Source organism: Aeromonas sp. A04, assembly GCF_047780465.1.
Classification (GTDB): Bacteria; Pseudomonadota; Gammaproteobacteria; order Enterobacterales; family Aeromonadaceae; genus Aeromonas; species Aeromonas bestiarum.
The window spans coordinates 1193627-1250043 of record NZ_JBLNHP010000001.1 but is presented as its reverse complement, the minus strand read 5'-3'; the positions used below and the strand labels follow the sequence as shown (position 1 = coordinate 1250043).

Here is a 56417-nt window from a genome sequence, read left to right as displayed (position 1 = left end):
GGTCTCTGGTCAGCCGGGTCTGTTCACCGAAGAGGTGGTCAAGACCATGCACAAGCATTGTGCCCGTCCCATCATATTCCCGCTCTCCAACCCCACCTCGCGGGTCGAGGCGACCCCCGCCGATCTCATCCGCTGGACCGACGGCCAGGCGCTGGTGGCCACCGGCAGCCCGTTTGCACCGGTGGAGTACAAGGGCAAGCGCTACGTCATCGCCCAGTGCAACAACTCCTTCATCTTCCCGGGGATAGGCCTTGGCGTCATCGCCGCCGGCGCCACCCGGGTGACCGATGCCATGCTGATGTCGGCCAGCCGGGCGCTGGCGGAGTGTTCGCCGCTGGTGAAGGGGGCCGAGGGCTCGCTGCTGCCGGATCTGGCGGATATCCATCAGGTCTCCCGCTACATCGCCAAGATGGTGGCCAAGACCGCCATGCTGCAGGGCAAGGCGGTGCAGACCCCGGACGAGGTGATAGAGCAGGCCATAGAAGCGAACTTCTGGCGACCAGAATACCGCCGCTATCGCCGCACCTCCTTCTGATCCTTCGCGCAGAGGAAAAGCAAAAGGGATGCCTCGGCATCCCTTTTTTGTGCACCTTGCACAGGTTTCCCCTTCCGGTGCTTCTCACACGTCTGGCTGCTATCTTCGTTGTTTGGCGCGGCTTATTGCACTACCGGCTCTGCGACGGGGGCCTCGGGGGCGCCCTGGGTGCCGGTGACCCGGACCTCTACCCGGCGATCCGGCCCGAGGCAGTCGATGAGCGCGGCCCTGGCCTTGATGGCATCACACTGGCTGCCGGTGACCGGGTTGCTCTCGCCATTGCCCTGGATGCTGACCTTGTCGGCGGGCAGACCCTTGCCAATCAGGAAGTTGGCGACCGTGCTTGCGCGGGCCTCCGACAGTGCCTGGTTGTTGGCATCCGAACCGATACGGTCCGTGTAGCCCATCACCACTGCGCTGCCATCCTTGGGCTGCACGTCGACTATCTGCTGATAGAGCGACTCCAGTGCCTGCATCCCCTCGGGTTTCAGATCCGCCTTGCCAAACGCAAACAGCACGTCCGAGCTCAGGTTGAAGGTCTGATCCACCGGCTCGGGTGCGGGCGGGGGCGGTGGGACGACAGCAGGGGCAGCGACAGGTTCAACCGGTTTGCTGCGGTTGGGGTGGATCACCAGCTCCAGGGTGGCTGTGCTGATATCGCTGACCCAGCGCTGGGTGCCGCTGTTCAGCTTGTCGTTGTCGGGATCGTCGCCGACCCGGACCATGTAGCGGTAGCGCGCCTGGATGTCGACCCAGTCGTGCAGCTTGGCGGTCAGGCCAAGGCCGGCCAGCGGTGCCAGGTTGTTGTCGCCGCCGTTGACGGACTTGACGTGGTAGATATAACCGCCCCCCTCGGCAAATACCGAGAAGATGTCGCCAAGCGGCAGCCGGCCTATCACCGACAGTGTGGCCCCCTGGCTGCTGAAGTCATTGCCCTGCACGTCCCAGTCACCGGTCGACAGGTAGCCGAGCTCGGCGCCCAGGTTCTCGGTGAAGTTGTAGCCGCCGAACAGGGAGAGTGCGGTGGCGTCCTTGCTCGCATCCTTGCCAAAATCACCCAGATCGTGGGCGATGGCCCAGCCGCCACCGATCCCGGCATACCAATCGTTGTCCGGCGCCGCCTGTGCGCCCGTGGCCGCCAATGCCAATGCAATCCAAACAGGTTTCAGTCTTATGTTCATCGCGTATCCTCGTCGATGTTTGGTGTCGTAGGGCTCCAGCCCTGTTGTGTACAACCACCACTATTTATAGGCGATACAGGGTTTTTAACCACTTAGGTGGTACTTGGAATTGCAACGAGCGGGACGAGGTCACAAAACGGGGAGGATGCGCGGTGATCCCGAGGCAATAAAAAAGGAGGCCATCAGGCCTCCTTCCTATGCCACCTGAGTGACTTACTGTTTCACTTCCTGTACGCCGGTGACGCGCACTTCAACGCGACGATCCGGGGCTAGGCAGGCGATCAGCTGTGCCTTGGCCTTGATGCCATTGCACTGGGTGCCGGTGACCGGGCTGGCTTCGCCACGACCTTCGATGGCGACCTTGCCGGCAGGCAGACCCTTGCCGACCAGGAAGTCGGCCACGGTGCGGGCGCGGGCTTCGGACAGCTTCAGGTTGTAGGCGTCAGAACCGATGCGGTCTGTGTAGCCGACGACCACGGCGCTGCCATCTTTCGGCTGCACGTCGACGATCTGCTGATACAGGGTATTGAGCGCGGCAACCCCTTCCGGCTTCAGGGTGGATTTGCCGAAGGCAAACAGCACGTCCGAGCTCAGAGCGAAGTTCTTGTCGACGACCACGGGCTCAGGAACCGGCTCGGGCGCCGGTGCAGGGACCGGGGCAACATAAGAGGTGCGGTTCGGGTGCATCACCAGTTCCAGGGTGGCCACGCTCATGTTGGTTTCCCAGGTCTTCTGCTCATCACCCAGGTTCCACATGTAGCGGTAGCGGGCTTGCACATCGATGAGGTCGGAGAGCTTGGCGGTCAGGCCCAGACCGGCCAGCGGCGCAGTGCCGTTGTCGCTGTTGCCGTTGCCGTTGACGTGGTTGAAGTAGGCGCCGCCTTCTGCAAACACGGAGAAGATGTCGTTCAGCGGCAGACGGGCAAGACCGGACAGGGTGGCACCCTGGGTCTTGAAGTCAACGCCATCGACGCCACCCTTGCCGGCGTAGAGGTAGCCCAGTTCGGCACCGAAGTTTTCGGTGAAGTTGTAGCCGCCAAACAGGGAGAGCGCGGTGGCGTCCTTGTCAGCGTCCTTGCCAAAGTCGTTCAGGTCGTGGCCATAAGCCCAACCTGCGCCGATACCTGTGTACCAGTCGTTGGCTGCCTGAGCGGTGGAAGTTCCCATGGCCGCGATGGCCAGAGCAATCAGGGCGGGTGCCATTTTCATTTTCATCGTTTTATCCTCGTTGAGTTTGCCGTGCTAGGGCGTACTGCGCACTCTTCAGTTATACCGGTCACAAGTGACAATTCAGCTGCGACCTCCATGGTGAACCACGGCTGGCTTGAATGAAAAAAGAGATGGTTCCTGGATACTCATGAAGTCTTGGCTTCATGGACAACTAACCGGACAAGAAGCACTTTTAATAGTTCATCCAATACCTTACAAGCGGGGTTACTGTATTCTTTTGACTCGCTTTGATCAAGTTTCTGTACAGATATCCAGCGGTAGTGCGGGTTGGAGCGAAAAAGCAGGCCGTGCGGCGGGGGAGAGGGTTTGACAGAAAGTGTCGCGTCTTGCTGCGTTTACCGTCAATCAATGGCAAACGGGAAAACAAAAGGGGATGCCGTGGCATCCCCTTTTCGCATCATCTGAACAGAGTCAGATTATTGCTGAACTTCTTGTACGCCAGAGACGCGAACTTCTACGCGACGATCCGGGGCCAGGCAGGAGATCAGCTGAGCTTTAGCCTTGACGGCGTTGCACTTGGTGCCAGTAACCGGGTTGGCTTCGCCACGACCTTCTACTGCAACCTTGCTGGCAGCCATACCCTTGCTTACCAGGAAGTTGGCAACGGTACGGGCACGGGCTTCGGACAGCTTCTGGTTGTAAGCGTCGGAACCGATGCGGTCGGTGTAACCAACGACAACAGCGTTGCCATCTTTCGGCTGGAATTCAACGATTTGCTGATACAGACCGTTCAGGGCTGCAACGCCTTCCGGCTTCAGGCTGTCTTTGCCAAAGGCAAACAGCACGTCGGAGTTCAGCGCGAAGTTCTTCTCGACAACCTGCGGGGCAGGAGCCGGAGCTTCTTCAACAACAGGAGCCGGAGCCGGCGCTACGTAGGAAGAGCGGAACGGGTGGTATACGGCTTCCAGGGTCGCAACGCTCTGGTTGGACTTGTAGCGTACGTCGTCGGCGTGCAGGTCAGCCACGTCCCACATGTAGCGGTAGCGAGCTTGCAGATCCAGCGCGTCGTTGACCTTGTAGGTCACGCCCAGGCCGGCCAGCGGGGATACTTTGGTATCGCTGGTGCCCATGCCGTCGGTGTGAGCCCAGTAGGCGCCGCCTTCAGCGAAGGCAGAGAAGTCGCCGCCCAGCGGCAGACGAGCGATACCGGACAGGGTGGCACCCTGGTTTTCGTAACGGTTGCCATCGGTGTTGCCACGGCCAGCGTACTGGTAGCCGAATTCGGTACCGAAGTTCTCGGTGAAGTTGTAACCAACGAAGGCGTTGGCAGCAGCCGCGTCTTCTTCGCCAGTGTTCACGCCTTCGATCTTGTTCAGACCGTTGAAGTGGGCAGCACCGACACCGGCACCGAAGTAGATGTCGTCAGCGGCGTGAGCTGCAGTTGCACCCATGGCAGCCATAGCGATGGCGATCAGGGAAGGAGCCATTTTCATCATAAAAAAATCCTCGTTGAGATGGCACGTTGTTCACGTGCTTCGCACTTTTTAATTTATGTAAGCTGCAGGCTCTGCCGAACAACAGCGTTGAGTCTGGCAGGGATCCCGGTTCCATCCGGGAGGCACACATTCCTGGTGCACAAAGCGAGCGGGTGGCAGCGTAAGCAATGCCTTCAACCCTTCACGAACAGCCGATGTCATTCCGATGACGTGGCGCACTCTATGCCGATTTCAAAACATGATCAAGCTCACACATAAGCCATATGGCAAATTGTGTCGTGTGGATAACTGGCTGTTTATCCAAATTAATTAGTGATCCAAATAGGCTCTGTGCAGCTTCTTTTCGAGTTTCATATAGGCCTGAACCCAGTCAGATTGCGCCATGGAGGGAGATTCCCTCGCCTGGAACACCGCCAGATAATCGGCCTCAGTTGCTTCGCACAGTAAGGGTGTGAAGCTGAGCAAAAAATGACGGGCAAGGTAGGGATCGAGGGGCCAGATGTTGAGGATGGCCCTAGCCACGGGCTGAACCGCAGCTGAACAGCGAAAATGGCGGTGACCCGCTTCCAGCCAGAGTGCCATCTCGGCGAGTCCGCTTTCGGGTACCAGACCGCCGTCGCCCTGCTCGTTGGCAAGGGCAAGGCGCTGGCCATTGCCGAGCAGCAGATGTCCGTCTTGTTGCAAGACGCCATCGTGACTGCGCAGGGTCAGCCCTGCCACTGGCTGTTCGAGAAACAGGCTGCTTTTGTCATCGAGCGCAGTCAAAACCGCTGCCGCCTGCTCATGCATGGCGGCTGGCAACCAGAAGGCTTCGGCGCGTGTCTGCTGGCCTTGCATCAACTGGCGGGTGAGTTCTGCAGGTATTGAAACTGGGTGTAAACAGGAGATTATGCCGGGGAGCGCCATGAGTTCCTACTCTTTAGGGATAGCTGGCGGATTATACGAGTTATTCCTGCAGCAACAATAAAGGTTTCTTTTCGAGACTGTTTACCTGAGGCGGTTGAGCGATTACCATCCCCGATGTTTGCAAGGGTTGTCGTCGAAAGACGCTGATTAAAGATAGAGGCTCGACCATAACGAGTCCGTTCAAAACTGATACACTTGACTACGAGTCGTCGCGAAAAATAAAGGTGGAGTCAATCCGCCGTACGGAGTATGGAACAATATGAATTCAAATATCGTAACTGTTGGTAAGAAGATCCGTCAGATCCGTGAAGCGGTCGGTTTGAGCCGTCCCAAGTTTGCCGATCTGCTGGGCGTTCCCCCGACCACCCTGAAGAACTATGAACTGGGTTATCGTGAAGTAGGTGGCGCCTTCCTGGTGGCACTGGCTCACCACCCTGAGCTGCACAAGTTCACCCTCTGGCTGCTGGCTGACAAGAAAGTCGCCGAAATTGGCCAGATCGGTCCGGACGATATTGCCAAGGCTTGATTTAATTGGGCTTTGACAAAAATGCCGCCATTGAGGCGGCATTTTTTTATCCATCAAATAACCACTTCATTTAATTAAATTTGGCTAAGTGTGCTCTCACCAAGGCTTTTCACGAAAATACCTTGGCAAGTCGGATTAATCCTCAGAAAATTCCTGCCCTAAAATCAGGGTTATCCTTCGCATGATGCGCACAGTGAGACAAGCATGAGTCAAATCCTTCCCCAGGCCAGAGATGGCTTTACCAGTAAATTCGGTGTCCTTGCCGCCACCCTGGGTTCAGCCGTCGGGCTGGGCAATATCTGGAAATTTCCCTACCTGACGGGTGAAAACGGCGGCGCCGGTTTTCTGCTGGTCTATGTGATTGCCACCCTGCTGGTGGGGCTGCCGGTGATGATTTCCGAGATCATGCTGGGTCGCAAGGGCAAGGCCGATGCGGTGACCACCCTGAGCAAGCTGGGTCCCAAGGGACAGCCCTGGTGGCTGATCGCCCTGATGGGAGTGGTCGCGGCCTTCCTCATCATGTCCTTCTATTCCGAAGTGGCGGCCTGGGTGTTCGCCTATATCTTCAAGGCCATCAGCGGCGAGATACTGTCGACCGACCCTGCGGTCACGGGCGCGGCCTTCAATGCACTCATCACCAACCCGCTGCAGAGCCTGCTCTGGCAGTGGCTGGTACTGGCGCTGATGGGAGGCATACTGCTGATGGGGGTCTCCAAGGGGATCGAAGCGGTCACCAAGAAGCTGATGCCGGTGCTCTTCATCCTGCTGCTGGTGATAGGCATTCGCAGTCTGACCCTGCCAGGGGCGAGCCAGGGTCTGCATTTTCTGTTCTCACCGGACTTTTCCAAGATCACCGCCGGCGTGGTGCTGACCGCCATGGGGCTGGCCTTCTTCAAGCTCTCCATTGGCATGGGTTGCATGATGACCTATGGCAGCTACTTCCGGGATGATCAGAACATTCCGCTCACCACCTTCCGGGTGATGTGCGCCGATCTGTTCGTCTCCATGCTGGCGGGGATCGCCATCTTCCCGGCCGTGTTCGCATTCGGGTTCGAGCCCTCCGCCGGCCCCTCCCTGCTGTTCATCACCATTCCGGCTGTGTTTGCCAGCATTCCGTTCGGTCACCTGTTCATGGTGTTGTTCTTCGTGCTATCCGCCATCGCGGCGACGGGCGCCATGCTCTCCATTCTGGAAGTGCCTGTCTCTGTGGTGTCAGAGCGTTTTCACATGAGCCGTCCCAAGGCGACCCTGCTCAACCTGCTGGTGCTGGGCGCGGTCGGTTCGACCTGCGCACTCTCCAACAGCTCGCTGGCGGAGGTGCAGATCGCCGGCAAGACCTTCTTCGACCTGTTCGACTTCGTCTCCTCCAACGTATTGATGCCTCTTGGCGGTATCTTCCTCTGCCTGTTCGTGGGCTGGGTGTGGGGCTTTGAGCGGATGAAGGAGGCGCTGACCAACGGCGGTGAACTGGAGCTGGCGATCCTCAAGCCGCTGTTCTTCATCATTCGTTATGTGTCGCCGCTGCTGATCCTGATCGTCATGCTCAAGGGGCTGGGGTTGTTCTGATGGCTTGCCGCCACAAGAAAGCAAAAAGAGCGCCGTTGGCGCTCTTTTTTTATGGGCTCGTCAGCTTGGCACCCGGCGTCATATCAAGCCGAGGCGGGAGAGCTCCTCCTTGAGCTGCTCCACGTTGCGCTCGACACAGGCCTCCCCCTCGTTGATGGCATCGCCCGCCCGGTGAAAGTCCATGATGGAGAAGCTGCCAAGGCGCGGGCAGAGCTGGATCTCGGGGGGATCCCCCGCCATTCGGGCGCGGGTGATCCGCTCTTGCATTATGTTGATGGAGCCGGTCATCACGCTCCACATGCCGGGGGTGTTGGGGCCCTCACCCCGGTTGAACCACTGGCTGAAGCGGTTGCCGCTGACGGGCTCGTCCGGTTCGTCGGTCCAGGGCTGGTGCATATCGGCGTTGAGGTTGACGGCGATCACCACCTCGGCCCCCATGGCGCGGGCCAGCGAGATGGGCACAGGGTTGACCACGGCGCCATCCACCAGCCAGCGATCCTCGACCAGGGTGGGGGTCAGTATGCCGGGCATGCCACAGGAGGCGCGCACGCACTGGCGCAGCGGCCCCTGTTGCAGCCAGATCTCGCGACCTGTATCCAGCTCGGTGGCGACGCAGGCGAAGGGCAGCGGCAGGCTCTCGATGGCGGGATCGCCTAAGTGATTGGCGGCGATGCCGAACACCTTTTCACCGCGAAACAGGCCGCCGGAGAGGGCGGGATCGAGCAGGCCGACCACCTGCAGCCGGCTGAAGCCGCGCACCCAGGACTCCAGCGTGTCCAGCTCGCCCGCGGCATAGGCGGCGCCGACGAAGCTGCCGATGGAGCAGCCGGCCACCAGATCCGGTTTGACGCCGAGCCGCTCCAGCGCCCGTATGATGCCGATGTGCGCCCATCCTCGGGCAGCGCCACTGCCCAGAGCCAATCCCACGCGGGGTTTTCGTGACACTTTGTCTCTCCTGAGGTGAGTGAGGCGTTCAGCTTACCCGGTGTTTTTTGCGCCGTCATCCTGCCAGCGTTCACTGCGGTTGCGACCGTTGGCCTTGGCCCGATAGAGGGCCACGTCCGCCCGGCGGATCGCCTCCTGCAGCTGTGTCTCGGGGGCGCAGTGGTGATAGCCCAGACTGACGGTGACCGCCAGGGTGGGCGCAATCTCGTCCCACGGATGGCGGGCTATCTGCAGGCGCAACCGCTCGGCCAGCTGATCCAGCGGCTCGGATCCCTTGGCAACCAGCAGCAAAAATTCCTCGCCACCCCAGCGGATCAGGGCATCCTCTTTTCTGGTCTGGCCCTGGCAGAGCCTGACCAGCTGGATCAGCACCCGATCGCCGACTTCGTGACCAAAGCGGTCGTTGACCAGCTTGAAGTGATCGCAATCGAACATGATCACCCCGACGCCGCGCGCCCTGGCATGGGCTCGGGCCTGTTCAAATTCGTCGAAGTAGTGGCGGTTGAAGGCGCCGGTCAGGGCATCGTGGTTGGAGAGATAGTCCAGCTGCCGGTTCAGGCGGTGGGACTTGAGGCTGGAGAGCGCCGCCAGCACCATGAAGAGGATGGCGATCAGGGTCGGGGCCGATTGCCAGAGCAGGGCCTGCAACAGGGAGAGCAGCGGGATGCGATGGATCAGGGTGAGCCCGGTATCGGGAATGGCGTGGACCAGTTGAAAGGCGCCCTGGCGCCATTGGTAGCTATCCCGTTCGGCCTGGAACTTTGGGACAAAGTCAGCTCCCTGATGGTTGCTGGCCAGGATCTGCTGATGCTGATTGACCAGAAACAGGCTGCCTATGCCGGGTGTGGACTCATCCAGCAGCTGTTCGAGCCGCGAGAGCAGCACATCTATGCTGATGACGCCCACCAGCACCTGATCCTTCACTATGGGTTGCGACAGTGAGATCATCTGTCCCTCCCCGGCAAAGTCCTCATAAGGGCGCGATACGATGGCGCGCTGGCTGGGGTTTTGTTGTTTCAGGGCATCCTGCCAGTAGGATTTCAGATAGATGGCGCGATGAAAGCGAAACTGGCTGGAGGGGATCCAGGGGTAGAGGTAGATGAAGTCATCCACCCCTGTGAAGTAGATCCAGGCAACCTTGTCCCCCAGCAGCTTGTTGGTGGTGGAGAGCAGGGGGGAGAGGCTCAGCGCCAGGTGCAGTCTGGCTTCCCGCTCGCTGCCCCGGGCGGGCAGCTGGCCCAGGCCGGTCAGATTGCCGCTGAGCCCCTCGGGCAGGTTGCCGGGCACCTTGTCCAGCGAAAACCCCTTATCTGGCGAGGCTTGCAGGGCGCCATAGAGCTGGCGGGTCAGCGCCGACTGCGGATTGCTGCGCAGTCGCTCCTCGGCCTGGCCGCGCATGGCCTCGAGAAAGGTCTCCATCTGCTGAAACTGGGATCGCAAGCGGGCGGCCGTGTTGAGGGTGTCGCGCTCATAGAGTTCGGTGACATGTTTCAGGGTCTGCTGAATCGTGAGGGTCAGCAGCAGTGTGACGACGGCGCCAAGCAGCCATTGCAGTTTGTGTGTGACGAGAGCGGGGCGTGGTGCAGGCATAGGCGGTGGGGCTGGGTCTGGGCGGTTCGGTTCATCAGTGTAGGGCAGAACTGTCAGGAACGTCTCCTGTGGATCCGGTTTAGGTGATCTTCCACCGCTGCTGTTACGTTTTGTCACATTTATACATAGTCACGGCATAGTCAGGGGGTAACATTGTACCCATCATTGATGAAGTGCCCCCCTTTTCTCTTAATTTCATGGATTGCTTGATGAAAATGCGTATGTGGCTGTCGATAGCCTGTCTCTCCCTGCTGATGTCGGGTGTCTGGTATTACCGTAACAACGAACCTGCCAGCAAACCCCAGCCCCGCCAGGTCAATATCAGGGCGCAGACAGTTAAGCAGAGCCTGGCCGAACCCACCATCAAGCTGGTGAGCAAGCTGGCGGCCAACCGCTCCGTGGTGATAAGCCCCGAGGTGACAGGTCGCATCGTCAAGATAGCGGTGCGCTCCGGCCAGCAGGTCAAGCGGGGCGATACCCTGATCGCCCTGGATACGGGCAAGCAGCTCGCTGAGCTCGCGGAGCAAAACGCCAGCGTGCGCGACGAGGCCCGCAAGCTGCGGGACATGCGCCGGCTGGTGGCGCGCGGTGCCATCACTACCTCAGAGCTGGAAGGGCAGGAGGCCATAGTGGCCCAGGCCCAGGCCCGCGCCGATGCGGCCAAGTACGAGTTGTCGCTGCGCACCCTGCAGGCGCCGTTTGACGGCACCGTCAGCCTGATCGATCTGAGTGAAGGGGCCCTGGTCAACAGCGGCGATACCCTGCTCCATCTCGATGAGCTGGCCAAGCTGCGGCTCGATCTGGCGGTGCCAGAGCGCTATCTCTCCCTGCTGCGTCCCGGCATGGCGGTGACGGCGACCAGCTCGGCCTGGCCGGACCAAGCGTTCAGCGGCGTGCTGGAGACGCTCGACAGTCGGGTGTCCAACGATACCCAGAACATCAAGGCGCGCGTCATCATCCCCAATCCCGATGGTCAGCTGCGGCCCGGCATGCTGCTCAACGTCGAGCTCTCCCTGCCACCCCAGAAGATGACCCTGATCCCGGCCCAGTCGGTGGAGTATGCCGGCGCGCAACGCTTCGTCTATCGCCTGGAGGCGGACGGTCGGGTGACGCGGGTGTCCGTGGTGCTGGGGGATACCCATGGCGAGGAGGTGTGGGTCACCGAGGGCCTGAAGGTCGGCGATCGCATCGCGGTCGAGGGGCTGGTCAATCTGCGTGACGGTGCCAGTGTGCACGATCTGGCGGAGGTAAAAGGCTGATGTGGCTCTCCGATATTTCTGTCCGCCGCCCGCTGGTGGCCGTGGTAGTGAGCGCCCTGCTGACCGTGTTCGGTCTGGTGGCCTTCAGCAAGCTGACGGTGCGGGAGATGCCGGACGTGCAGATCCCGTCCGTTTCCATTTCCACCACCTATGAGGGGGCGGCACCCGCCGTCATGGAGAGTCAGGTCACCAAGCCCATCGAGGATCAGCTCTCCGGCATCAGCGGCATCAAGAACATCAACTCTGTGACCCGCAAGGGGCGCTCCGTCATCACTGTGGAGTTCAAGCTCGGCTGGAACATGGTGGAGGGCACCTCGGATGTGCGTGACGCCATCTCCCGCGCCCGCCCCAGGTTGCCGGATGACGTGGATGAGCCCATGGTCACCAAGGACAACGGCAACGGCGACGTGGCGGTCTGGCTCAACTTCAGCAGCACCCAGATGGACCGTACCGCCATGACCGACTACGCCAACCGCGTGCTGGTCGATCCCCTGAGTCTGGTGGACGGGGTGAGCGAGGTGGCTCTCTCCGGCGATCTGACCCAGGTGATGTACGTGCGGCTGCGCCCCGCCGACATGGCGGCCCGTGGCATCACGGTGGCGGACGTGCAGGACGCCCTCAAGCGCGAGAACATAGAGCTGCCGGGCGGCGAAATTCGCAACAACAGCATGACGATGGCGGTGCAGATCGCCCGTCTCTACCACACGGCTGCCGATTTTCAGGCGCTGCAGGTGCGCACCGCCGACAACGGCCAGAGCATCTACCTGGCGGATATCGCCGACGTGGAGGTGGGCGCCAAGAACGAAGACAGCGCCTACCAGCGCAACGGCCGCGAGAGCCTGGGGATAGGCATAGTGGCCCAGTCCACCGCCAACCCGCTGGCGGTGGCGCAGGGGGTCGAGAAGAAGATGGCCGAGATGCAGCGCTTCCTGCCGGAGGGGGCCACCCTGGAGATTGACTACGACTCCACCATCTTCATCAAGCAGGCCATCGACGAGGTGTACGAGACGCTGGCCATCTGCGCCGTGCTGGTGGTGGCCGTGCTCTACCTGTTCCTGGGGCAGGGGCGTACCACTTTGATCCCGGCCATCACAGTGCCTGTGTCGCTCATCTCGGCCTTCATCGGTGCCTGGTATCTTGGTTTTTCCATCAACCTCATCACACTGCTCGCCCTTATTCTCGCCATCGGTCTGGTGGTGGATGACGCCATAGTCGTGGTGGAGAATATCCACCACCACCTGCAACGGGGCGAGCCACCGCTGCTGGCGGCCTGGCACGGCACCCGCGAGGTGGGTTTTGCCGTGGTGGCGACCACGGCCGTGCTGGTGATGGTGTTCGTGCCCATCGCCTTCATGGATGGCATGGTGGGGCGGCTCTTTACCGAGTTCGCCATCCTGCTCTCCCTGGCTGTGCTCTTCTCCTCCCTGGTGGCACTGACCCTGACTCCGGCCATGGGCTCCTGGCTGATGCGCTCGGTCGACAAGCCCAACGTGCTGACGGCGGCGCTCGATCGCGGCCTCGGCTGGGTGGAGAAGCACTATCGCAATCTGCTGGGCTGGGTGCTGCGCCGCTCGGCCTGGACTCCGCTGGTGCTGCTGCTCTGCCTCGGCGGCATCGGCGCCCTGTTTGGCCAGCTGCCCACCAGTCTGACCCCGACCGAGGATCGGGGCGTGCTCTATGTGTTCGTGAAAGGGGCCGAGGGCACCAGCATAGAGCGGATGAAGCGCAACATGCAGCAGGTGGAGGCGGCCATCATGCCGCTGCTGGGCAAGGGGGTGGTGCAGGCCATGAGCTTCAGCACCCCGGCCTTCGGCCGTGGCGGCGATCAGACCGGGATGGCGATCATCCAGCTCACCGACTGGGCCGAGCGGGACGAAACCGCCACCGAGTTTGCCCAGTCCCTGAGCGGGCGGCTGGCCGGCATTCCCGACGTGATGATCCGCACCTTCCAGCCGGGCTTTCGCGGTGGCTCCACTGCGGCGGTGCAGTTCGTGCTGCAGGGCTCGGACTATGCCGAGCTCTATCAGCAGGGGCTGGCCCTGAAAGAGGCGGCGGCCCAGAGCGGCCTGATGGTGACGCCGGATCTCGACTACGCCGAGAAGACCCCCGAACTGCAGGTGACCATAGAGCGGGACAGAGCCAGCCAGCTCGGCATTCCGGTGTCGACCGTGGCCAGCTCGCTGCAGGCTCTGCTCGGCGGCGTCAGCCAGACCACCTATGTGGACAGGGGCGAGGAGTACGACGTCTATCTGCGCGCCAATCAGCGCGACTTCAACGGCGTGTCCGATCTCAGCCGCATCTATCTCAAGGCCGCCAGTGGCGAGATGGTGAGTCTCTCCACCCTGGCGACCGTCACCCAGGTGGCGAGCCCGCAGCGGCTCAACCACTACCAGCGGCAGAAGGCGGTGACCCTGACCGCCGATCTGGCGCCGGATCGCACCCTGGGCGAGGCGCTGGACTTCCTCGACGGCTGGGCCAGCGCCAATCTGCCGAGCGGCATGACGGTGGATTATGCCGGCGAGTCCAAGGACTACCGCGACAACCAGGGCGAGATGGTGATGGTGTTCGCCCTGGCCCTGCTGGTGGTCTATCTGGTGCTGGTGGCCCAGTTCGAGAGCATGCTGACCCCGGCTGTGGTGATGGTGACAGTACCACTCGGCATCTTCGGCGGTCTGCTCGGCCTCTGGCTGACGGGGCAGGAGATGAGCATCTACAGCCAGATAGGCATGATCATGCTGATCGGCATGGTGACCAAGAACGGCATCCTGATCGTGGAGTTCATCAACCAGCTGCGCCAGCGTGGCGAGGCCTTCGACGAGGCCATCATAGCCGGCTCGGTGCGCCGTCTGCGCCCCATACTGATGACCTCGCTGACCGCCATTATCGGCGCCGTGCCGCTGATGGTCTCCATGGGGGCGGGTTATGAGAGCCGGATGGCTGTGGGGACAGTGGTCTTCTTCGGGCTCTCCTTGGCGACCCTGGTGACCCTGGTGATGGTGCCTGCCATCTATCATCTGCTGGCCAAACGGGCGGGCATGACGGGGGCGCGGGATCTGCTGGTGGATCAGGCGCTGGCGGCCCAGTCGGCGGTCAAGAGTCAGGACAAACCGGCGGCCTGATACCTACACCCATATAGGTGAAAGACGCAGAAAGCAGATGGCATCACCCCAGCGTGCGGTTAATATGTAGCCAGTTTTAACGCTGAGGTGAGCTATGTTGCCATCTGCTATCTATGAACCGCTGCCCTTCGCTTATATGGGCAGCGGTTTGCTGTTGTTGGGGGTTGCCGATCATCCGGGCCTGCTGTTGGCCGGACTGGCATTCTATCTGGCCGGATCCCTGGCCTGGTTCAGACGCAGTGCCTACCGTCGCCCCGACAAGCCAGTGGTGCGAAAGCAGGGCTGGCCGCTGTGGCTCTACGAGAGCCGCCCGTTCGCGCTGATCCTGCTGGGCTTGCTGATGCTGCGCCTCGCGACCCACCCCATCTTCCTGGCGCCGGCGCTGGTCTGGTGCCTGCTCGGTGGTTATCAGCTGCTGCAGCGCCACTACAGCCGTATAGTGCTGGCCCGCGTCCTGGCCTGATCCCGCTGAACCCGCGTTATTGAGGCGAGTCCGTCACTGGCTCGCCTTTTCCTCGTGCTCTGTGGGGGCAAAAAGCCATCGCCCCCGCTTCGCTCTGCCGGTATAATGCGCGACCCGAATTGTTCCAGGTGTTCAAAATGCAGCCGGTTACCCACCTTTTCTCCTATCCCCGCTACTGGGCTGAGTGCTACGGCACTGCGCCCTTCCTGCCCATGTCTCGCAAGGAGATGGACAAGCTCGGCTGGGACAGCTGCGACATAGTCCTGGTGACCGGTGACGCCTATGTGGATCACCCGAGTTTCGGCATGGCGGTGATCGGCCGCATGCTGGAATCCCAGGGCTTTCGGGTCGGCATCATAGCCCAGCCGGACTGGTCATCTAAGGATGACTTCATGCGCCTGGGCAAGCCGAACCTGTTTTATGGCGTCACAGCGGGCAATATGGATTCCATGATCAACCGCTACACCTCCGACAAGAAGCTGCGCCACGATGACGCCTACACCCCGGGGGATGTGGGCGGCAAGCGGCCGGATCGCGCGACCCTGGTCTACACCCAGCGCTGTAAAGAAGCTTTCAAGGAGGTCCCTGTGGTCATCGGCGGCATTGAAGCTTCGCTGCGCCGCATCGCCCACTACGACTACTGGTCCGAGACCATACGCCGCTCCATCCTGCTGGACGCCAAGGCCGACATCCTCATCTACGGCAACGCCGAGCGGCCGCTGATCGAGGTGGCGCACCGCATCGCCAATGGCGAGACCATGGAGACCATGCAGGACATTCGCGGCACCGCCGTGATCCGCAAGGAGCCGCTGCCCGAGTGGCGCGGGGTGGATTCCAGCAAGCTGGATCAGATCGGCCGCATCGACCCCATCATGAACCCCTATATGGAAGGGGCGCCCTGCTCGGATGACGAAGGCACGGCGCCGGTGGAGCAGGAGGCCAAGCCGGTGCTGGTGCAGCCGCCCAAGCAGAAACCCTGGGAGAAGACCTACGTCAAGCTGCCAGCGTTCGAGCGGGTGAAAGAGGACAAGGTGCTCTACGCCCATGCGTCGCGCATCCTGCACCACGAAACCAACCCGGGCTGCGCCCGCGCGCTCTCCCAGGCTCACGGCGATCGCATCATCTGGGTCAACCCGCCCGCCTTCCCGCTGGAAACCGACGAGATGGACGGGGTGTTCGGCCTGCCTTATCAGCGGGTGCCGCACCCGGCTTATGGCAAGGAGAAGATCCCGGCCTACGAGATGATCAAGACCTCGGTCAACATCATGCGTGGCTGCTTCGGCGGTTGCTCCTTCTGCTCCATCACGGAGCATGAGGGGCGCATCATCCAGAGCCGCTCGGAAGAGTCGATCATCAAAGAAATCGAAGAGATCCGCGACAAGGTGCCGGGCTTTACCGGCGTCATCTCGGATCTCGGCGGCCCCACCGCCAACATGTACAAGCTGCGTTGCAAGAGCCCCAAGGCCGAGCAGACCTGCCGCCGCGCCTCCTGTGTCTGGCCGACCATATGCCCGCACATGGATACCGACCATACCCCGACCATAGACCTCTATCGCAAGGCGCGGGATGTGAAGGGCATCAAGAAAATACTGATCGCCTCCGGCGTGCGCTACGACATAGCGGTGGAAGATCCGCGCTACATCAAGGAGCTGGCCAAGTACCACGTCGGCGGCTATCTGAAGATCGCACCGGAGCACACCGAGAAGGGCCCGCTCTCCAAGATGATGAAGCCGGGTATGGGCAGCTACTACAGCTTCAAGGAGCTGTTCGACAAGTATTCCAAAGAGGCGGGCAAGCAGCAGTACCTGATCCCCTACTTCATCTCGGCCCACCCGGGCACCACGGATGAAGACATGGTGAACATGGCGCTCTGGGTCAAGACCAACAGCTTCAAGCTGGATCAGGTGCAGAACTTCTACCCGTCGCCGCTCGCCAACGCCACCACCATGTATTACACCGAGAAAAACCCCCTCAACAAGGTGAGCCGCCAGGGTGGGGACGTGTTCGTGGTGAAAGGGGAACGCCGCCGTCGCCTGCACAAGGCGCTGCTGCGCTACCACGATCCGGCCGGCTGGCCCATGATCCGCGAGGCCCTGCTGGAAATGGGCAAGGGTCACCTGATCGGCAACGGCCCCAACTGCCTGGTGCCGCCGGAAGGGCGCGGCGAGGCGGTGGCCTCGCGCAGCATCAACAAGGGGTTGAAACCGGCCCTGACGCGCCACAGCAACATAGTTCACCAGCGTGGCAATGGGGCTGGCAACAAGGCTGCTGGCGGTAAGGGCGCAGTGGCTGCCGCCTCGCAAGGCAAGGCTCGCAACGACACCCCAGCCGCCAGCAAGGGCGGCAAGGCGGGCAATGGCAAGCCAGTAGGCTCCCAGCTCCCTAAAGGGGCGGGCGGCAATGGCAAGCTCTCAGCCCAAGGCGCAGGTCAGGGCAAGCTCGCAGGGCAGGGGAAACCCGCCCACAAGGGTAAAACCCCGACCCGCGCCGGCTCTTCCAATCCGAGTGTCAAACCCGCTACTCAGGGTGGCAAACCTGCGGCCAAAGGGAGTGGTGCCAAGCGACCGGCTCGGTGAGTTTGCTGATTGGAAAGCGATAGAAATTACAAAGGCGACCAGATGGTCGCCTTTTTATTACGTATAACTCATGAGTGTAATAGGATATATATTTTAGGCCAATGTCAGATGATAACTAGGCCAGTACAAACTGGTGGCGTCTACATAAACACAATGGCAGGATAATTTTTTTTGGAGAAAAATCACTTAGATTTTTATCTCTAAGTCACAGTTTAATATTAGTAGAAGTAGTTTAAAAGCGTGCATTGAGCTCCTATTAAATTAATAATCTTTCCATTTCAGCATCTAAGTATTCATCAACAGCATCAGCATTAATATGACCAGCGTTGTACCAAGCATATACTTCTTTGAGTGCTAAAGTACCAAATCGTGCCCAACCGATTATGTTAGTTCTCAATAAAAATTGCACCATTTCGCCACCAGATTTAAGTGCAGCATCACCTGCATCAATCAAACATAGTGTGCCGTGAGCGACCAATAGCATCCGTCTTAACTCTGGATTAGCACCTGAAGGGATGCACTCTTTCCATGACTTCTTGTGATAAAAGCGTTGCTTGCTCGCCCACATTAACCTGGTTAAAAGTTCTGTAATCAGAACTGGAATTGCCATGGCCACGCCGTGTCTTAAATCGTAACCTTTTTCGAAAACTTGTGTTGCTATAGTGGCAAACGATTGTCTATGTTGGCCAAATTCACCAACATCTAATAGTAGCAGTAAGTTATAGAAAGGAATTGGAATACCCGCGCCACGCTCCGATGCACCAGAAGAACCTGCCATGTCCGAGAATAGATGCCCTAGCCAGTTGGCAAAACCAGAAAAAACCTTGGCTATAAAGTTGTCACCTTTTAGTTCATGGGTTTCTGTATCAATAGTGATAATCTGGCCGTTAGAGATAAAAGTAGAGGTATCAGTAAACTGATTCAAGATAGAGAAAAATAGACCAATGAGATCGGGAGAATGACCCAAACTCTTTAAGTGGTGGTTCTTAGGTGAAAGATTTTTGACTGCACCATCTGTCCCGTTATTTCCAAATGTGGTCGCTTGGTCATAGTTAACTTTGAAGTTACGTTCTAGGTAACCAATTGCACTCTTAGTTGAATCTCCTCCTTCTTTCACACCTTGCCAACCACATGCTGAAGCAAATTTCTCGACAGCCGAGTCAACGGCGCTATCTGCAACTTTGGTTAGCTTTCCTTCTCCAGGCATACCGACGAAGAACACATCGATAAGTCCACCGATGACACCACATGTGCCAGCAATGAGATAGTCGTATGCATCACATTGAGCATTCTGGATGGTGAATTCATCCTTAATGCGTTTCTCGAGTTCTATTCGCTGAATTGGTGACATCAACGTAGTAAATGGATCAGCACTTAAATCAACGTGATTGCGCAAAGAATACTGTTCAATCGAACGTTGATATTGTGCCCAGCTCATATTTTTATTGAAATCGAGGTTATCGAGCAGGGTTACATGCGTAATGGTTAGCTCAAAATGTGAGAGTGCGATTGAGTTATCTAGAACGAGTAACTCTTGAGCAATGTCGATATTTTTAGCCAATTGAGGATTCAGACCTTGATTGTCAAGCATCATATCTAAATCTGCTAGAGCCTGATCAAGAGAATCAATATTGGATTGTTGACTTTTTTGTAAAGTATTAAGAACTGCATCTAACTCATTCATCTTGCATTCCGACTGATCCAGCTGGTGCTTTTGCACCAGCATGGCCGAAATTTTTTCATCTCGCTTAGTCACTATGAAAACATCCCTAACAATTTACCTTTGATGACATCAGTTGCGTTGAAATAGCCAATTGCCTCGAAGACCTTAGCAAGTTTTTCCATGTCTAAAGTAGAAATGTCTTGTTTTAACATCAGTACCCGAGCAGTTACAGCCACACCATCTTGCTCATGCTCGATGGTTTTCTCTTCGTAGAAAGACATAATAACAGTATAAATTTGTTGCTTAGTTGCCTCACGAGTAAGCGATTGAAGTTTTTCTTTATTAAGCTCTTTCGGACACTTCAGTTTGAAGCACTTAATTTGAGTCGCGTCACCTTTTTGTGTAAGCACATTTCCTGCTGAGGTTAGTAGCTTCACTTTTTGTAAAAGCAGTTTTACTTTCTCATCTTGAACACCGTGAGAAAGAATGGTCTCGTTCAACTTGATGGTAATGAAGTTGATATCTTCCATTAAGTACGACACCGTTGTTTGTGTCTGCTTAATAACCTCAGTGAGCATCAGCTCTCTGCGTTTGGTTTTATCAAGCTCATTTGCTCCTGTTAAATGCTTAATGCCTTTGTAAGCGCCTAAACCCAGTAGGACTGCAACACCAATACCTGTCGCCATACTAGAGAACCCGAGTACGCCACCCAAACCAAGTGTTGCAAGGCCTGATGTTAAACCTGCCGCTGACATACCTACTACTGAGCCAGAAAGGTAAACCGCAGCCAGAGGTACTCCCACTGCGCCCGCTTTTGCACCAAGTTCTTTCATACCGCGAGTTAGCGCATCGTCGCTAAAGTCATCATTGAGCATCTTAAAGTCGAGTTTGAGAGCGGAGATAATTAGATCAACTTCGTCATCACTGACATTAAACAGGTAGTTGTTATCTTTAAAGAAGGAAAAATTGTCATGCTGTCCATTGTTAACACTCATGAATACGCTGAACAGATCTTTAACGAGAGAAATTTTAACGGATTTATTGTGGCTAGGTACGGAGGTATCATCTATTTTTTGTATCAGAGATTCCAAGCTATCTAGTACGCCTGTTGTGGTGATGTATTCTCTTAGCAAAAAACGTGATTCTGAGCTGAGTTCTAAGCGAGTCATGAGAAGAAGAATTTGAGAAAATTCATCTTTATCGACCTCGCCGTCGTCGGAGTACGCCATGTTCACGATAACTTTTAAGTAGGCAACTTTGAGCTCTTCCGACATTTCAGATAGTGCGACTAACTGATCTTCTTCTTCGAAGGTGTCAAATTGGCTACTTATGGTGTTTAAGAAACTAGCTAATTTTCCAAGATTGCATTCACTGATGTTTTCAACTTTAAAGGATGAGCCATCCTTTCTGGTAATTTTGGTGTACTCAGTTATTCTCTCTTTTCCTTTATCATTAGTCGTTACGTTACGGATATATTCAGCTGTTTCCAAATCACTAAAGTTTACGACTTCAGGCGATTCAAAAGCAGGTTTGTAGACCATTTTTTCGCCAGTAAATGCTAAGCCATCTTTACCACTACCAAACAAGGTGCTATCGAGCAGTGCGATAACTGAACCGATAGTATCTTCTAGGCTCATCGATTTAGCAGCATTGTTGAGTTTTTTCTCCGGAATATCTGGTGCTATGTGGAGACCGTTATGCGAAATCTGACTAACGTTTTCTTTAATAAATACATTTATATTATGCATTGCAAATACCTAAGTTTTAGATGAAGAAAATCTGGGACACCCACCTTTCTGTATCAGGCATAACGTCATCAAACCTCACGCTACCGCCCGTGGATTACAGCTTCCAATATGCTTCCTTGATCAGCGGGGGGGCGTAACCCATTGCAGTTCAACAGGTTATGGATGGCTATGCTAAGCCAAACGAAGCTGCTCAGGCGAGCATCAGAACTGATACAACCATCAGAAAATCATCGTTTTTTGAACTGCGTCATCAAAGCGCGTAAGCAGGTGCGATTAAGGCGGGCAAGCTGGTGCGGTTTTGTTATCTTGTTCGGCCTATGGATAAGGGGGGCTGAATGGCCGGCTCCCTTGCACAGGAGCAATAGATGGCGGTGAAAGCCAAATCCAGAAGAGAGAAGATGGGCAGCGGGCTGGGTCTGCTGCTCGGGATCCTTATTTTCAATCTGATTGCCTACCAATTTGTTGAGACAAAAGCGCTCTCCGAGACCAACCGGATGATAGGGGCCATTGTCAGCGCCCTGCTCTGCTCCGAGCTGGGTGCGAGAGTGGGCAAGTGGCTGGATCGCAGAGAGCAATCTTAGTGGGATTTCCCGAGTCACCCGGCAAATGGCTGTCACCTGGCCATGGGGCAGCAAAGCGTTCCGCTTTATAGTCCCTTATTGCCACACTTCCTGCCCCTTGGCATTGAGCAGGGTGTGAAAGAGATAGTGATCGTCCCGATCGTAATAGACGGTGAGGGTGTGGCGCTGGGTGTAATCCGCCGCCACGCCTGCCACCGTCATCGGTATCAGGATCAGCTCCCCCAGCCCCATTGTCACGGCGCTCGCCGTGGCCTGGCCATTGCCGTCAGCGCGCTTGTGGATCTTGCCGAGCACGGTAAAGCGATCGCAACCCTGCACATTATCTTCGGTCAGAAAGGTGGCCTGCTGGCAAAGCTGGGGCTCGCCCAGTTCGGCGCGAATGGTCGTGCGTGTCTCCCCCGGTGCCAGGGTGTTGCGAAAGCGCCCCGAGTAGTGATCGATGGCGGCGGCGCAGCCGCCCAGCAGCAATGGCAGCACGAGCAGTAATGGGCGAGAGAAGCGCGTGGATCGGTTCATAAGGGCAGGACTCTGTTTGAGTCATCCTCGCCCCGCCGCTTGGGTTCGCTGCGATGCAGGAAGGCGGTCAAGGTATCGCGCGGCGGCGTGATGCCGCACTGCGCCAGAATCCGCCCGATTGCCCCCCTGTGATAACCGCCATGAGTCACCAGATGGAGCAGCATTTCGGCGCGGCTCATCTGCCCCCTGTCGCCATCGACAAAGCGAAACGAAAGCAAGGGTTCACCCTCTTGCGGGCTCAAGGTAGCGACGTAATCCACCAGCCAGTTATCCAGTGCCGTGACCGAGCTGCGCAGCGCCGCCAGGGTCGGCGTCTCCGGGGTATTGGTGGCACTGAAGCCGTGGGACTCCCCAAGCAGATTGGCCTTGAAGATGGCATCGACCACATGGATATGGTTGAAGATCCGAAGGCAGGTGTGGTGGGCTTCGGCATATTGCTGCGCGTCCAGCGTGGCGATCGCATCCAGCAGCTCGTCATCGGCCCAACGCTTGTAGTGAAAGAGGGATTGCAGCGTCTTGTTGCTCATCGGTTCCTTGCCCCTATGTCTCCTTGAAGTGGGGCATGTTAGCCAAAATGGGTGCAATACGAAACCCGTTTTGCTGGCGATGTGCATCACTTCGACCATCCCCTTGGCAGGGGGGGAGTAAAGCCACTTCCGTCTGCTCCTCGCCCTTGCGAAGGGGGAGGCTGAGAGGGGGCGAGGTAGCCCGGGTTGCGGCAAGGCTGGATCTGCGGGGAAAATCCTGAGATGGTGCGGGCACTTAGCCGGTTATCCACTTATCCAGTGATCGAGTGACAAGGAGTTCCCATGCGCATTGCCCTGATCGGCCTCGGCGATATCGCCCAGAAAGCCTATCTGCCGCTGATTGCCAGCGACGAGCGGGTGACACCGCTGCTCTGTACCCGGAGCCCGGACGTGCTCGGCAAGCTCTCTCGCCAATACCGGATCCCCGAGTGCTTCACCGAGGTGGATGCGCTGCTGGCTAGCCGCCCGGATGGGGTGATGATCCACGCCGCCACCGCCGTGCACTTTGAGTTGGCCGAGCAGTGCTTGCGTGCCGGTATCCCTACCTTTGTGGACAAGCCGCTCTGCTTTCATTTCGCCGAGGTGGAGGTGCTCGCCAACCTCGCCATGGCGCAGGACTGCCCGCTGTTTGTCGGCTTCAACCGCCGCTATCTGCCCGCCATGCGCGCCACCCGGACAGATAATCAGCCGCTCACCGAGCTCAACTGGCAAAAACACAGACACGCCCTGCCGGGGCTGCCACGCCAGTTCCTGTTCGACGACTTTATCCATGTGCTCGACAGCCTCTGTTTCTATGGCGGCCTGCCTACCGGGGATCTGCATGCTGTATTGAGACGCAGCAGCCAGCAGCCCGAATTGCTGGCCGGAGTGAGCGTCGCTTGGCAAAGCGGGCAGGTGGCGGTGAGCGGCAGCATGAACCGCAGCGCAGGCATCACAGAGGAGCGCATCGATGCCTATGGCGACAACCTCTCCCTGCACCTGGAAAACTGCACCCGGGGCATGTGTGCCCGGGATAAAATCGTGCAGACCTTGGCGCCGGACGACTGGCAGCCGGTGCTGGCCCAGCGGGGCTTCGTGGCTATGCTCGATCACTGGTATTGGCAGATCGAGCTGGGCAAGGCCGATGGGGCACTCATAGAGAGCTATCTGCAGAGCCACCGACTGGCCGAGCGGCTGGTGGCGCTGGCGACCTGATCTTTTTCCTGCGCCTGTGGCGCCTGATTGGGCGGCCCGCACGGGTGAGGAAACAGGCAGACCACTGTACAAGATGACGGATCCCTGCGCAGTCAGCCGGCGAGGGCGCCGCCGCGCGAGCCAAGCGGACGCTTGTTTGCTATCTTGGCGGCCATGAACTGCCTTCAGAGCAACAGAGTGTCATGAGCATTGTTTTGGGAATGGAGCCGGGCCACCGGCTCACGGGTGACGAGGCTGTGAGCCGCCCTCAGGCCAGCATGGCGAAGCGGCCATGAGCATTATTCTGGGGATAGACCCGGGTTCGCGCATCACAGGCTATGGCGTCATCCGCATAGTCGCAGGCAAGGCGGAGTATCTGGGCTCGGGCTGCATCCGCACCGACCTGGGCGAGCTGCCGTCGCGCCTCAAGCAGGTGTATGACGGGGTGAGCGAGATCATCACCCAGTTCAAGCCGGACGAGTTCGCCATCGAGCGGGTCTTTATGGCCCGCAATGCCGATTCGGCTTTGAAGCTGGGTCAGGCCAGGGGCAGCGCCATAGTCGCGGCGGTCAATGCCCTGCTGCCGGTCAGCGAATACTCGGCAACCCAGATCAAGCAGGCTGTGGTGGGCACGGGCGGCGCGGCCAAGGAGCAGGTGCAGCACATGGTGACCCATCTGCTCAAGCTGTCGGCCACCCCCCAGGCGGATGCGGCGGATGCGCTCGGGGTGGCACTCTGCCACTTCCATACCCGCCAGAGCCTGATCAAGATGGCGGGGCGGGCCACCAGCTCGGTGCGCGGCCGCTATCGCTGAACCCTGCCGACGCTGACTGCGTCTGAGGAGCAATGTGAGAGGAGGGCGCCCGGGCGCCCTCCTCGTTTATCCGTTGCGGCTGGGTCCTCAGGTGCTTGCCATCCTGTTGTTAAAAGCCTCAACAGAGTCACAAGTTGTCGTACCAGATGGCGGGACGCCATTCGGGACTGACGACAATCCTCTTGATGAATCAATCACTTGTGACCTTGATCACACTTTCCTGGCGAGACAGGTTCACTTCGCCTCGTCATGTCACGCTCCCATAATGTGGCGCCGTTTAAGAACGGCGACTTCGTGAGCCCAGGCTCATGTTCCATCCATCATTGGGAGAGTTGAGAGTGAAACCTTTTGCAGCTGAGTTTATGGGCACCTTCTGGCTGGTGCTGGGGGGTTGTGGCAGCGCAGTGCTGGCCGCCGCCTTCCCGAACGTGGGAATAGGCCTGCTGGGCGTGGCGCTGGCGTTCGGTCTGACTGTGCTGACCATGGCCTATGCCATAGGCCACATTTCAGGTTGTCACCTGAACCCGGCCGTGACCGTCGGGCTCTGGGCCGGTGGCCGTTTCCCGGCCTCCGGTGTGCTGCCTTACATAGTCGCTCAGGTATTGGGCGGGATTGCGGCGGCGGCCGTGCTCTATGTGATCGCCAGCGGTCAGGCCGGGTTTGACTTAAGCGCCGGTTTTGCCTCCAACGGCTATGGCGAGCACTCGCCGGGCGGTTACAGCCTGCTGGCAGCCCTGGTGTGTGAAGTGGTGATGACCGGTTTCTTCCTGTTCGTCATCATGGGCGCCACCGACAGCCGGGCCCCGGCCGGTTTTGCTCCCATCGCCATCGGTCTGTGCCTGACGCTCATCCACCTCATCAGCATTCCGGTGACCAATACCTCGGTCAACCCGGCGCGCAGCACAGGGGTTGCCCTGTTCGTGGGTGACTGGGCCCTCGGCCAGCTGTGGCTGTTCTGGGTTGCTCCGATCGTCGGTGCCATTCTGGGTGCATTGGCCTATCGCGTGATCGCCCCTAAAGCGTGATCCGTGACGAAAAAGTGTGGTATCGACACGCCCCCGGGCGTGTTTTTTCGTTTCAGGGGGGCGCAAAAACGGGCCACGAGGGCCCGGTTGGTTGTGTTGCAGGGTGAAAGAGGGAAGGGGTCACAGGCCCTTGGCGCTCAACATGTCCTTGTAGCGCTGGCGCAACAACTGCACCCGCTCCACATAGGCGCGGGTCTCGGCGTAGGGGGGAATGCCCCCATGTTTTTGCACAGCGCCGGCTCCGGCGTTGTAGGCCGCGGTCGCCAGCGCCACGTTGCCGCCATATTGCTTGAGCAGGCCTGCCAGGTATTTCACCCCGCCAAAGATATTCTGCTCGGCCATCAGGGCATCGCCGACCCCCAGCTCGCGCGCCGTGGCCGGCATCAGCTGGGTCAGCCCCATGGCCCCCTTGCGGGAGACCGCCAGCGGGTTGAAGGCGGATTCGGCGTGGATCAGCGCCCGGATGAGCGCGGGCTCCACCTGATAGGCCTTGGCCGCCGCCTGTATCGTGCTGGCGTAGTCGTAGAGGAAGAGGCCGGTGGTGCGCCAGTTGACCTTGGAGGCGGGGTCGCAGGCGTAGCAGTCGTTGAACAGCAGCAGCTCGTAGTGGCCCTGCTCCGGCATCATGTCGGAGTAGCGTATCACGCCGTTTTTCTGCACCGATTTGTAGACCTGGATCTGGCGCGTGCCGGGCGGCAGGCTGGCGGTCAGCCGGGTGGGTTCGGGCAGTGCGCTGGGCGCGGGCATTGGCTTGGGCGCCGCAAGAGGAACTGAGAGGGGGGCCTGCGCCTCTGTGGTCAGGATCACCACCTCGGCCGGCGGGGGAGTCTGGCTCCAGCCGGTCGGGGAAAACAGCGGGATCAATCCCATCAACATCCATGCTTTCAACGGCTTGCTCCCTTAGCCTCGTTAGCCTTGTTGAGTAAAGCATCATGGCGGTTGCAGAACAAGCTGCCGATGAGCGCAGCGCCCGAAATAAACCGGCAAATAAAGAGGGGCCGCGCAGTGGCGGCCCCCGTCCGGTGTCTCTTCCTTATTCCTGCAGCCAGAGCCGGGCACTGCGGGCGGGGATGGCGACCCGTACCCACTGGCTCTGCACATTGATCAGGGCGCTGCTGTCGAGCACGTCCCGGTAGTTGCGATACCAGTTCATCTCGAACTTGGCGGTATCGAGCCAGTACTCCTGCTCGTAGTCACACTTGTTGATGCCGACCAGCCCCAGCTTGCCGCGCTTGAACAGCACGAAGCAGTCGCCGCTGCCGACCAGCTGCATCGGCTGGCCCTGCACCGTATTGTGGAAGCGGATCATCCCCTTGAGGTCGCTGCGCTGGTAATAATCCTGCCAGCGCAGCCCATCCTTGGCCTGGGTCTCGCCGTGATCGGAATAGACCAGGGGCGAGCCGCCATCGCGGCCGAGCAGATAGGCATAGGCCAGCTTCTCGTCAGTCTGGTTCAGGATCTGGTAGCGAAAGCCGTCGTTGGTGGGAATGTCGTGGGTGATGGCGAAGGTGACGGCCCGGCTGCCCGGCAGGGCCTGACCGTAGGCACCCGGATCCGCCAGCAGGTTCATGCTGCCGCCATAGCCCAGCGCCCCGCGCAGGGAGGCAAACAGCGGGAAGTCATAGGCCCCCTGACCGCTGCTGTCGAGATAGGGTTTGAGGAAGCGTTCGTAATCCGTGCTGCCGGCGCCCCCGGTGGTGATCACTTCGCCAAACACCTGCACGCCCTGTTTGATCTCGGGGGTGAACACGGCGTTGATCTGGTAATCGCTCATGTGCTTGACCGCATCGACCCGAAAGCCCTTGATCCCCATCCCCTTGAGCGCCTTCAGGTAAGCCTGTTGCTGGCTCACCACCCAGTTGTTGGGGTCGAGATCCGGCAGCCCCTTGTCACCGGCGCCGCCGCACAGGCGCCAGTACTGGACGTGGCCCGGATCGCTCCAGTCGGTGATGCAGCCTTCGGGGTGAAAATCCGATCCCGCCAGCAAGTTCTGGCCCAGATCGCCAAACAGCTTCTGACGCTCGAAGTAGGCGGGGTTGGCCGCATACTGGCCGAGCAGCTCGCTGCCGGGGTAGTTGAGATCGCTGCGCTTCCAGCTCTCGTTGGCCATGTGGTTGAGCACCACGTCCGCATAGACGGCTATGCCTCGCGCCTGCATGGCGGCGATCAGCTGCTCGAGATCCTGCTTGTTGCCAAGGGGGGTGTCGATGAGGCGCAGATCCTGCGGTTGATAGCGTGCCCACCACTCGTTGCCCGACGACTTGAGGGGCGGCGAGATGAGCACCTGCTTGTAGCCGGCGGCCTTGATGAGATCGGCCTTGGCGGTGACTTCACTGTATTTCCAGTTGAAGGCGTGCAGTATGACGTCGGCTTGCGCCAGAGGGGCGATCAGCATGCCTGCGATCACCCAGATTCCCGCTGTTTTTTTCATTATTGTCAGTCCTTGTTTGGGTGCCCATGTGGGCACCCAGAGCCTCACATCGGCCCGCCGGGCCGGCAATCTCCTTTTGACTGTTTTGTGAGCATTTTCAAAGGGGAGTGTGCGGATCTGTGACGGCTTGCATAAAACCGTCTAGCCCCCGTCATTACTGACTTTTCCATCACTTCAGCGGTTGGCCGGCAACTCAGTCGAGGCCGTTGTTGTAGAGCGGCTGCCAGGCACAGAAACGCTGGCCGTTGCGGCTGTTTTGCAGCCAGAAACGGTTGCAGTTGTCGTCGTAGTTGCTGGCGCCGACGTTGACGGCATAGCTGCTCAGGCGCTGCCCCTGCAGGGACTGGAACACCCCGTTGTAGAGCAGGGAGAAGTGCAGGTGCGGGCCTGTGGAGGAACCGCCCTCGCACAGCGCCTCGTTGCGGTTGCTGGCATAGGTGCCTATGGGGGTGTCGGCGGCCACGTAGTCGCCGCTGCGTACCGAGATGCCGCTCATGTGGTAATAGTTGGTGGCCCAGCCGTTGGGGGCCGTGACCCGCACCTGGCAGCGGGAGAAGACGGTGACTGTGCCGCTGTTGGCGGCGGTGACCGTGTAGGTGGCGCCGCCCCAGCCCGGCCAGTCGTAGGAGACGTCGATGGAGGAGTAGGGGTAGCCCGAGCCGCTATGGGAGTGGGCGCCGTTCACCTTCCAGCTGTAGCCCTGGCGCCAGGGCAGCTGAAACTGGCCACCGGCCAGCCGGGCTGGCGGCCTTGCAGCAGGGGCCTTGGACGAGATCATGGCCTCCTTGCCAAACAGGGTCTGCCACTGCTCGCTCAACTGCTGCCGCTCGTGCGGGCCAAGCAGGCTGGCCAGGGCGGCCTGGTGCGCGGCAAGCGGGGGCAGGGCGGGGGCGCTGCGCTGGCTCAGCCGCAACTGGGCCTGGGCTTGATAGAAGCGCTCGGAGAGCTGGCGCGCCATCGATTCAACCTGGTTGTCAAAGCCCCTGGCCTTGACCCGCCGGGCGAATGGCGCCGCCATGGCCTGTTCCGAGGGGGCCGAGATGAGCTGGCTGCTCGCCTCCATCAGGGCCAGCAGCAGCTGGGGGTTGAGGCTGGTGATGCCGCTCCAGTGCAGGATCACCTCCTCCTTGGGCAGCAGGTGGGGCGCCTGTTGCAGCAGGAAGTCGTGCAGATCGAACGCCATGGCCGCCTCGCCAAACACGAAGTGGGCCTCATCCAGCGGCACAGTGACGGCGTCGCTGGCGATGAGCTGCTGTCGGCTGAAGTGGTAGGGAGCAAGCGGTGTGTGAATGTCGCCGGCCCAGCTGGCGGTGGGGAGCAAGGCCAGCATCAGCAGTGAAGGTATGGGTCTGAACATGGTATCTCCTTGGCAAAGTGGTGAGGTGTCAGCGTGGGAGTGATCCCGCTCAGGCAACGACAGCGCTATGCTATGCCAAGGTTTCACCATAGGGTGACAGGCCAGAATTGCTATTCGAATGAGGCTTTTTGTTGCAGTGGATGACCCGTGTCAATTGTTAACAAATGTTTACATAAATAGTTTCTGATGCTAAATCAGCCACTTGTTAACGAGTGAGTGAGGCCTGGTCGTAAAATCCGGCGGATCGAGCAAGCAGTGCCCGTGCGGGGGATAGCGTGATAGGATTGCCACTGGTTTCTGCGGCCGGTTGCCTGTTGAAAAGTGAACAAGTAGGGGCTGTTATTGGCTTTTTTGTTACTAAAAGGCGTGATATCTTGCTGGCTAATCTGGTCGGATCTCTTGCCGATCTGCAACTGAATATTGAGGGCTGGGCCGAGTGGCCAAGGATGGAACGGGTGTGATTAGCAAGCGGGCGATGGAGCTCACCTTCGAAGAGTACTGTGATGCGGATCTTTCCCTGATCAGGGACTACTACGAAACCACTTTCTCCCATTACGTGCCGGATCTGGCCGAGCGTATCTTCGTGGTGCGCGACGCTCACTGGCTGGTGGGCGCCGTGCGTCTGCGCGACGAACAGGATTATTACCACCTGTGCGGCTTTCGCCTGCTGCCCCATTACCAGTCGCTGGGACTGGGCTCCCGTCTGTTGCAGCACGCCTGCAACGATCTGCTGGACAAGCCGGTAGTGTGCCAGGCATTGCCGTTCGAGAAGCCGTTTTACCTCAAGGCCGGTTTTGCCGACCTGCCCCTGCACGAGCTGGATGGCCCGCTCTTCTCCCTCTATGACCAGCAGCGCGAACAGGGTTACCAGATCGAGCTGCTGGTGCGTCAGACCAAGGCCCCCGTCTACAACTGACGGCTCACTGGGGCTTGGTCAGCAGGTGGATCTTGCCCGGTGACAGCTCAAGCCCCAGCAGATTCTCTTTCAGCCAGGCCTGGTTCGGGTCCTTGTCGTTGAGGCGATAGACAGGCTGGGTCTCCAGCCGTTTCTCCATGCTCTGCAGCAGCATGCCGAGCATGAAGCCGAACTTCTGCTGCGCCGCTTCCGGCTCCAGCTTGTACTCAATCAATTTCATGTTGTCGAGGAAGAGGGCGCTCTGGGCCTTGTCATAGCGCGGCCTGGCCTCGTAGGTCATGTTCAGGCGCGCGTCGTATTCGGTCTGATCCGGCAGGGCGATTTTCAGCTTGCCCTTGCCATAGACGCGAGCGGTATCCGGGCTCTGGCGCCCGATCTGGACGTCGCTCTGCTCGAGCTGCACATGGGCCTTGATGATGCCGGGCAGCTCCAGCTGTTTGTTCACTTGTACCTGGGATTGCAGGTACTGGTTTATCTGTTGCTCATTGATGTCATATGAGCCTTGGCCTAGCATGGCCAGACTCAGCAGCATAGATTGCAGGATCATGCTAACGACCTGATAGAATGGGTGTGTTTTACAGCATACCATCCTGGCCCCGTGGGATCTGCCCACCGCATGTCACTCTGGTGTACAAGGAGTTCTCTTGATCAATGGCTTGGAGCACGACATCCAGCTGCTGTTTTCCCAGTTCCTCGGCTGGCTGCTGCTGTTATTTCACACAGTGATCGTGACGGGGGTCTCCCTGCGGGTGGTGATGAAACGGCGCCCCATCGGTGTCTCGCTGGCCTGGCTGGCCCTCATCTATGCCATCCCGTTTGCCGGGGTTGGCTTCTACGTGCTGTTTGGCGAGATCCGGCTCGGCCGCCGGCGCGCCGAACGGGCCCAGGCCATGTACCGCCCTTACGCCATCTGGATCCGCCAGCTGGCCCGTCTCTTCCCCCAGCACTGCTGCGAGGTGGGGGAGAAGGCTCAGCCGCTGCACGATCTGATCCAGAGCCGGCTGGCCATGCCCATGCTCTCCGGCAACCGGATGACGCTGCTGAGCAGGCCGGAATCCATCTTGCGCGAGATAGTGCGCGACATCCGCCAATCCTCCCAGTCCTGCTATCTGGAGTTCTATATCTGGCATCCGGGTGGCGATGCCGACGAGGTGTGCGAAGCGCTGATGGAGGTAGCGGCGCGCGGCGTGGATTGTCGTCTGCTGCTCGATTCCATGGGCAGCAAGGCCTTCTTCCGTTCGCCCTGGCCAAAGAAGTTGCGCAAGGCCGGGGTCAAGCTGGTGGAGGTGTTGCCGGTCGGCGCCTGGCGCATCCCGTTCCAGCGCCAGGACTTGCGCATGCACCGCAAGCTGGTGGTGATCGACGACAGGGTCGGTTACACCGGCTCCATGAACATGGTGGATCCCCGCTTCTTCAAGCAGAACGCCGGGGTCGGCCAGTGGGTCGACATCATGATCCGGGTGCAGGGGCCCATGGTGCCGCTGATGTGGTCCATCTTCGTCTGGGATTGGGAGATGGAGACCGGCGAGCGGTTGCTCGACAGCCTGCAGCATGAGCCAGAGGCCTGGCCCCAGAGCAACTATCGGGCCCAGCTCATTCCGTCCGGCCCCTTCGTCGGCGGTGACTGCATCCAGCAGAGCCTGCTGCTGGCCATCTATCAGGCCCGTCACCATCTGGTGCTGACCACCCCCTATTTCGTGCCGGATGATCCGCTGGCGGCGGCGCTCTCCTCGGCGGCGGCGCGCGGGGTGCAGGTGCAACTGGTGTTGCCGGCGCGCAACGACTCCCTGATGGCCAATCATGCCTGCAACGCCTTCATGGAGGAGCTGCTGGAAGCCGGGGTCGAGGTCTACCGCTACGATGCCGGTCTGCTGCACACCAAGAGCGTGCTGGTGGATGACGACTTCGCACTGGTGGGCACTGTGAACCTGGACAGACGCAGCCTCTGGCTCAACTTCGAGGTGACCCTGCTCATCGACAACCCTGTGTTTGTCGCCGAGATGACCCAGCTGGTGCAGGGCTACATGATAGAGGCGACCCCCATGTCGCTGGCCAAGTGGCGCGCCCGCCCCTGGTACAAGAAGGTGACGGAGAACATCTTCTATCTGTTCAGTCCCTTGCTGTGACATCACATATTTGCGGCCGACGCCGAATTGGACTTGCCTAGCCCCGATATGGCCCCGTAGAGTGCGGCAATGAGCCTTTGGAGAATCATATAAAGATGAAGAAGCGAGTAGCGCTGGCCGTCGGTGCGGCCCTGGTAGTGGGTGGACTGGGTGCCTGCTGGCACACGGGCAATACGTTCGATCGCATCATGGCCGAGCAGATTGCCAAGGTGAAGCAGGAGAGCGGCGTCGAGCTGACCTGGCAGCCGGGTGCCAGCAACCTGTTCACCCGCGATGGCGTGCTGAAGGTGGTGGTCACGCCGCAGACCCTGGCCAGCCTGGATGGTCAGCTGGAAGGGAGTGAGCCGGTCGAGGCGCAGTTCATCGTCAACAGCCGCATCCTGCCGCTCTATATCAAGAGCAACATGCTGCTCGACACCAAACAGGGCTCGCTGGCCCCTGTGTTCAGCGCGCTCAAGCTGGAGCAGTGGCAATTTGGCATAGAGTCGGTCAGCAGCCTCTGGACCGCCAGCAACAGCAGCCGCTTCTGGGCCAACGAATTCAAGGTCAAGCAGGGGCTCGACGAGTTCAGCTTCCTGCCGATGAAGGGCGACTATCACGGCGATCTGGAAGGCAATGGTCACGTCACCTTCCATTGGCAGGGCATGACGCTGCACGAAGAGCAGAGCAAGATGGACATGGTGCTGGCCGAACTCAAGGGCAGCGCCGACATGGCCGAGATCAGCGGTATCTGGCTCTCGCCTCGCAGCGACATGACCCTCTCGGCGCTGTCGGTGCAACTGCCTGACAGCGTCAAGGTGTCACTGCAGGGGCTGACCACGGAAACCCAGCTGGCAGGGGACGATGCCCAGACCCTCTCCAGCAGCTATCAGATGAAGGTGAACACCCTCAATCTGGAGAACGAGACCGACAACCTGGCGCTGACCCAGAGCAAGCTGGCCCTGAATCTCAAAGGGCTGGATCTGGAAGGCTATCAGGCACTGCAGGCCGCGAGCGGCCAAGGGGTGGAAGATCAAGCCATCCAGCAGGCGCTGGACAAGCTGCTCAAGCGCGGCGCGACCCTGGAGCTGGTGGACTTGAGCGCCCAGCTCAACGGCGAGCCCGTCTCCATGAAGGGGGACGTCAAGCTGGCGGCCACCTCGCTGGAGCAGTTGTTCAACAGTGAAGAGGGGATGCACGCCCTGTCCGGCCTGCTGCACGCCAACCTCAGCGGCCAGCTGGGCAAGGCAGTGCCGCAACTGGCCCCCATGCTGGAGCAGTTTGCCGCCATGGGCTACCTCAAGGCGGACAAGGCCCAGCTGACCGCCGAGTTCAAGCTCGACAAGGGTGCCATGACCATCAATGGTCTGCCGCTGTAAGCCAAGTGCAACAACAGGCAGTGCAGAAACAACAAAGGCTCCCGTGGGAGCCTTTGTTGTTTCTGGCGTGATGCCGCAGGCGGGTTACTTGAACACCACCGTCTTGTTGCCGTAGACGAACACCCGCTCGTTGAGCACCAGCTCCAGCGCGCGGCTCAGCACGGATTTCTCCACGTCGCGACCGGCCCTTGCCATGTCGTCGGCACTGAAGGCGTGGCCGACATGGATCACGTCCTGCTCGACGATGGGGCCCTCATCCAGATCGTCGGTGACGAAGTGGGCGGTGGCGCCGATCAGCTTGACCCCGCGATCGAACGCCTGGCGGTAGGGACGGGCACCGATGAAGGCCGGAAGGAAGGAGTGGTGTATGTTGAGGATCTTGCGCGGATAGGCCTCGACGAAGCTCGGCGTCAGCACCCGCATGTACTTGGCCAGGATCACGTAGTCGGGCTGATAGCCGTCTATGATGGCGCGTACCTGCTCTTCGTGCTCGGTGCGGCTCTGATCCTCGTGACTGACGGTGTGGAACGGGATGTCGAACTTGCCCGTCAATTCTGCGAGCGTGTCGTAGTTGCCGATCACCGCCACTATGTCCATGTCCAGCGCGCCGGCGTAGTTCTTCATCAGGATGTCGCCGAGGCAGTGAGTCTCCTTGGTCACCAGGATGACGATGCGCTTCTTGCCGGCCTTGACCAGACGGCGCTGGGCACCGGCGGGCAGGGCATCATCCAGATCCGCCAGCAGGGTCTCGTCGTTGAAACGTCCCTCCAGCTCGGTGCGCATGAAGAAGCGGCCGTTTTCGTGATCCACGAACTCGTCGTTCTTGTTGATGTTGAGCTGGTGCTTGTAGCAGATGTTGGTGATCTTGGCGATGAGGCCCTTGGCGTCCGGACAGTCCGTCAGCAGTATTTTCTTTTCCATCTCTGTCATGATTCCGTTTGTGGTGTTGGCGCCTGAGTCTGCGCAGGCTGCGCGTTTTTTCAGGCACTATGCCATAAACAAAATCAGAAAAGACAGTGCGCCGTGCGTGCGTGAGCCAAGTTGCTGGCGGCGGGTACCGGTCGGTTCCATATTCATCTTTGATGGGTTTTGGGCTGGTATCCTGCGTTTTTTTTCTTTAGGCTGTCTGCGCTTATTCTCAGGGCGGGGTGAAATTCCCCACCGGCGGTATCCCGATCTGACTCGGGGAGCCCGCGAGCGCCCGACCTTGCAACCAGGTCGGGGTCAGCAGATCCGGTGAGATGCCGGAGCCGACGGTCATAGTCCGGATGAAAGAGGATAAGACAGATATTGCAGGCATGGCCCCCCTTGGGCTGGCCGCTGCATACCTATCTCTGTCTGCCTTTCCATGCCCTGATTCTGGTCCTTGTCTTGTTTAGGAGTCTTACCATGAATCAGTCTCTACTCAGTGAATTCGGTGATCCCCTTGCGCGCGTCGAAGCGGCGTTGGCGGCCCTGCGGGCCGGTCGTGGCGTATTGGTGGCCGACGATGAAGATCGGGAAAACGAAGGCGACCTCATCTTCGCCGCCCAATCCATGACCAATGAACAGATGGCCATGATGATCCGCGAGTGCTCCGGTATCGTCTGCCTCTGTCTGACCGACGAGCGCGTTCGCCAGCTGGCGTTGCCCATGATGGTGGAGGCGAACTCCAGCCACTATCAGACCGCCTTCACAGTCACCATAGAGGCGGCGCAAGGGGTAACCACGGGCGTGTCGGCGGCCGATCGCGTCACCACCATTCGTGCGGCCATCGCCGATGGTGCCAAACCGTCCGATCTGCATCGCCCCGGCCATGTCTTTCCGTTGCGGGCTCGTACCGGCGGGGTGCTGACGCGCCGCGGCCATACCGAAGCCACGGTCGATCTGATGCAGCTGGCCGGCCTCAAACCGTTCGGGGTCTTGTGTGAACTGACCAAGGAAGATGGCTCCATGGCTCGTCTGCCGGACCTGGTTGCCTTTGGTCGCCTGCATCAGATGCCTGTGCTGACCATCGAAGATCTGGTGCAATATCGTCAATTGCTGTCAGAACGTTCAGCCTGAGCCTCATACGAAATTGTAATAAGCCCAAAATTTGGTTACGCTCTGTGCGAACCTCATCCAGAGGCACTCATTTTTGCTTAAAGTTTGCACATAAAGTGTGCAACTAAAAAAAAATGAGGGTTTTAATGCATTTATCTGTGATGGGGCCTATCCAAAGTATGATTCTTTTGTGCCATAATCACGCCGCTTGCTAAACGTCTGGCGAGTTAAAGGGAGCTTTTAAAAATGAAAAAATTGTTGTTGGTAGGTGTTGTTGGTCTGTCCGCTCTGCTGGGCGGTTGTGCAAACACCAGCGAACTGGAAACCTCCGTTCAGAATCTGTCTAACAAAGTTGACCAACTGGCTCAAGATGTTAGCGCAGTTCGTGCTGATCAATCCAAGATCGCTGCTGATGTTGCAGAAGCCAAGCAAGAAGCTATGCGTGCTAACCAGCGCATCGACAACATGGCTACTTCCTACAAGAAGTAATCCATGCGAAAAAATGGCGCATTCATGCGCCATTTTTTTTTGCCTGAAATTCGTCAATTCCCCGCTTTCCGCCCCTGAAATCCACCTCGGCAAGGCAATGCCGATCCCTCGGCATCACCCCGTCTTTCATTCCCGCATCGATCAGTAGAGCAGGCTGTAGAGCTTGCGACGGTAGCTTTGTGCCGCCGGGTTGCTTCCCATTGTGGTCAGGATGTCGAGATAGGTCTTCTTGGCATCGCCAAAAGCCAGGTCGCGCTTGAGGATGGTAAACAGCAAGGTCAGCGCCTCTTCCTGTCGACCCGCCTGGTTGTATTGCACCGCCAGCTCCTGGGTCAGGGTGAAATTGTCAGGATCCTGCTCGTGACGCGCCTCCAGCGCCCGCAGTTCCGGGCTGTCTGCGGCCTGCAGTGCCAGCGCCAGCCGGGAGCTCAGGGTCTGATAGTGGTCATCCTGCGCGATCATGGGGATCTTGCCGAGCCGCTCCTGCGCTTCGTCCAGCAGATTGAGATCCAGCGCCGCCTGAATAAGCCACAGGCTGATGTCGTGGCGCTCCGGAGCCAGCTGGTGAGCCTTGGTGAGATGGGCATAAGCCACATCGGCCTGGCCGTCTGCCAGCGCCTGCTGTGCCTGCTCGAACAGCAGTTCCTCTTCCTTGGGAGCGAAGGCGGCAAAGTAGTGGCGCAGGGTGGCTTCGTCCTGCGGCCCTTCCAGAATGGCCTGCTCGTCCGGGCGACCCTGATGGAAGAGTACCAGGGCGGGCAGGGCACGCAGGCCGAGCTGGCTGGCCAGCGGTTGCAGCTGCGGATCGTTCATGTCGACCCTGGCCAGGGTCACCTGGGGGTTGGCCGGGCCAACCAGTGACTCCACCAGCGGGGTCATGCCCTGACACTCTGGCATCTGGGGGGCGTGGAAATAGATGACGACCGGCTTTTTCATGGAAGCATCGATCAGTGCGGCTTGGAAATTCTGGGGATTGATGTCGACGATCATGAGGCTGACTCTTGGAAAATGGTGTGAGTTAACATGGGGTTGATGGGGGCGGATTTCAAGTTGTCATCCAGCAGCCAGCCGTTGACGGCCAGGGTCGGGGCGGCGAGGCTGAGCCAGCCGCTGCCAAGGGGCCAATCCTGAACCCGGTAATCGTGCTCATCGAGCCGGTTGTCGAGCCGCCACGCCTGCTGCGGCACAAAGCATACCTTGTCGAGCCCGGCGGCAATGCCGGCACCGTGGGCCTTCAACACTGCCTCCTTGCGTGACCAGAGCCGATAGAAGGCGCTTTCCTGCTCTTCTGCGGGCAGGGCGGCGAGCCACTCGTACTCGCTGGTTGCATAGAAGCGTCTCGCCAGTGGCAGGGTCTGGCGGCGACGCTGGCCCAGCTCTATATCCACCCCAAGCGGCCCCCTGGCACAGAGTGCGATCACCAGCCAGTTACCGCTGTGGCTGAGGTTGAACTGCCAGCGCTGGTCGCTCAGCTCGGGTTTGCCATGGGGATTGGTGCAAAACAGCAGCTCGCTGGCCTGGCATTGCAGGCGATCGGCCAGCAGGCGCCTGAGCAGCACACGGCTGAGCAGGAACTCCTGGCGGCGTCCCGGATGGTGGATCTCCTGCCACTGTTGCCGCTCTGTCGGGGAGAGTGCGTCCGGCAGCAGAGCCAACTGGTCGGCGCTGATATTTGCCGGTTTTAACAAATAGAGATCCACGGAGATCATAATTTTTCACTTTAAAAGAGGGATGAAACAGCGATAAAAGTCAGTTTGATCGAGCAAGGACGGTCGCTTTCGAGATTGTATATTGTTTGGGCATGATCACATTAATCATGAAAAATACTGCATTTCCTTGCAAAAATGTGATGTCGATAGGGATTTTCGCTTGCCTCGATAGAATTCTTGGATATAGTCGGGTGCTGTTGCCTTATAAATTGCCCTTCTGGGCCGTATTTTAACAAGTTTTACTATTTTGCGGGGATAAAGGATTGCGCCACCTGATGCTACTGCTGGTCGCGCTCGGAATGGTGGGTTGTGCCTCGGCACCCCAGCCCGAGGTCGCGAGTAAGATTGAAGTTTCCATGATGGAACCCATTATTGAACCGGAAGCTTCGCAAACACCCGATGTGAATGAAATCCTGACAGTATATAAAGAGTGGCGTGGCGTCCCGTACCGCATGGGAGGCAGCAGCCAGCGAGGCATAGATTGTTCCGCCTTTGCCCGTGAAGTGTTCCGCAATGCCGTCGGTGTCGAGTTACCCCGTGACACCCGCTCCCAAGTCCATGAAGGCACTCGTGTTTCCAAGCAAGATCTGGTCGAGGGTGACCTGGTGTTCTTCAAGATCAATCGTCGTCTCAATCATGTCGGTATCTACGTAGGTAATGGTGAATTCATCCACGCCTCGACCCGTGCCGGGGTGACGCGCTCCAAGCTGGATAGCTCCTATTGGCGCAGCAAGTTCTGGCAAGCACGCCGGATCGACATCTGAGTCAGGCTGGACAAACGGCTCGCAGTACGGACTGTTTTTCCAACCTCACTTGAACCGGGCTCCTGAAGCCCGGTTTTTTGTGGCCGCAATTTAGACTTTCCGGGGCCAAATCACTATAGTGTGGGCCCGTTTTCCCTCGGCAGGCCCAGCATGAAGACCCACTTCGACCGCAAATCCGGATTGCATCCACGCAATCGCCATCAGGCTCCCTATGATTTCGATGCGCTCTGCCAGCGCACCCCCGAGCTGCGGCCCTTGGTATTCGTCAACGAGCACGGTACTCAGACCCTGGATTTTGCCGATCCTGCCGCCGTCAAGGCGCTGAACAAGGCCTTGCTGGCACTGCACTACGGCATTGCGCACTGGGATCTGCCGGCGGGTTATCTCTGCCCGCCTATCCCGGGACGGGTGGACTACCTGCACAGGGTGGCGGATTTGCTGGCCGAGAGTGCGGGACGCGTACCGACCGGCAAGGGGGTACGAGTGCTGGACATAGGCGTGGGGGCGAACTGCATCTACCCGCTGCTGGGGGCGCGCGAATATGGCTGGCGCTTCGTCGGATCCGATATCGATCCTGTCTCGGTCAAGGCGGCAAACCTGCTGGCCAGGAGCAACGGGCTGGGCGGACAGGTCGAGTGCCGCCATCAGGGCAATGCCAAACACATCTTTCGCGGCATCATAAGCCCGCAGGAGCGCTTCGCCCTGACCCTGTGCAACCCCCCGTTCCATGGCTCGCTCGAAGAAGCGAGCAAGGGCAGCGAGCGCAAGCTGCGCAATCTCGGCAAAGCCGTGAAGGGGGCGCCCCTGCTCAATTTCGGCGGCCAGAAGGCCGAGCTCTGGTGTGAGGGGGGTGAGGCCGCGTTTCTCGCCGCCATGATCGTCCAGAGCAAGGAGTTCGCCAGCCAGTGCCTCTGGTTCAGTTCGCTGGTCTCAAAAAAAGAGAACCTGCCGGCCGCGAAGAAAGCGCTGGCCCAGGTCGGGGCCAGTCAGGTGCGGGTGATCGACATGGCGCAGGGCAACAAGACAAGCCGGATCCTGGCCTGGTGTTTTCTGGATGAGACCGCCTGCGGGCAGTGGTGGCAACCGGCGCAGCGTGACGACGCCTGACGGGCCAGGCAGGGTATAGACAGAGGCACTCGGATGGCATTCCCCCCGTTTCGGCCCCTGTCTGCGCGGCGCCCATGGCCGCCTGACGCTGGCCACAGCAATCGTTTTTCCCCTTGTGCCATCAGGCTTGCAGCCGACAGGTTAGTGACCACTTCTGCCCGTGGTACAGCTGTACGCTGAGATTTTTTTGCACTTGCAGTTGAAACTTTCATAAAATAGGACTGGTTAGACCTCTTTACAGGCTTTGAATCGAATAGGGATCGGTAGATGAAAGTTGTCGATTTTCTGAAGCGCAAGCGCGAAATTCTGGCGCAGCACCCCTTTGAGCTCAAGGATTGGCTCTCTCCGGCGATCCGCGACTACTGGCGTGAGTTTCAGCAAAAGGCACACCTCCACCCTCTGCTGGGTCGTGTGCTGGACCTGCAAGCTGACAGCCAGTCCGTGCAGCGGCAAGCGGGCTCGGCGCAGGTTGCCAACGGCCAGCTTCTGCAGGCTGATGAGCCGGCGGTTGAGCTCAATGGTGAGGCTGCGGCCCTGTTTGCCACTCTGCAGCCCAGCATAGGCGCCGAGACCCACGTGGGTGAATGGCTGCTGGTGAGCCAGCAGATGATCAATGAGTTTGCCGCCGTGACCGGTGACAATCAGTGGATCCACACCAACCCCGAGCGTGCCGCTGCCGAGTCGCCGTTCAAGACCACCATAGCCCATGGTTTTCTGACCCTGGCGCTGCTGCCACGGCTGACGGGCAGCATCAACGAGGCGACGCCCGAGTTTCCGAACGCCCGCATGGTGGTGAACTTCGGGCTGGACCAGGTGCGTTTCCCGTATCCTATCAAAGTGGACAGCAACATTCGCGCGCGCACCAAGCTGCTGCGGGTGACCCCCATCAAGGGCGGTCTTGAGCTGCTCAAGGAGATCAAGGTCGAGATCGAAGGCATTCGTCGTCCCGGCTGCGTCATTGAATCAGTCACCCGGATCTACTTCTGATGTCGTGACGGCCGTCACCCTGTGGCATGAATCGTATTGAAACAAAACAGGCTCACCTCGGTGAGCCTGTTTTGTTTATGGCGTTATGGTGCTTGTTTGTGGCTCAGCCATTCGCCCGTGAATGGCTTGTCCTGCTGACTAGAAGCTGGCCCCCAGGCTTATCAGGTGACGCCACTCTTTGTCTGATAAGGGGGTCTGAACGCCTTGATAGTCCAATCTGGAGTCTTCCCAATCGAGCTCGCTCGACCAGGAGAGGCGCAGGTGATCGTTGAAGTAGTAGCGCATCCCCAGGCTACCTTTTACGGCCTGCTCCCGGGTGATGTAGGGTGAGGGCTGGTCCAGATAGCGCTTGTAGGTGCCTTTGCTGAACAGCTCCAGTTGCTCCGACCAGAGCGCAACGGGTTGGCGGTAGTCCCAACCAAGGCCCATCAGGGGATAGTTGATGATCCTGTCGTTGAAAATATCGGGGATGATGAAGTCGTCCCAATAACCCGGCCGGAAGTAGGAACGCTCCAGTCCGGCCTGGCTGATCAGCTCCAGCCGTCGCCGCTTGTCGTTCCAGAACCGGTAACCAGGTCCGGTCACATAGCCCATATCCATGTATTCGGGGTCCAGCATCTGGTATTCATAGTCGATGGAGGAGCGCACGAACCAGTTCTGGTCGAAGAAGAAGTCCAGCATGGGTTTGAGCCGATACTCATGGCTGTTGGTGACGTTGTTGGCCGTCTCGTAGATGTACTCTCCATCCAGCGTATAGCGCCAGTCGAGGTTGGCCACTTCGGTAGAGGCCTTCAGATTGACGTTGTTGGTCTGCTTGTCGTTGTGTTTCAGCTTCACGTTCAGGTCGCTGCTGCCGGTCCACAGCCAGGCTTTCTTGTCATCCGGCGTGAGGGCGAGCAGGGTAATGCCGGTCTTCACCGTCGGTCTTGGCTTGTCCTGCTTCTCGATACGCCAGCGTTTGACCGCCTTGCGCTTGACCGTCATCGGCGAGCTGTAGGGCAGCGCTATGCGTACCTGTTCATCCGTGATCTCCTCTATGGTGCCGGTCAGCCGGTCACCGTTGTCCATCCAGAGGATGTCGGCCAGCGCCATCGGGCTGAGCAACAGGGAGAGCAAGCACCAGAAGCGGTATCTCATGGAAAGTCCTTCATGAACACAGGGTTGCCGTTAGCCGCTGACGGGGCGTGGAATGCCGTTCTTATTGTTCAGCACGGCAGCCACCTTGTCACCGTCGATCTCGGACGCTGCGATAAAGGCCTCTACCTCGGGTGAGAGGATCAGGGGGGCGCCCTGCTCCAGCTCCAGTTCGGTGCGAGAGAGGGGGGAGTGGACCTCCAGCCAGTGGCGGCCATCGGGCTCGCTGGCGGTCTTGACCGGCTGGTTGATCACCCGTACCTGAGTGCCGAGGGGAACTATGTTGAACAGGGCCTCGATATCATCGGGGCGCAGGCGAATACAGCCCGCGCTGACCCGCAGGCCGACGCCAAACTCCTTGTTGGTGCCGTGAATGAGGTAGTCCTGCTTGCCGTAACCCAGGCGCATGGCGAACTTGCCGAGGGGATTGTCCGGGCCTGGCGGTACGACCGCGGGCAGCGTGATCCCCTTCTGCTCCAGCCAGGATTTGCGCACCATGGGGCCGGGTACCCAGGTCGGGTTGGGATTCTTGGCGATCACTGTCGTGGTCATCTCAGGGGTTTCCCGCCCTATGTCGCCAATGCCGATGGGCAAGACGATCACCTCATTTTTTCCCTTGGGGAAGTAGTAGAGACGCAGTTCGGGCAGGTTGATGACAATGCCTTCTCTTGGCACATCCGGCAGCAGCATCTGGGTCGGCAGGGTCAAGCGGGTGCCCGGTTTTGGTAAATAGGGGTCAACCCCGGGATTTGCCTCGAGCAGTGCCAAAAAACCAATCTGGGTGTGCTTGCCGATCAGTTCAAGGTGTTCGTCCGGCTGGACTATGTAGTCCTCCAGCTCGCCAATCAAACGGCTGCCTGCCGGTGGCAAGGGATAGGTCGTGGCCCAGGTTGGCGCGTTCCAGAGGCTGGCTGTCAGCAGCAGCAGTGAGACAATTCGTGCATTGAGCATGGTACTTCCTGTCAAATGGCGTGAGGGCCGGTCACTGCCCGCCCTGAAAAAAGAGGTGAAATTGTTAACCAATCCACTCCTGATTACCAGCTCGTCCCACAAGGGCTACAGAGGAGTCTCGCTTCGAAGAAAGCCCCTTTTGACGACTTCCTACACCTTTTTAGTACAGTACCGGATAACCTTGGATGAACGCTGCCCGTGATGGGATATACCGCAACCTGCAGGCAGGCCTGTTGCAGGGGGGGGGCACAGTCGCCAGGTTGCCTATGGGGCTGGATCTCGGGCTCTGCGCCAAGCCTTGTCGACGTGCCATGTACAGGCCACGGTAAAAACTGCGTTCCTTGCCTGTTTTATAGGCAGTCGTTTGATCTTTAAAGAGATTCAGGTTGATTTACCTGACCGGGTTCGGTAAGAATAAAGCCCCGTGGAGAGATGCCGGAGTGGCCGAACGGGATTGACTCGAAATCAATTGTGGTAGCAATACCACCCAGGGTTCGAATCCCTGTCTCTCCGCCATTTTTGAGACCCAACTTGCCATGCAGGTTGGGTTTTTTCATTTTTCCTGTCTGCTGGCATGTCACTGGGCAATGCCACTTGATCTTGGTTGGCATGTTGTCGAGCTGTCCTGTATTGGACATTGCCTCGGGCCAGTACATTGTATTTGCCATTGCCATTGCCATTGCCATTGCCATTGCCATTGCCATTGCCATTGCCATTGCCATAGATAAGGCTGTGTCATTCATTGATGGTGGGCACGGTCCGATATGAGCAGTGCATGGTACAGATAGTAATGAGGGTTGCTTCTTTGCTCGAAGCAACCCGGATCTCATTACATGCTGGAGAAGACGTTCATGACCACTCCGCCCGAGATAATCAGTATCATCGCCAGAATGGCGGGCAGATCCGGCTTTTGCTTGTAGAGGATCATGGAGCAGATAGTGACCCCGACGATGCCAAAGCCACACCACAGTGAATAGGCAACGCCGACCGGGATAGTGCTCATTGCGCGGGTGAGGGCGAAATAGCACAGGCCGTAGGCACAGACCACCAGCACGGATGGTCCCAGCTTACTGAAGCTGTTGGTTTTTTTTATCATCGAGGTGCCGGTGATTTCTGAGCCGATAGACAGCGCCAGCCATAAAAATCCGAAATTAAACATGAGTCATTCCTTTTCCGTTAGTTGGCGATCTTGTTGTTCATGGAGGCAGCGACTGGCTCAGCTGGAGTTTCATCGCTCTCCTCGCTGCCCATTTTGGAGAACAGGTTCATGATGACGATGCCGCTGGCAATGATGGCCATGCCGATAATGGCCGCGGTATCCGGATGCTGGCCATAAAACGCCATTCCCAGCGTGGACACCACTAGAATGCCGGTGCCGGACCAGGTGGCGTAGGCAAGCCCAACGGGAATGTCTTTTACCGCGCGGGAGAGGGAGTAGTAGCAGGTGCAATAGAGCAGCACGAGCAGACCGAGCAGCAGCATCTTGGTGGTTCCTTCACTGCTGCCAAACATCTTGAGGGTGGAGGTGGCCGATGTTTCGGACACGATCACCAGCAGCATCCATAGCCAACATTTTGTTTTTGAAGACATACGTTAAACTCCGGGTTTGTTATTTAAGGTAAGGTTGTTTTTCTTTTCTTCTGCTTTTCAAAAAATCGATGGCGGCATCGGTCAGCTGTGCCTCGGCCGTGTGTGCCAGCGCCGGATCCTTCTCTACATCGCTGACCGTGAGATAGCGCCGCGCCGTGCCCGCCGGCACAGGGGCTGCGTCGTTCGCCGTTGCCAGCTTCTCCAGCAGCTCATTCATGGTGCACAGTACAACGCCAATCTCGCCCAGACGGCTGAGCGCTGCCTGCATGTGTCCGGCGTATGGCGTGCCCGGTTGTGCCCCCAGCAGCTGGTTCAGTTCGCTGGCGGGATCGCAGTGATAGCGCAGCGCCAGCACCGGCAAGCCGCTCAGCAGCGCATCGTGCAGCCGCCGGGCAACGGGACTGCGCAGCGAGCCGCTCAGCAGGTCCATCGCCAGCGGGTAGTCGAGAAAGGGCAGCACCAGTGCGCGATAGGGGACGGGCGGCAGGGCCTGTTGCCAGACGCTTGCCGCCACGGTTTCTCCCAGCGGCTGCCACAGCGCGCCATCCTCAATGCCTTCTTCCAGCGCAAGCTGCAGGGGCAGTCCACAGCCGGCCAGACGGTTTCGAATGGCCTGCCGATAGCCCTGGGCCGCGGTCACCATCACCAGCAGTGGCGGCTGCAGGCGCCTGAGCATCTGTTCGACCAGGCGTTCAATCTGTTCGTCGGTCATGGTGATCTCCGTTAGCCGAGCAGCCTGACCTGCGCGCCGTTTTTCAAGCCGGCGGCGTTGGCCTCTTCGGTATCGATGTGAAATTCCAGGGCGAAATCGTCGCGCACCCGTACCACCACCTCATCGAAGGTCAGCTGACGCTCACCGTCGCTGCGCACCCTCACCTTCTGGCCGTTGGTCACGTTCAGCTGGCGGGCGTCTTGTGGCGAGATGTGGATATGACGCCAGGCGCAGATCACCTGGGATCGCAACTCCACGTGGCCGGCGGGGCCGATGAGCAGCGCACTGCCCGTATTTTCCAGCTGGCCGGATTCGCGTACCGGTGCCTTGACCCCGAGGGTGAAGCAGTCGGCGCGGGAGATCTCCAGCTGTGAAACCGGCCGGGTCGGGCCGAGCACGCGAACACGGGTCAGCGAGCCCTTGGGGCCGACCACGGTGACGCACTCCTCGGCGGCAAACTGGCCCGGCTGGTGCAGCGGTTTGAGCGGCGTCAGGGAGTAGCCCTTGCCGAACAGGGCGTCGACATCCTGTTGCGCCAGATGCACATGACGGTTGGAGATACCGACCGGAATTGCCGGTGACGCCAGGTTCAGGCGGCTGGCAATTTTTTGATGTAGCTGGGGGTCGATCATGCTTTCTTCCCTTTTCTTGCCGCGGCCTGTCTATCTTCCGCCTGATCTACTGCAGGCTGCGTGGCTGGCGGAGTGGCCGGTTCGGTATCGGCACTGCTTTGCGGTGGCAGGGCCGGGGCTGCGCTCGTTGCGGGCGTTATCTCGGTCCTGGTGCTGGCCGGCACGCGCGGCGGGTAGCCCTTGAGGTTGCTGAGCGCCACTACCGCGCTTGGCTCCGGACGGGCAATCACCAGTGAATGGACCTGCTTGTCGATGGTGGCGGCCACCGCGACGCCACGCTCGATGGCGGTGTGGATGGCACTGATCTCCCCTTCGAAGCAGACACTCACCAGCCCAGATCCCACCTTGCGGTAGCCGATGCAGGTCACTCCTGCGGCTTTGCAGGCGGCGTCCACGGCCTGAATGGCGGCGACCAATCCTCGCGTTTCAATTACGCCCAAACTTTTCATCGTCGACTCCTGTTAATGGCGGACCAAGCGAATATCGAAATCAAATTGTTTAAAGAAGGTCTCCAGCCGATCCAATTCGTCCGGCGTGTAAGACGGGTCTTGCGTAATCGGGTAGGGCATATCCAGCCGCTCATATTTCTTGCGGCCCAGCTGGTGGTACGGCAGCATGTCGATCCGCAGGATATTTCCCCGTTTCGCCAATTTCTGTACATATTCGATGGCGCCGGTAATGGCATCCCATGAATCGTTATATCCACGGATGAGCGGCATGCGCACAATCACCTTGGCGCCGTAATCAACCAGCCATTCCAGATTGCGGCGAATACCTTCATTGCCGATACCCAGCATCGCCTTATGCTGTTCGCTGTTGATTTGCTTGATATCGAACAAAAAGGTATCGGTGACGGGAGCCAGCTGCTGGTAATTGGCCAGCGAGGTGGTGCCCTGGGTCTCTATGGCGGTGTTGATCATCATCTTCTTGCATTCGCGAAACAGCGCGACGGCAAAGTCGGTCTGCAGGCTCATTTCGCCGCCGCCTATGGTGACGCCACCGCCGGAGGAGATGTAAAAGTCGTAGTCCTGCATGATGATCTCCATCAGCTCGCTGACGGTGACATCCTTGCCCATGATGTCCAGCGCGTGCTGGGTGCAGACCTCTTCGCATTTGCGGCAGCCGATGCAATCTTTATTGCGATCGACGAAGTGTTTCATGCTGCCGTTCTCTTCGGCCCGGTAATGGACCCCGGCCGGACAGACATTCACGCAGTCACCGCAGTTGATGCATTTGTCGTGCGAGAACATCACCTGAAATTGGCTATTCAGTCCTTCAGGATTGGCGCACCAGGGGCAGCTAAGGTTGCAGCCCTTGAAAAAAACCAGCGTGCGAATGCCATCGCCGTCATATATCGAATATTTCTGGATATTGAATATGCGGCCGGTTAGTTCATTATTTTCGATCACGCTTGCCTCCATCTCCGGATATGGCAGGCCGCAGTCGCATTATTTGCGACCCGCCATTGCGGAGTACTTCCGGTTATTTTTTCAATACAGGGACATTGCTATCAACGTATCGATTAGAACTTCTCAATCACGGTACGGCTGATAATTTCGTCCTGTACCTCTTTGCACAGCTCGACGAAATAGGCGCTGTAGCCGGCGACACGCACTATGAGGTCGCGGTACTTCTCCGGTTCCTGTTGCGCTTTTTTCAGCACTTCGTTGTCGACATAGCTGAACTGCATCTGGCCGTTGCCGAGGATGGAGGCGGTGCGCAGCAGGGTGATGAGGCCATGCCGCCCCTCCTGGGTATCCAGCAGTCCCTTGAGGAACTTGAAGTTATGGACCATGCCGATGTTCATGGTCTCCACGTTCATCTTGCTGACGGACTTGATGATGGCCGTCGGACCCTGCTTGTCCGCCCCCTGGGTCGGGCTGATGCCGTCGGAGAGCGGCATCCAGGCCAGGCGCCCGTTCGGCGTGGCGTTGGTCAGCTCGCCGATGGGCGTGTTGTTGGAGATGGAGAGGGTGCCGTGGCTCAGGGTGGAGTAGAGCATCTTGTATTGACGGCACTCTTTCTCGGTCCACTCTGTGATATCCAGGGCGTACTGGTCGACGTAGTTGTCATCGTTGCCGTACTTGGGTGCATTCAGGCAGTCGCGGCGCAGCGCTTCGTTCCCTTCGAAGTTGGCCAGCAGCGCATCGCGAATTTGTTCAAGTGTGTATTTCTTCTCCTCGAATACCAGCTTGCGGATCGCCGCCATGGAGTCGACGTAGGTCGCCAGCCCCGAGAAGATGAGGCCAGGTCCGTGGTTGACCACGGCGCCACCGGCGGCGACGTCCTTGCCCTTCTCCATGCAGCCTTCCACCAGCAGTGACATCAGCGGTTTCGGGGCCACGTCACGGTGCACACGCTGGCTGATCACTGTGCCGATGGCCGACAGGCGAACGATGTGGGCAATCTGCTGCTTCACCGCCGCATCGAACTGCTCGAAGGTGCGCAGGTCACGCAGATCGCCGGTATCCAGCCCCTGATAGCTGTCGAACAGCACCATGCGACCACGGTTGAGCACGAACTCGATGGCGATGGGCCACTGGGTGTATCCGGTGGAGGTCCACTGATAGATGCGCCCCGATTTCTGCGGCTCGACGCAGCCCATCAGGCAGTAGTCGCGGGCGTCTTCAAAGTCGAACCCCTTGCGCAGCATCATCTTGATGTGGGAGTCGTCGAAGTGGCAGGCCGGGAAGCCCATTCCCGCCTTCACGACGTCGACGATCTTCTCCATGTATTTCTGCGGCGACTGGTTGTGAATGCGGCAGGCCAGCGACGGTTGGTAGACCTTCACGAACCGCACGGCATCCATGATGAGGTAGGTCAGATCGTTGCAGGCATCGCCGCCGCTGCGCTTCTGGCCGCCCACGGTCAGGTTGATGAAGGGCTGGTAGCCAGCGAAGTATTTCGCCCCCAGCTCGCTCGACATCCACATCAGCTCGGCACACTTGATGATGAAGGCCTGCATCAGCTCGAGCGCGCTTTCGTGGGTCAGGCGGCCCTCGCGGATATCCGCTTCGAACATGGGGTAGCAGTACTGGTCGACCCGACCGAGTGACAGACCGGTCTGGTTCTCTTCGATCTCGAACAGCGACTCCACCGTCCAGATGCTCTGCAGCGCTTCTTGCAGGGTCTTGGGCGGGTTGGCCGGCACGTTCTCGTTCACCTCGGCTATGGTCAGCAGCTCGGCGCGGCGCAGGGCATCCTGCTCTTTCACGGCCAGTTCGCGGGCATGGGCCGCGATGCGGCGGGCGTAGTTGACCACCCCTTCACAGGTTTCGATCGCTGCCTTGTAGTAGTAGATGCGATCGATGTCGTCCGGGTTCTCCATGCTCAGCTGGTCGAGATGGGCCTGGGCGTCGGCCTTGATGCCGTTCATCCCCTTGGTGAACAGCAGCACGTCGTAGCCCGGGCAGGTGTCGCCGCCCCCGTTGATCTGGTGGTAGGAGAGGTCGCTGACGAAGGTCTCGCCGCTGAAGGCCCAGACGCCGGCTTCCCGGTACTGCGCTTCGCAAATCTCATCCAGCGAACGGCCTTCCCAGAACGGCACTATCTCTTCGCGGATGGTTTTCTTGTCCGCTTCGCTGATTTCAAAGGGATCTTGCGGACGGGTGCTCATGGTATCGAGCTCGTCGCGCACCCAGCGCCAGGCAATGTCCGGTGAGAAGGCGCCGGCACGTGGCTTGCCGCATGGATGGCCGACGATCAGCTCGTCATCCTGGATAAGGATGGGGGCGGTTTCGCAGGCGTGGCGGAACGCCTTGGCCCGCAGCAAGATGGTCGGCATCCCCGGGTTGGCTTTGACGACTTCAGTAAAGGCCAGGGCCCGGTAGATGGAGACGCTGGGGCGCACGGTCAGATAGTGGTTGCGCAGGCGTTGCAGACGCGGCGTCAGCCCCTCCATCACAGGCGTATCGGCACAGGCGGCGAACGGGGCGGCAGAGACGTGTTGCACCCCGCGAAAGAGGCGTACCGGCAGCTTGAGGGCGCTCAGGTTTTGCTGGGCGCAGAGGAACATCTCGGAGAGCGCGTTGATGCCAGCCTGCTCCAGGCTGGCGCCGTGCAGCAGGGCATCAAACATGGGGTAACCGTCGATGGCGCAGGTGGCGCGCACTTCGCTCAGCTGTGCCAGCTTGAACCACAGGCACTCGACGATCTCGTACGCCTGTGGTTCGGTCAGCGCGCCGTTGGCGATATCGCGCTGGAAGTAGGGCAGCAGGGCCTTGTCCGCCCCTTCCGGGTTGACCGCATAGCTGCCGTTATCGAGCTGCAGCGCCAGCTGGAACAGGTAGAACGACTGGCAGGCCTCTTTGAAGTTGCGTGCAGGGTGAGCCGGTACCTGGTGCAAAATGGCGGCACTGTCACGCAGTTCGGCCTGGCGGAACGGGTTGGTTTCGGCGGCGGCCAGAGTTTCGGCGCTGTTGGCCAGGTTTTGCGCCAGCGCCATCAGGGCATCACAGGCATGGATGGCGGCGCGGCAGCCGTTGACTTCGTCCATGCCGCTGCGGCTGACGGCGCTGCCCAGCGCGCGAGTTTTCTCTTCCAGCTGATGTTTGATGGCCAGCACGCCCTTCTCCACCACCAGCTTGTAGTCGGGGGAGTCGATGGCGTTGTTCAGATTCAGGAACTGGAAGGTGGACGGGCGATGCGCGGCACTTTCGTCGTGGAAAATGGCGCCGTGCGGTGTGCGAGTCTGGTTGCCGACAATCAACTCGTCGGCGCTGATGGTCAGCGGCAGTTGGCGCATCAGTTCATGGAAGCGGCGCGCCGGTTTGACGGTGGCGGGAGTGCCCGCGATGTCGCCGTCCAGCCCGTTCAGCATAGTGGCGTGTTCGCTGCACAGGGTGCTGGTGTGCGCCAGTAAACGTTCAGCCAGCACGTTGACGCGCGGCGTTAAGCTGTAGTGTGCCATGGGTAAGGTTCTCCAGTTCTTGTTCTCAGTGGCTCGGGGCGGGGTAGCCGCACCATGCCTTGCGATAGAGTTCGGTTAGTGCTTGGGCATCCGGCGCGCGCGGGTTGGTCGGGGTGCAGTTGTCGCGCAGCGCCTGGCTGACCATCTCCGCCAGACGCTGGTCGAAATCGGCTGCGATGACGCCGGTCTCGCCAATGCCGGCCGGCATCTTCATCTCGTCTTTGAGCGCCTGGATGGCCACCAGCAGGCTGTTGACCCCCTCGCGCGGCGTCTGGGCGGGCAAGTCCAGCAGGTGGGCCAGGCGGGCATACTTGTGGGCGGCATGGGTATCACACAGCCCGTCGTGGTCGGCGTTCCATGCCACGACCTGCGCCATGAGGAGCGCGTTGGCACGGCCGTGCGGGACGCGGAATACGCCGCCGAGGGCATGGGCCAGGCTGTGGGTGATGCCGAGCGAGGCGTTGGTGAAGGCCATGCCCGCCATGCAGGAGGCGTTGTGCATCTTCTCCCGTGCCAGCAGGTCGTGACCGTCGCGCCAGCAGGCGGGCAGGTAGCGAAAGACCTGCTGCACCACCTTTTCTGCCAGTGCGTCGGAAAAGTCGCTGGCTGCCCGGGAGACATAGGCCTCCAGCGCATGGCACAACACGTCCATCCCGGTGTCGGCGGTGATGGCGGGCGGCACCGATGCCACCAGCGAGGGGTCAAGAATGGCGATATCCGGCAGCAATGACGGGTCGACCAGCACCAGCTTCTCGCTGCGGGCTTTCACCACGGAGAAACTGGTCACTTCGGAGCCGGTGCCACTGGTGGTCGGAATGGCCACGAAGCAGGGGCGCTCGCGGCTCACATCCGGTTGTGTTTTCGCCAGGGCGAACATAACCGCTTTGGCTGCGTCAATCACCGAGCCGCCGCCCAGCGCGATCACCAGATCCGGATAGCGGCTGTCCATGAGCTTCATGCCGCGTACTATCGTGGTGATATCCGGGTCTGCCACCACATCGTCCCAGAGCTGGAAGGCGATGCCGCGCTGGCGCAGGATCTGCGTCACCCGGTCGGCCAGGCCAAACTTCACCATCATCTGATCGGTGACCAGCAGCACGTTGCGGGCGGGCAGCTCGGTCAGGACGGACAGCGCGTCCTGACCGAAGCGGATTCGGGGTTTCAGCGAAAATTCACTCATTGGGCTATTCACTCCTCAAGCGTCCCGAAACACGTTCTCGACGATGGCGACCACCGACATGGCCTTGTAGCGGTCTCTGTTGAGCGCGAGATACTCCTCGGCTAGTACTATGTCGTGCATGCCTGCGCCGACGCTGTCGACGGCGACCCAGGAGCGGTCCTTCATCGGTTGTTGCTCATCGTCCAGCTGGGTTATCAGCAGCAGGTTGCTGCCGCGCAGCTCATCGCACTTCTGCGTGGCGACGACATGTCCGGTTACCTTTGCGAGAATCATGGTTTTTATCGCCTTATCTCAATGCGTTACTTGCCAAGGCGCTCAAGCACCTGACGGATGACGCGCTCCACGTTCTGCTCGCTGATCTCGCCGCCGACCTCGACCGTGGCGCCGGCAAAGCGGTCATCGGCCGAGTTGCAGGCCTGTACCGGGGAGGTGAAGCGGGCGTCATCGAGGATGCTGCAGCGCGGATCCGCGGCCTGGGTGACGATGATTGGCTGCGGTGCAATAGGCTGATCGGGGGCGCGCAGTTCCTCGATGGAGCGCACGCCGTAACCCACCTTGCGGATGTTGAGCAGGTTCATCGGGCCGACGTTGTCGGAGCTGGAGCCGCCACCGACGGCACCGCACCCGAGCGTCAGTGCCGGCGTGAGGTTGGTGGTGGCCCCGATGCCGCCGAGGGCGGCTGGGGTGTTGATAAGAATGCGGTTGACCGGTTTTTCGAGGCTGAACTGGCGGACCACGTCCTGATTGCGGGTATGGATCACCAGGGTGTGACCCAGACCTTCGTTGGTCAGCAGCTCGACCACGCGATGGCAGGCGGCACGCCACTCCTCTTCCACGTACAGGCCGAGTACCGGGCACAGCTTTTCACGGGAGTAGGGGTTGTTGTGGGAGACTGTGGTCTGTTCGGCCACCAGCACGCGGGTGCTGGGGGGGACGCTGAAACCGGCCAGTTGGCTGAGGTAGGTCGCCGTTTTGCCCACCACCTTCGGGTTGATGGTGCCGTTCGGGCGCAGCAGCAGGGCGGCCATCTTGGCGGCTTCACCCTCGTTCATGAAGTAGGCGCCCTGGGCCGCCAGCTCGCGATGAACCTCGTCGTAGATGCAGCTTTCGACGATGATCGACTGCTCGGACGCGCAGATCACGCCGTTGTCGAAGGTCTTGCTGGTGATGATGTCCTTCACCGCCTGGTGAATGTCGGCGCTGCGTTCGATAAAGGCCGGGCCGTTGCCCGGACCGCCGCTGATGGTCGGTGTGCCGGAGGCATAGGCCGCGCGCACCATGCCTTCGCCACCGGTTGCCAGGATCAGTGATATGTCCTTGCTGTGCATCAGCTCGGAGGTTGCCTCCAGGGTCAACTGGGTGACGCCGTCCACTATACCCGCAGGGGCACCGGCGGCTTCGGCGGCCTGCTTGACGATTTCTATGGCTTTCCAGCTGCACTGGCGTGCGCCCGGGTGCGGCGAAAAGATGATGGCATTGCCGGCTTTGAGGGCGATCAGCGTTTTGTAGAAGATGGTGGAGGTCGGGTTGGTGGAGGGCACCAGCGCGCAGAGCACGCCAAGCGGCACCCCCACATCCATCACTTTTTTCTCCTGATCGTCATGAATGATACCGACGGTCTTCATCTCTTTGATGGCATCGTAAACGCGCAGCGAAGCAAACCGGTTCTTCAGAACCTTGTCCTGCCAGTTGCCGAAGCCGGTCTCTTCAGCGGCCATTTTGGCCAGCACTTCGGCGTGGCGCGCGGCTTCTTCGGCTACGTTCTTCACGATGGCGTCGATTTTCTGCTGCGAAAAGGTGGCCATGATCACCTGTGCCTGTTTGGCGTTGCGCACCAGTTCTCTCGCGTTCTGGCGGGAGAGCAAATCGGTATCGAGTTCAATCATGAATCTGTCCTTCATCAGACTAAAAAAGTGCGGACGGGGCGTGCCCTATCGGCTCATGCTTTGTGCTGTTCCGCGATCTTTTCGATGTCGTTGTGCGGTCGTGCAATGACACGAAAAGTGATCACTTCGCCAATACGCTTCGCAGCCTCGACACCGGAATCTACCGCTGCTTTCACCGCGCCTACGTCCCCTTTCACCATCGCGGTAACCAGTCCCGAGCCGACGTTTTCATAGCCGATAAGCTCGACGTTGGCGGCTTTGCACATCGCATCTGCCGCTTCAATACAGGCCACCAGACCTTTGGTTTCGATAAGACCAAGTGCTTCTTTCATTGGTTTGCTCCGGTTATTCCATGATTTTGTAATGTGCGACTATCTTGTTGATGTCGTTGTGCGGACGCGCGATAACCAGCGAGGTCACCACTTCACCGATGCGCTGTGCGGACTCCACGCCGGAATCCACCGCGGCTTTCACTGCCCCCACGTCGCCTTTCACCATGGCGGTGACAAGGCCGGAACCAACGTTTTCATAGCCGATCAGTTCGACGTTGGCGGCTTTACACATGGCGTCCGCCGCTTCAATGCAGGCCACCAGGCCTTTGGTTTCAATCAAACCCAATGCATCACCCATTTGAGATCTCCCGGCTTTAAGCCTTGTGTTTAATGACGATTTTGTTGATGTCGTTATGCGGGCGAGCGATGACCAGCGAGGTCACCACTTCACCGATGCGCTGTGCCGATTCCACGCCGGAATCCACCGCGGCTTTCACCGCCCCCACGTCCCCTTTCACCATGACGGTGACCAGGCCGGAGCCGATGTTTTCATAGCTGATCAGCTCTACGTTGGCGGATTTGCACATTGCATCCGCAGCGCCAATGCAGGCCACCAGCCCCTTGGTTTCGATAAGCCCCAATGCATCACCCATGGTGATCTCCTCAGAACAGGTTGTGTTGTGTGATTAAGGAAAACCGTCCGTGGCACGGCGTTGAGCCAGGGTTGCGGCGTTCAATCGCCACTATAGGTACTGGCAGCATTTGTGGAATTTGAATCTGAAAAATAGTGATATTTAGTTTGTTATTCTGAATTTATGATTTTTATAAGCCGTATTTATATATTCATGCTGCGGCCGCGAGGCGGTTTTCGCCTTGTATAAGGCCGAATTCAGGCTCATGAAAATATCGTCGGTCTATGTTAATGGCTTGTTGGGTAATGGAGGCCGAGAGGTAATTTGGCCGGGCGCTAACTGTGGCGGAGATCATGTTTTGCCGGCGACGCTAAATGTAAAAACCGAGCCGGATGTGACGGGAAGGAGGGATGAAGGCGGTGAGGTGACCATTGCGGCGGGTCAGAGGGGGGAGGTTGCATTGGGATCGGGGCGCGGGTCGTGTGCATGCCAGCGCGAGAGCGCATGGGTCGGGCAGGAAAATCTGAAGGAGCTGGTCCTGCTATGCAATGTGTAAGGGCCGTCTGTCGGTATAGGGTGTGCAGCCGGGGGAAGGGATCGGGGGGCAATCACCACTATGCTGCCTGCATGCTAAAGGGCTGGCAGGCCGCATGAGGGCGGAGCCATCAAGGGGGCTTGAGCACGTCAGGTGGTCGGGGCAGGGCGGTATGTGCCGCGTCATCGACGCTTGGGTCGGGGCATCCGCAGTATTGTCGGGACTAGTTCAGCTCGCTGCCGGATTTGAGGGTGCAGATCCAGAGCGGAGAGTTGATGGAGCTCAGCAGTATGGCCTGCTGATTGAGCCGTTGTGCACTCAGAAACAGCCCATCGTGGCTGTCGGACATCTCGCGCATGAAGTAGTCAAAGATCACGTCCGGAGACTGATCGATGGAGGAGGCGCTCGCTTCCCATTTGTTGATGCGGTACTGACGCTCGGTGGCGGAGACCCGGCTGCTGCTGTAGGTAAACGTGACGTAGCGCTGGAGGTAGAGCCAGCTTGCGGCTGAATCGGTATAGCCTTCAACCACCATGGAGCCCTTCCCCTGGCGGCCAAAATTGAAGTGGATGTTGCCGTTGACGTTCTCTTTGTTCATGTCTTCAAAGCGCATGATGCCTTTAGTGGCGCAGCTCATGACACCGTCATTTTCTTTGGGCAACTGACACAGGGCATAGGCTGCCGCAGCGATGAATACCGTGCAGGACAAGAGAAAGAAGGGACGCGGCGCAAGTCTCATCACGGCTTCCAGGAGTAGTAGAAATAGTTGTCGCAGTAGCTGAACGGGTTGTCTTCGTGCATGGCGCAGTGGGCCAGAAATACCCGGCCCAAGCCGTTGGTTTCCAGTCTGTCCCCGTAGAAAAACAGGAAACGTTCGCCGGGTTTGCAACTGATGTTCAAACGCTGGCGCACCTGGTCGAAATGCTCACCGTAGGCCGCGGCGCTGACCGAGCGCAGCATCTCGTCGCTGGCCAGCAATTCGCACTGGTTATTGGGGATCCCGGTCAGTGTGACGGGGCGGGGATCACGGGCATTCAATAGACCGAATGCCACCAGCAGCAGGGCAAAAACGAGCATGCAGCCACCCGCGATATACCAGCATATGCCTCGTGAACGGGGAGTGAGAGGAAGTTGCCACTCGGCAGGGTCGAGTACCGGTTCGGGGGTTGTCACCGTAGATGGCGGTGGCGCTATTTCAATGGGCGGTGCAGGCGCATTATCAATAGGCTCAATGTTGACCTCGGGATTGAGCTGCAAATAACCGCGCGATACCGTGATGATGATATTGTCGATATCGTAGTGGCGAAAGGCCTTGCGCAATATGCTCAGGTATTGGTTG

The 56417-nt window shown here is 59.2% G+C and carries 53 protein-coding genes, 1 tRNA gene and 1 riboswitch (2 of these 55 running past the window's edge); of the genes, 20 read left to right on the top strand and 34 right to left on the bottom strand.

Translation table 11 applies throughout. The features are described from left to right. Window positions 1–535: the 3' portion of an NAD-dependent malic enzyme gene (locus tag ACM3N8_RS05630; RefSeq protein WP_274452394.1), read on the top strand. The gene continues 1160 nt to the left of window position 1, outside the view; the window shows 535 of its 1695 coding nt (coding positions 1161–1695); the start codon falls outside the window, past its left edge; the stop codon is at window positions 533–535. A gap of 122 nt (window positions 536–657) precedes the next feature. Here ACM3N8_RS05630 and ACM3N8_RS05625 read toward each other — a convergent pair whose 3' ends face one another. From ACM3N8_RS05625 to ACM3N8_RS05610, 4 genes are all read right to left on the bottom strand, one after another. Further along, on the bottom strand, window positions 658–1716 hold the full coding sequence (locus tag ACM3N8_RS05625) for an OmpA family protein (protein WP_290021309.1): 1059 nt from the start codon (window positions 1714–1716) through the stop codon (window positions 658–660). Between the two features lie 213 nt (window positions 1717–1929). Then, window positions 1930–2931: a porin OmpAII gene (gene ompAII / locus ACM3N8_RS05620; RefSeq protein WP_043134609.1), complete on the bottom strand. Its 1002-nt coding sequence runs from the start codon at window positions 2929–2931 to the stop codon at window positions 1930–1932. Window positions 2932–3362: 431 nt separating this feature from the next. Further along, complete coding sequence (ompA, locus tag ACM3N8_RS05615; protein WP_042873650.1) at window positions 3363–4382, bottom strand: porin OmpA; 1020 nt, start codon at window positions 4380–4382, stop codon at window positions 3363–3365. 309 nt (window positions 4383–4691) lie between these two features. Further along, window positions 4692–5288, bottom strand: coding sequence for a hypothetical protein (locus ACM3N8_RS05610; RefSeq protein WP_290017267.1), 597 nt, complete (start codon window positions 5286–5288; stop codon window positions 4692–4694). A 259-nt stretch (window positions 5289–5547) separates the two neighbouring features. Here ACM3N8_RS05610 and ACM3N8_RS05605 point away from each other — a divergent pair, with 259 nt between their 5' ends. Next, on the top strand, window positions 5548–5814 hold the full coding sequence (locus ACM3N8_RS05605; RefSeq protein ID WP_005298604.1) for a helix-turn-helix domain-containing protein: 267 nt from the start codon (window positions 5548–5550) through the stop codon (window positions 5812–5814). Between the two features lie 204 nt (window positions 5815–6018). Further along, complete coding sequence (locus tag ACM3N8_RS05600) at window positions 6019–7380, top strand: sodium-dependent transporter (protein WP_043134613.1); 1362 nt, start codon at window positions 6019–6021, stop codon at window positions 7378–7380. A gap of 78 nt (window positions 7381–7458) precedes the next feature. Here ACM3N8_RS05600 and rssA read toward each other — a convergent pair whose 3' ends face one another. Both rssA and ACM3N8_RS05590 read right to left on the bottom strand, forming a co-directional pair. Then, a complete protein-coding gene (rssA, locus tag ACM3N8_RS05595) occupies window positions 7459–8325 on the bottom strand; it encodes a patatin-like phospholipase RssA (RefSeq protein WP_416015629.1) in 867 nt (288 codons plus the stop codon). A gap of 33 nt (window positions 8326–8358) precedes the next feature. Next, the gene (locus ACM3N8_RS05590; protein WP_416015627.1) at window positions 8359–9915 is read right to left on the bottom strand and encodes a diguanylate cyclase; all 1557 of its coding nucleotides are present in this window, start codon (window positions 9913–9915) and stop codon (window positions 8359–8361) included. Between the two features lie 209 nt (window positions 9916–10124). Here ACM3N8_RS05590 and ACM3N8_RS05585 point away from each other — a divergent pair, with 209 nt between their 5' ends. The 4 genes from ACM3N8_RS05585 (at window position 10125) to ACM3N8_RS05570 (ending at window position 17332) form a co-directional block, all read left to right on the top strand. Beyond that, window positions 10125–11174: an efflux RND transporter periplasmic adaptor subunit gene (locus ACM3N8_RS05585; protein ID WP_416015625.1), complete on the top strand. Its 1050-nt coding sequence runs from the start codon at window positions 10125–10127 to the stop codon at window positions 11172–11174. After that, on the top strand, window positions 11174–14293 hold the full coding sequence (locus ACM3N8_RS05580; protein WP_290021305.1) for an efflux RND transporter permease subunit: 3120 nt from the start codon (window positions 11174–11176) through the stop codon (window positions 14291–14293). Before ACM3N8_RS05585 ends, ACM3N8_RS05580 begins: the two co-directional genes overlap by 1 nt. A 94-nt stretch (window positions 14294–14387) precedes the next feature. Next, window positions 14388–14756, top strand: a complete 369-nt coding sequence (locus ACM3N8_RS05575) for a hypothetical protein (RefSeq protein ID WP_043134620.1) — start codon at window positions 14388–14390, stop codon at window positions 14754–14756. A 137-nt stretch (window positions 14757–14893) separates the two neighbouring features. Further along, window positions 14894–17332: a YgiQ family radical SAM protein gene (locus ACM3N8_RS05570; protein WP_290017263.1), complete on the top strand. Its 2439-nt coding sequence runs from the start codon at window positions 14894–14896 to the stop codon at window positions 17330–17332. A 256-nt stretch (window positions 17333–17588) separates the two neighbouring features. Here ACM3N8_RS05570 and ACM3N8_RS05565 read toward each other — a convergent pair whose 3' ends face one another. Continuing rightward, window positions 17589–19088, bottom strand: a complete 1500-nt coding sequence (locus ACM3N8_RS05565; RefSeq protein WP_290017262.1) for a hypothetical protein — start codon at window positions 19086–19088, stop codon at window positions 17589–17591. Then, the gene (locus tag ACM3N8_RS05560) at window positions 19088–20743 is read right to left on the bottom strand and encodes a hypothetical protein (protein ID WP_290017261.1); all 1656 of its coding nucleotides are present in this window, start codon (window positions 20741–20743) and stop codon (window positions 19088–19090) included. The genes ACM3N8_RS05565 and ACM3N8_RS05560 overlap by 1 nt, the downstream gene beginning before the upstream one ends. A gap of 365 nt (window positions 20744–21108) precedes the next feature. On the opposite strand from ACM3N8_RS05560, the gene ACM3N8_RS05555 reads away from it, so the two are divergent. Continuing rightward, entirely contained in the window at window positions 21109–21324 is a 216-nt protein-coding gene (locus ACM3N8_RS05555) for a hypothetical protein (protein WP_016349952.1), read from the top strand. Window positions 21325–21399: 75 nt separating this feature from the next. Here ACM3N8_RS05555 and ACM3N8_RS05550 read toward each other — a convergent pair whose 3' ends face one another. Next, complete coding sequence (locus ACM3N8_RS05550) at window positions 21400–21840, bottom strand: hypothetical protein (protein ID WP_416015622.1); 441 nt, start codon at window positions 21838–21840, stop codon at window positions 21400–21402. Further along, window positions 21837–22367 (bottom strand): DinB family protein, encoded by a 531-nt coding sequence (locus tag ACM3N8_RS05545; protein ID WP_416015620.1) that lies wholly within the window; start codon window positions 22365–22367, stop codon window positions 21837–21839. The genes ACM3N8_RS05550 and ACM3N8_RS05545 overlap by 4 nt, the downstream gene beginning before the upstream one ends. Before the next feature lie 282 nt (window positions 22368–22649). Between ACM3N8_RS05545 and ACM3N8_RS05540 the strand changes: the two genes are divergently transcribed. The 3 genes from ACM3N8_RS05540 to aqpZ all read left to right on the top strand — a co-directional run bounded on the left by ACM3N8_RS05540 (window position 22650) and on the right by aqpZ (window position 25379). Then, window positions 22650–23561 (top strand): Gfo/Idh/MocA family protein, encoded by a 912-nt coding sequence (locus ACM3N8_RS05540; RefSeq protein ID WP_416015618.1) that lies wholly within the window; start codon window positions 22650–22652, stop codon window positions 23559–23561. 271 nt (window positions 23562–23832) lie between these two features. Then, a complete protein-coding gene (gene ruvC / locus ACM3N8_RS05535) occupies window positions 23833–24354 on the top strand; it encodes a crossover junction endodeoxyribonuclease RuvC (RefSeq protein ID WP_043134627.1) in 522 nt (173 codons plus the stop codon). 338 nt (window positions 24355–24692) lie between these two features. Beyond that, window positions 24693–25379, top strand: a complete 687-nt coding sequence (aqpZ, locus tag ACM3N8_RS05530) for an aquaporin Z (RefSeq protein ID WP_043134628.1) — start codon at window positions 24693–24695, stop codon at window positions 25377–25379. A 120-nt stretch (window positions 25380–25499) separates the two neighbouring features. Here aqpZ and ACM3N8_RS05525 read toward each other — a convergent pair whose 3' ends face one another. The 3 genes from ACM3N8_RS05525 to ACM3N8_RS05515 all read right to left on the bottom strand — a co-directional run bounded on the left by ACM3N8_RS05525 (window position 25500) and on the right by ACM3N8_RS05515 (window position 29167). Next, complete coding sequence (locus ACM3N8_RS05525) at window positions 25500–26255, bottom strand: lytic transglycosylase domain-containing protein (protein ID WP_043554051.1); 756 nt, start codon at window positions 26253–26255, stop codon at window positions 25500–25502. A gap of 157 nt (window positions 26256–26412) precedes the next feature. Continuing rightward, a complete protein-coding gene (locus ACM3N8_RS05520) occupies window positions 26413–27810 on the bottom strand; it encodes an alpha-amylase family protein (protein ID WP_348686086.1) in 1398 nt (465 codons plus the stop codon). A gap of 193 nt (window positions 27811–28003) precedes the next feature. Next, on the bottom strand, window positions 28004–29167 hold the full coding sequence (locus ACM3N8_RS05515; protein WP_416015616.1) for a M23 family metallopeptidase: 1164 nt from the start codon (window positions 29165–29167) through the stop codon (window positions 28004–28006). A 475-nt stretch (window positions 29168–29642) separates the two neighbouring features. On the opposite strand from ACM3N8_RS05515, the gene ACM3N8_RS05510 reads away from it, so the two are divergent. Further along, a complete protein-coding gene (locus ACM3N8_RS05510) occupies window positions 29643–30083 on the top strand; it encodes a GNAT family N-acetyltransferase (RefSeq protein ID WP_052449139.1) in 441 nt (146 codons plus the stop codon). Window positions 30084–30087: 4 nt separating this feature from the next. Here the strand turns inward: ACM3N8_RS05510 and ACM3N8_RS05505 are convergent, their stop codons facing one another. Next, on the bottom strand, window positions 30088–30630 hold the full coding sequence (locus ACM3N8_RS05505; RefSeq protein ID WP_026080151.1) for a DUF1439 domain-containing protein: 543 nt from the start codon (window positions 30628–30630) through the stop codon (window positions 30088–30090). Window positions 30631–30727: 97 nt separating this feature from the next. Here ACM3N8_RS05505 and cls point away from each other — a divergent pair, with 97 nt between their 5' ends. Further along, on the top strand, window positions 30728–32209 hold the full coding sequence (gene cls, locus ACM3N8_RS05500; RefSeq protein ID WP_416015614.1) for a cardiolipin synthase: 1482 nt from the start codon (window positions 30728–30730) through the stop codon (window positions 32207–32209). A 95-nt stretch (window positions 32210–32304) separates the two neighbouring features. Beyond that, window positions 32305–33567: a DUF945 family protein gene (locus ACM3N8_RS05495; RefSeq protein WP_043134634.1), complete on the top strand. Its 1263-nt coding sequence runs from the start codon at window positions 32305–32307 to the stop codon at window positions 33565–33567. Between the two features lie 84 nt (window positions 33568–33651). Here the strand turns inward: ACM3N8_RS05495 and purU are convergent, their stop codons facing one another. Continuing rightward, entirely contained in the window at window positions 33652–34488 is an 837-nt protein-coding gene (gene purU, locus ACM3N8_RS05490) for a formyltetrahydrofolate deformylase (RefSeq protein ID WP_416015613.1), read from the bottom strand. A gap of 209 nt (window positions 34489–34697) precedes the next feature. Next, window positions 34698–34851, top strand: a riboswitch (FMN riboswitch). Between the two features lie 105 nt (window positions 34852–34956). On the opposite strand from purU, the gene ribB reads away from it, so the two are divergent. Beyond that, complete coding sequence (ribB, locus tag ACM3N8_RS05485) at window positions 34957–35610, top strand: 3,4-dihydroxy-2-butanone-4-phosphate synthase (RefSeq protein ID WP_241324453.1); 654 nt, start codon at window positions 34957–34959, stop codon at window positions 35608–35610. 225 nt (window positions 35611–35835) lie between these two features. Then, on the top strand, window positions 35836–36078 hold the full coding sequence (locus ACM3N8_RS05480) for an Lpp/OprI family alanine-zipper lipoprotein (RefSeq protein ID WP_005334342.1): 243 nt from the start codon (window positions 35836–35838) through the stop codon (window positions 36076–36078). A 141-nt stretch (window positions 36079–36219) separates the two neighbouring features. On the opposite strand, the gene ACM3N8_RS05475 is transcribed toward ACM3N8_RS05480, so the two are convergent. Both ACM3N8_RS05475 and ACM3N8_RS05470 read right to left on the bottom strand, forming a co-directional pair. Next, window positions 36220–37068: a tetratricopeptide repeat protein gene (locus ACM3N8_RS05475; protein ID WP_274452378.1), complete on the bottom strand. Its 849-nt coding sequence runs from the start codon at window positions 37066–37068 to the stop codon at window positions 36220–36222. After that, window positions 37065–37787: a 4'-phosphopantetheinyl transferase family protein gene (locus ACM3N8_RS05470; protein ID WP_274452377.1), complete on the bottom strand. Its 723-nt coding sequence runs from the start codon at window positions 37785–37787 to the stop codon at window positions 37065–37067. The genes ACM3N8_RS05475 and ACM3N8_RS05470 overlap by 4 nt, the downstream gene beginning before the upstream one ends. 275 nt (window positions 37788–38062) lie before the next feature. Between ACM3N8_RS05470 and ACM3N8_RS05465 the strand changes: the two genes are divergently transcribed. The 3 genes from ACM3N8_RS05465 to ACM3N8_RS05455 all read left to right on the top strand — a co-directional run bounded on the left by ACM3N8_RS05465 (window position 38063) and on the right by ACM3N8_RS05455 (window position 40645). Next, window positions 38063–38551, top strand: coding sequence for a C40 family peptidase (locus ACM3N8_RS05465; RefSeq protein ID WP_043554066.1), 489 nt, complete (start codon window positions 38063–38065; stop codon window positions 38549–38551). A gap of 150 nt (window positions 38552–38701) precedes the next feature. Beyond that, on the top strand, window positions 38702–39658 hold the full coding sequence (rlmF, locus tag ACM3N8_RS05460) for a 23S rRNA (adenine(1618)-N(6))-methyltransferase RlmF (RefSeq protein ID WP_274452376.1): 957 nt from the start codon (window positions 38702–38704) through the stop codon (window positions 39656–39658). A gap of 267 nt (window positions 39659–39925) precedes the next feature. After that, window positions 39926–40645 (top strand): MaoC family dehydratase, encoded by a 720-nt coding sequence (locus ACM3N8_RS05455; RefSeq protein WP_416015610.1) that lies wholly within the window; start codon window positions 39926–39928, stop codon window positions 40643–40645. A 138-nt stretch (window positions 40646–40783) separates the two neighbouring features. Here the strand turns inward: ACM3N8_RS05455 and ACM3N8_RS05450 are convergent, their stop codons facing one another. Together ACM3N8_RS05450 and ACM3N8_RS05445 are read right to left on the bottom strand one after the other, a co-directional pair. Next, entirely contained in the window at window positions 40784–41782 is a 999-nt protein-coding gene (locus tag ACM3N8_RS05450) for a DUF481 domain-containing protein (RefSeq protein WP_290063980.1), read from the bottom strand. Between the two features lie 30 nt (window positions 41783–41812). Continuing rightward, a complete protein-coding gene (locus tag ACM3N8_RS05445) occupies window positions 41813–42730 on the bottom strand; it encodes a L,D-transpeptidase family protein (RefSeq protein WP_416015608.1) in 918 nt (305 codons plus the stop codon). Window positions 42731–43156: 426 nt separating this feature from the next. On the opposite strand from ACM3N8_RS05445, the gene ACM3N8_RS05440 reads away from it, so the two are divergent. Next, window positions 43157–43246: transfer RNA gene (locus tag ACM3N8_RS05440), tRNA-Ser, on the top strand. Between the two features lie 313 nt (window positions 43247–43559). Here the strand turns inward: ACM3N8_RS05440 and ACM3N8_RS05435 are convergent. The 15 genes from ACM3N8_RS05435 to ACM3N8_RS05365 all read right to left on the bottom strand — a co-directional run. Continuing rightward, on the bottom strand, window positions 43560–43889 hold the full coding sequence (locus ACM3N8_RS05435; protein WP_098984672.1) for a DMT family transporter: 330 nt from the start codon (window positions 43887–43889) through the stop codon (window positions 43560–43562). Between the two features lie 17 nt (window positions 43890–43906). After that, window positions 43907–44290, bottom strand: a complete 384-nt coding sequence (locus ACM3N8_RS05430; protein WP_253852778.1) for a DMT family transporter — start codon at window positions 44288–44290, stop codon at window positions 43907–43909. Between the two features lie 49 nt (window positions 44291–44339). Continuing rightward, entirely contained in the window at window positions 44340–45032 is a 693-nt protein-coding gene (locus ACM3N8_RS05425) for a hypothetical protein (protein ID WP_098984670.1), read from the bottom strand. 11 nt (window positions 45033–45043) lie between these two features. Then, window positions 45044–45664 carry a phosphate propanoyltransferase gene (locus ACM3N8_RS05420; RefSeq protein ID WP_274452370.1) on the bottom strand — a complete coding sequence of 207 codons (621 nt, stop codon included), beginning with the start codon at window positions 45662–45664 and terminating at the stop codon, window positions 45044–45046. Beyond that, a complete protein-coding gene (locus tag ACM3N8_RS05415) occupies window positions 45661–46113 on the bottom strand; it encodes a BMC domain-containing protein (RefSeq protein ID WP_098984668.1) in 453 nt (150 codons plus the stop codon). The genes ACM3N8_RS05420 and ACM3N8_RS05415 overlap by 4 nt, the downstream gene beginning before the upstream one ends. A 12-nt stretch (window positions 46114–46125) precedes the next feature. Beyond that, window positions 46126–47073 carry a choline TMA-lyase-activating enzyme gene (cutD, locus tag ACM3N8_RS05410; RefSeq protein WP_098984667.1) on the bottom strand — a complete coding sequence of 316 codons (948 nt, stop codon included), beginning with the start codon at window positions 47071–47073 and terminating at the stop codon, window positions 46126–46128. A 113-nt stretch (window positions 47074–47186) separates the two neighbouring features. Then, window positions 47187–50573, bottom strand: a complete 3387-nt coding sequence (gene cutC, locus ACM3N8_RS05405) for a choline trimethylamine-lyase (RefSeq protein WP_416015604.1) — start codon at window positions 50571–50573, stop codon at window positions 47187–47189. A gap of 25 nt (window positions 50574–50598) precedes the next feature. Continuing rightward, window positions 50599–51753, bottom strand: coding sequence for a 1-propanol dehydrogenase PduQ (locus ACM3N8_RS05400; protein WP_416015603.1), 1155 nt, complete (start codon window positions 51751–51753; stop codon window positions 50599–50601). A 15-nt stretch (window positions 51754–51768) separates the two neighbouring features. Continuing rightward, a complete protein-coding gene (locus ACM3N8_RS05395; protein WP_098984664.1) occupies window positions 51769–52026 on the bottom strand; it encodes a EutN/CcmL family microcompartment protein in 258 nt (85 codons plus the stop codon). Window positions 52027–52052: 26 nt separating this feature from the next. Beyond that, complete coding sequence (locus ACM3N8_RS05390) at window positions 52053–53639, bottom strand: acetaldehyde dehydrogenase (acetylating) (RefSeq protein ID WP_274452368.1); 1587 nt, start codon at window positions 53637–53639, stop codon at window positions 52053–52055. A gap of 53 nt (window positions 53640–53692) precedes the next feature. Further along, the gene (locus tag ACM3N8_RS05385) at window positions 53693–53971 is read right to left on the bottom strand and encodes a BMC domain-containing protein (RefSeq protein WP_098984662.1); all 279 of its coding nucleotides are present in this window, start codon (window positions 53969–53971) and stop codon (window positions 53693–53695) included. Window positions 53972–53984: 13 nt separating this feature from the next. Then, window positions 53985–54269, bottom strand: a complete 285-nt coding sequence (locus ACM3N8_RS05380) for a BMC domain-containing protein (RefSeq protein WP_098984661.1) — start codon at window positions 54267–54269, stop codon at window positions 53985–53987. Window positions 54270–54285: 16 nt separating this feature from the next. Then, window positions 54286–54564 carry a BMC domain-containing protein gene (locus ACM3N8_RS05375; RefSeq protein WP_098984660.1) on the bottom strand — a complete coding sequence of 93 codons (279 nt, stop codon included), beginning with the start codon at window positions 54562–54564 and terminating at the stop codon, window positions 54286–54288. A 737-nt stretch (window positions 54565–55301) separates the two neighbouring features. After that, window positions 55302–55817, bottom strand: coding sequence for a FidL-like protein (locus ACM3N8_RS05370; protein ID WP_172955391.1), 516 nt, complete (start codon window positions 55815–55817; stop codon window positions 55302–55304). Beyond that, window positions 55817–56417 carry the 3' portion of a winged helix-turn-helix domain-containing protein gene (locus ACM3N8_RS05365; protein ID WP_290017231.1) on the bottom strand. The gene runs 209 nt beyond the window's last position, so 601 of the gene's 810 nt are visible here — the last part of the coding sequence; the start codon falls outside the window, past its right edge — the gene reads right to left on this strand; the stop codon is at window positions 55817–55819. The genes ACM3N8_RS05370 and ACM3N8_RS05365 overlap by 1 nt, the downstream gene beginning before the upstream one ends.

Bases quoted from the DNA above. Each gene is read 5' to 3' on its own strand.
- ACM3N8_RS05625 (WP_290021309.1), bottom strand. From the start codon at position 1,716: ATGAACATAAGACTGAAACCTGTTTGGATTGCATTGGCATTGGCGGCC.
- ompAII (WP_043134609.1), bottom strand. From the start codon at position 2,931: ATGAAAATGAAAATGGCACCCGCCCTGATTGCTCTGGCCATCGCGGCC.
- ompA (WP_042873650.1), bottom strand. From the start codon at position 4,382: ATGATGAAAATGGCTCCTTCCCTGATCGCCATCGCTATGGCTGCCATG.
- ACM3N8_RS05610 (WP_290017267.1), bottom strand. From the start codon at position 5,288: ATGGCGCTCCCCGGCATAATCTCCTGTTTACACCCAGTTTCAATACCT.
- ACM3N8_RS05605 (WP_005298604.1), top strand. From the start codon at position 5,548: ATGAATTCAAATATCGTAACTGTTGGTAAGAAGATCCGTCAGATCCGT.
- ACM3N8_RS05600 (WP_043134613.1), top strand. From the start codon at position 6,019: ATGAGTCAAATCCTTCCCCAGGCCAGAGATGGCTTTACCAGTAAATTC.
- ACM3N8_RS05590 (WP_416015627.1), bottom strand. From the start codon at position 9,915: ATGCCTGCACCACGCCCCGCTCTCGTCACACACAAACTGCAATGGCTG.
- ACM3N8_RS05585 (WP_416015625.1), top strand. From the start codon at position 10,125: ATGAAAATGCGTATGTGGCTGTCGATAGCCTGTCTCTCCCTGCTGATG.
- ACM3N8_RS05580 (WP_290021305.1), top strand. From the start codon at position 11,174: ATGTGGCTCTCCGATATTTCTGTCCGCCGCCCGCTGGTGGCCGTGGTA.
- ACM3N8_RS05575 (WP_043134620.1), top strand. From the start codon at position 14,388: ATGTTGCCATCTGCTATCTATGAACCGCTGCCCTTCGCTTATATGGGC.
- ACM3N8_RS05570 (WP_290017263.1), top strand. From the start codon at position 14,894: ATGCAGCCGGTTACCCACCTTTTCTCCTATCCCCGCTACTGGGCTGAG.
- ACM3N8_RS05560 (WP_290017261.1), bottom strand. From the start codon at position 20,743: ATGCATAATATAAATGTATTTATTAAAGAAAACGTTAGTCAGATTTCG.
- ACM3N8_RS05555 (WP_016349952.1), top strand. From the start codon at position 21,109: ATGGCGGTGAAAGCCAAATCCAGAAGAGAGAAGATGGGCAGCGGGCTG.
- ACM3N8_RS05550 (WP_416015622.1), bottom strand. From the start codon at position 21,840: ATGAACCGATCCACGCGCTTCTCTCGCCCATTACTGCTCGTGCTGCCA.
- ACM3N8_RS05545 (WP_416015620.1), bottom strand. From the start codon at position 22,367: ATGAGCAACAAGACGCTGCAATCCCTCTTTCACTACAAGCGTTGGGCC.
- ACM3N8_RS05540 (WP_416015618.1), top strand. From the start codon at position 22,650: ATGCGCATTGCCCTGATCGGCCTCGGCGATATCGCCCAGAAAGCCTAT.
- ruvC (WP_043134627.1), top strand. From the start codon at position 23,833: ATGAGCATTATTCTGGGGATAGACCCGGGTTCGCGCATCACAGGCTAT.
- ACM3N8_RS05525 (WP_043554051.1), bottom strand. From the start codon at position 26,255: ATGTTGATGGGATTGATCCCGCTGTTTTCCCCGACCGGCTGGAGCCAG.
- ACM3N8_RS05520 (WP_348686086.1), bottom strand. From the start codon at position 27,810: ATGAAAAAAACAGCGGGAATCTGGGTGATCGCAGGCATGCTGATCGCC.
- ACM3N8_RS05515 (WP_416015616.1), bottom strand. From the start codon at position 29,167: ATGTTCAGACCCATACCTTCACTGCTGATGCTGGCCTTGCTCCCCACC.
- ACM3N8_RS05510 (WP_052449139.1), top strand. From the start codon at position 29,643: ATGGAGCTCACCTTCGAAGAGTACTGTGATGCGGATCTTTCCCTGATC.
- ACM3N8_RS05505 (WP_026080151.1), bottom strand. From the start codon at position 30,630: ATGATCCTGCAATCTATGCTGCTGAGTCTGGCCATGCTAGGCCAAGGC.
- ACM3N8_RS05495 (WP_043134634.1), top strand. From the start codon at position 32,305: ATGAAGAAGCGAGTAGCGCTGGCCGTCGGTGCGGCCCTGGTAGTGGGT.
- purU (WP_416015613.1), bottom strand. From the start codon at position 34,488: ATGGAAAAGAAAATACTGCTGACGGACTGTCCGGACGCCAAGGGCCTC.
- ribB (WP_241324453.1), top strand. From the start codon at position 34,957: ATGAATCAGTCTCTACTCAGTGAATTCGGTGATCCCCTTGCGCGCGTC.
- ACM3N8_RS05480 (WP_005334342.1), top strand. From the start codon at position 35,836: ATGAAAAAATTGTTGTTGGTAGGTGTTGTTGGTCTGTCCGCTCTGCTG.
- ACM3N8_RS05475 (WP_274452378.1), bottom strand. From the start codon at position 37,068: ATGATCGTCGACATCAATCCCCAGAATTTCCAAGCCGCACTGATCGAT.
- ACM3N8_RS05470 (WP_274452377.1), bottom strand. From the start codon at position 37,787: ATGATCTCCGTGGATCTCTATTTGTTAAAACCGGCAAATATCAGCGCC.
- ACM3N8_RS05465 (WP_043554066.1), top strand. From the start codon at position 38,063: ATGCTACTGCTGGTCGCGCTCGGAATGGTGGGTTGTGCCTCGGCACCC.
- rlmF (WP_274452376.1), top strand. From the start codon at position 38,702: ATGAAGACCCACTTCGACCGCAAATCCGGATTGCATCCACGCAATCGC.
- ACM3N8_RS05455 (WP_416015610.1), top strand. From the start codon at position 39,926: ATGAAAGTTGTCGATTTTCTGAAGCGCAAGCGCGAAATTCTGGCGCAG.
- ACM3N8_RS05450 (WP_290063980.1), bottom strand. From the start codon at position 41,782: ATGAGATACCGCTTCTGGTGCTTGCTCTCCCTGTTGCTCAGCCCGATG.
- ACM3N8_RS05445 (WP_416015608.1), bottom strand. From the start codon at position 42,730: ATGCTCAATGCACGAATTGTCTCACTGCTGCTGCTGACAGCCAGCCTC.
- ACM3N8_RS05435 (WP_098984672.1), bottom strand. From the start codon at position 43,889: ATGTTTAATTTCGGATTTTTATGGCTGGCGCTGTCTATCGGCTCAGAA.
- ACM3N8_RS05430 (WP_253852778.1), bottom strand. From the start codon at position 44,290: ATGCTGCTGGTGATCGTGTCCGAAACATCGGCCACCTCCACCCTCAAG.
- ACM3N8_RS05425 (WP_098984670.1), bottom strand. From the start codon at position 45,032: ATGACCGACGAACAGATTGAACGCCTGGTCGAACAGATGCTCAGGCGC.
- ACM3N8_RS05420 (WP_274452370.1), bottom strand. From the start codon at position 45,664: ATGATCGACCCCCAGCTACATCAAAAAATTGCCAGCCGCCTGAACCTG.
- ACM3N8_RS05415 (WP_098984668.1), bottom strand. From the start codon at position 46,113: ATGAAAAGTTTGGGCGTAATTGAAACGCGAGGATTGGTCGCCGCCATT.
- cutC (WP_416015604.1), bottom strand. From the start codon at position 50,573: ATGGCACACTACAGCTTAACGCCGCGCGTCAACGTGCTGGCTGAACGT.
- ACM3N8_RS05400 (WP_416015603.1), bottom strand. From the start codon at position 51,753: ATGAGTGAATTTTCGCTGAAACCCCGAATCCGCTTCGGTCAGGACGCG.
- ACM3N8_RS05395 (WP_098984664.1), bottom strand. From the start codon at position 52,026: ATGATTCTCGCAAAGGTAACCGGACATGTCGTCGCCACGCAGAAGTGC.
- ACM3N8_RS05390 (WP_274452368.1), bottom strand. From the start codon at position 53,639: ATGATTGAACTCGATACCGATTTGCTCTCCCGCCAGAACGCGAGAGAA.
- ACM3N8_RS05385 (WP_098984662.1), bottom strand. From the start codon at position 53,971: ATGAAAGAAGCACTTGGTCTTATCGAAACCAAAGGTCTGGTGGCCTGT.
- ACM3N8_RS05380 (WP_098984661.1), bottom strand. From the start codon at position 54,269: ATGGGTGATGCATTGGGTTTGATTGAAACCAAAGGCCTGGTGGCCTGC.
- ACM3N8_RS05375 (WP_098984660.1), bottom strand. From the start codon at position 54,564: ATGGGTGATGCATTGGGGCTTATCGAAACCAAGGGGCTGGTGGCCTGC.
- ACM3N8_RS05370 (WP_172955391.1), bottom strand. From the start codon at position 55,817: ATGAGACTTGCGCCGCGTCCCTTCTTTCTCTTGTCCTGCACGGTATTC.